The organism is Bacteroidota bacterium (genome assembly GCA_018698135.1).
Lineage (GTDB): Bacteria > Bacteroidota > Bacteroidia > CAILMK01 > JAAYUY01 > JABINZ01.
The window spans coordinates 1-44,051 of sequence record JABINZ010000219.1; the positions used below are offsets into that span (position 1 = coordinate 1).

Consider the following 44,051-nt stretch of genomic DNA (forward strand, 5'->3'; position numbering starts at 1 on the left):
GGGTCAACATGTGCCGGACTGTCACGCAAAAAATGTATGAAAATCCATAAAATTACACCGTGTATTAGGGGGTCAGCTTAGTCCGGAATATCCAACTGGTGACGAACAAAAGATTATTGAATGGATAAATAGAAACCTACTGGTTAATTGGGTTGAATATGATGGGAATTTTAGTTTAATGGAATCACAATTAATATCTAAATACTTACCTCTTTTGAACTTGTCAAAAAATCCTTTTGCTTTGAAGGAAATAGCTGATTTGAGGGCTGAGTGTGTTAGGGTTGCGACAAGTTAATTACTTAAATTATATTCTTTTAAAGTTGTGTGATCTTACTAATAAGATTTTTCTCCACTTCTTCATTTTCCTCAACAAATCCATATAATTCACTCCATGAAATATTTTTTTTAAATATGATTCCTCTTGTTCTACATATAAAATCAAATTCCTGTTGTATATATTGGCTCATTGAGTTGTTCTTTTAAATAATATTTCAAATCAAATTTTGTAAGTCCGTATTTATAAGCAGCTCTTGAGGGATGTCTGGGATGTCCACTTTGAGTCAATGAGCCAATTTTCAACCATTCAATATCTAAATGATTAATTGAATCATTAATGTCCTTGAGGCATTTTGAGAAAAAAGGTCTAATATTAATGGTTTCACCCCATGCAGATAGAATTGAGCATTTCTTATAGTTACTTAATAATTCACCAATCTTTTCAATATTTTCCTGATGCAGTAATTTATTTAATGTTTTATCCACATTTTCTGGAACAGGAGTCCTTTGTGCATAAAGATTAAGCATTACAAAACTATCAAAACCAGCATTTTTAGCAAATGTCATGGTTTTGGATATAGTCATATCTGGCTTATTCTCATCTGCTGTACTAGGATTCAGTCCTAATACAAATAAAGGATTCAGTCCTTTAGTTCCTAATACAAATCTGGCTTTGTTGTCAGGACTGTTATTATATATTTCCACACTGTATTTCATCTTTCACTTGCTGGTAAGGTTGTGGCTCGTATGTTTGATTTCAATTAGTATTAAAAATATAAATTTACATTAAAAAGATTTAACAACAAACCGATATGGGGGTGATTGGGTCACCGTCTGAATTTCCTTGAATTCGTTTTTGTAAAGATCAACTGATACTTAACGAACCGCCCAGCACTAGAGACCTGTATGTAAAACGATGTGAGAGGTGTCCTCCGCTTAACGATGGTGGAGTCATCCAATCGATTGTGCGCTCGTTCTATTAATCAACCTTCCCCACCTTCAGTCATATTTCCAAGAGGGCTGTGTTCGGAAATATAATTCTTTTCAACCTTTTTGCACTCTCTTCGTATTCCTTCAAAAACTATTTTTTGCTTTACTTTCTTATGATACTTTTGAATGAATTTGGATTTGAATAAATGAGCTTCATCACTATAAGCACCTCTAATATGTTGCTCAAATCTTTCTTGAGGGTTTGCAGCAATACCAACATAAAAAACAAATAATTCACACTCTAAAGTATAGACATAGCAGTATTCTTCATCATTAGCACTCTCGCCTTCATCTACTTGTAATATCTCTAATTCCCTTTCATACAATGACATTTCTGTGGCGTTCATCTCGTATTCTTTAGTAATGAAATTATCGAGCCTATCCAATAATTCATTTCCTGGCATTAATAACGACATTATTTTTTGATATAGCTCCTCTGTTTCCTCTGCTTTAATTTTTAATAGATTAGGATGTTCAATATAAAATTTCCAACCCAACCTGTCGTATCCTGAATTTTGAAAAAAATCTTGTTTTGAGTTATAAATTTCATTCCACAAGGAACAAATTTTATGATTCCATATCTGATATTCATTTAAAAAGGTCTTTACAATGTTTTTATCAATGCAATACCTTGCATATGAACGATGTACTTCAGTTCTATCAGGGTGATAAGTCAATTGAGATATTATCTTTTTTGTAAGCTTTTCTTTAAATGAGATACACTTCTTATAAACTTCAATTGCTCTATTTTGTAGGGATGGTGGTGGTGAGTGTTTACAATATTCAACCAATAGTTCATTGGTTTTATAATTTTCCATGATGTCAGAAATTCTTTTAAAATCAGGATACATCTCACGCCATTCGTCAAAGTGTCCAAGTACCTCTTTCCGCTCAGTTTCTAAATCGTCTAATAGTTTTCGTGTATCATCAGTCATTATGCCAATCTATAAATTCATACTTTATTCCTTCCATTCAGTTTCAAGTTTGCACTGTCGCCCATGCATGACCGCTAATGTTTAGGCTCGTATGTTTGATATTATTAATTGCGAGTATAAATTTACATTTAATAGATGAAACAACAAGCCATAGAAGGGATATGGGGGTAGAAGGACTCAACATCAGAATTTCCTGTAATTCATTTTTGTATAAAGAGCAGAATACTGATACCACCTTTCTGAGACCTGTATGTACAGTAGTGGAGTCTATGCTGAAACTCAGGGCAAATTATTTAACGATGGCGAAGCCATGTACTCGATTGTGTGCAGTGTTTTCAGTCCCAATTTTTCAAGTAATTTAATAATTCAGCCATAATATCTTTCCAAATTGTTTGTCTTAATTCCTTTGGCTTTTCTGTCGGATTTATTTCTTTCATTTTAGCATCTACAATTGCTTCTACCGAAGAAGTCCACGAATTCTCAATATCAATTACTTCATTGATTGATAAAAATGCAGCTCTCCTTAAATGATATGTTACATCTGAATGATTTTTATTTTCATTCATAACGTTCTCTAATTGTTCTTTTTGATCATTCCACTCTTTAATCCTAACTTCCTTGCCAGAAAGAGCTTTTTTATGTAAATTAATTATTGGAATTAGATGTTCATCATAATAAGCTACATCATTAATGATTTCGGTCAGCAAGTAAATCTGCCATTTGTATAATAATTTCGAATAATCCGTTCCAACTTTGCAAGACATTAAAAAATTCTTGTAAAAAGCAACTTCAGAATGTTCTTGATTAACACTAGATTCCTTTGAATTATGATGATTTATAGTTCTAATTAAAAATGCTAACCACAAAGGAAGTCCTAATTTTTCAGGATACAACTCAAAATTCTCAATTAAGCAATCAGATTGTTCAAATACTCTTACATTGCTTAAAAGTTTTTCAGCAATTTCAGTAGGACTCTTTGGAATCAGTTTCTTTTCTGTCCATATTTTTAAATTTTTTAAATGAATATCTTTTTGATTTGCATCATTATGAAAAGCTAATAATCTTGATTCCATTTTTGTTTTTTTTACTTTGCACACTATTGACTATCTGCACCAGTGTAGCATATAATTTATGTACCGAAATAGGTCTAGTAGCTGTTTTCAGTATATTAAGCCATTTTTGTAATAAATAGATTTTTTACATAAAGCCATTTCAAATTTACTAATTAATAATTTGATCGCATATTATTGAAAGGACTGTGAGCATGATTATTTTATTCAATCCCTATAATATTCAATCTTATTTAGCAATTTCAGAAATCAAAATTTAAAGCACACCTTATTTTTATAGCGACATTCTTTGGCGTCCATGACGCTTACTTTTGTATTAAATTAAAACAAAGCATGATGTCAACTTATCAAACGGGAAGGTCATATCTTCATACAAAGACACATATTTATAAAAATCGCACTTCAAAAAATAGGTTTAGCGATGTGTTTATTGATACAAATGGTTCCTATTTGAATCCACATAATCTTTTTATGGCATATTTCAACACCATTCCAAATTGTATAACTGAAATTGCTATTGATTGTAAAAAAGCCAGAGTGTGGTTCGAAGATAATTTCTCTGCTGAGATTAAGGAGACTCACTATAATAAAAGATACATAAAAGGTAGTAGACAAGCTGAATTTGACGACATATATCATTTAATTTATGAGGATTTAATAGTTTATTTTGATACAAATCAAGATGATACTTACTTCCTATTTAAGAATACCCAAATCCACAAAGTCAATGAAATTATTTCTGAGATTAAAAAGATAAAGAAAAGGCGAAGAAATAAATATAAACCTGAGATTTCTTTAATGGTAAATGGAAGTAGTGGGATTGATATTAAATCATTTAAAGTAACTCAACCTAAGCTTAGTATAAATGATAATTATAATGATGATTTTATTGATGTGCATAAAACAATTACAAATAGACTTTCAAAGAAAAATGATAAGGGCTTAGTCATTTTGCATGGAAAACCTGGGACAGGAAAAACCTCTTATATTCGTTACCTCATTACAAAAATTAAGAAACATGTAATTTTTTTGCCCCCGAATATGGCTGCTGCTATTTCAAATCCCAACTTGATATCTTTACTTATTGACAATCCAAATTCAATTTTTGTTATAGAAGACGCAGAGAACATTGTTATTGATAGAGAACATAATGGATATTCACCCGTTTCTGCCTTATTGAATATTTCAGATGGTTTACTTTCAGATTGCCTGAACATTCAGATTATTTGCTCATTCAATACTGACATTTCCAAGGTGGACAGTGCATTGATGCGAAAGGGTAGATTAATTGCAAAATACAATTTCAAAGAGCTGGAAATCCAAAAAGCAAATGAACTTTCAAAAAAATTGGGATTTAGTTCCAGTTTCGAATCTCCAATGACTTTGACTGAGATTTACAATCAGACTGAAAGAGATTTTCAACAGGCAAAAAGAAGAAAATCAATTGGTTTTAATGCTTAAATTCGGGATAATAATCAGAATCTTGAAAACAGGAAATTCATGATTTTAGCGATGGAATTAGAAAAAATGAAACATGAGTTTGATATTCCTGAAAAATGGAATGCATTTTTAAAACAAATAGATCAAAAGCAAATACTTGTTAAAGAATGGGTGCTTAAATTTAAAGAGGAAGCCAGTAACTATTTCAAAACAGTAGATACGGTAAAGGATTGGTCATTTAAAGCTTATGAAGATCAGTACCTGCAATGGTTCTTAACCGAACATGGTGAAAAATCACTTAGCCTGGCATTTGGAAAATTTGGAAAAGTCGTGTTCTATTGTGATTCTTATGTTTATGACATAAATAAAATTGCTGAATATTTAAAAACAGAAAAGTTTAAACCTCTAATAAGTAATGGGATTGATCATCTTACAAATTCAATGTCGCAATCTGGAGCAATGGGCATCAAAAACTTTTCATTTAGCAATTCAGCTGATCCAGAATTTGATCCTGATCAGTTTGCCTGGATTGCTGGAAACAGAACAGACATTTTAGTAAAACAAATAGCTGAACAAGTGAATAAATTTCAGAAAGATGGGGAGATGGTGGAATTACTAAATGAATTAATTAAGTTGACAAAATTATGAATTAAGTATTAAATTGTATGGATTACACAGTCTATCCACTTTTACATTGTTAAAGATTTAATATGAAATATTATGGATGAAATAACCAAAATTGAAAACCTCCTGATTCAAATAGGAGCAATTAATAAAAGCTATGAAAAAATAGCCAAACTCACTGGTGAAAATTTTAATATTTTTGAAGTATTGGGATTAACTACCAATGAGGTTAGAACGCATTCAGCTTTCATTGCAGAACTATTAAATCCAAAGGGTTCTCATGATCAAAATGAAGTTTTTTTAAAGCTCTTTTGTGAGCAGTTTAAGATCATTGATTTTGATGTTGAAACTGCATTAGTAGAAATTGAAAAGCATACTGGCTTTATAAATGAAGAATATACTGAAGGTGGAAATATCGATATTATTGCTTCAGATGCTAATAATAATGCAATTATAATTGAGAATAAAATTTATGCCCCCGATCAAAAAAATCAGCTTCTGCGTTACTTTAACTATGGAAAGAAGAACTGTAAATCTTTTAAAATGTTTTATTTGACACTTTTCAATGATGAAACTAATTTGGGGAAAAATGGATTAGAGGAAAATGATTATACAAGCATTTCGTATTCTCATGAGATTTTGACATGGTTAGAGGCTTGTCGAGAGAAATCAACAAACCATCCTATTCTTCGAGAAACAATTACTCAATATATAAATTTAATCAAAATACTAACAAATCAAACAACAAATACAATTATGAAGGAAGAAATTTTAGCCAAAATAAAAAATAATAGTGAATATATTAAAGCTTATTTTGAATTAACTAGGTCAGATATACGGGATGGTGTTAATAATCATTTAGTAGGAGAATTGAAAAAGCAGATGGAGGAATTAGCTGTAGAATTGAAGATTGATTTTGCAGATGATTCTTTACTAAGTAAAAATGGGTTAGGATATTTTACATTTAAAATTAGAAATTCAACAAAAGGGTTTTATTTAGGATTTGGAAGTTGTGCAGCATATCATAATTTCTTTTTTTTGGTAGATTGTAATGATGAATATAGAGAAAATTCAAAAAAAGAAGTATGTGAAAGAATAGGTAATAGAGGAAAGGATTTTGATGAAATTTGGATACAAATGTTTGATAACGATATACGATATTGGCATAACTCTTATAAACCATGGCATATGATTCAAAATGGTGAAATGAAAGATTATGTTAGGACAAAACTTAAGCATATTATTAGTAGTCTAGACGGATTCGATTTATAATAGAACCACTTTAAGTATTACTGACTTTATACCTCTTCTGCAAATAGGATTTCACCATAATTCATAAGAAATATTTTAGCAGCGACATATTGTGTCGCTCTAATTGATTATTTTTGTTCCAAAATATATAAAATCTTTGAGAATACTATCCAGAAATATAGCTTCAAATTAATCCACAATGCGATGGCATATATTGGAAATAACAAGAAATTAAATAGAAAAACATGTTTATAGTAAAAGGGAAGAAAATTGACTTCAAAGAAGAACTAACTCAAGTTCGAAAAGAATTTGAAAAACTTGAAGATGCTGAAAAATATGCTAATGAATATTTGGATGGTTATACGATAACTGATGCAGATACAGGTGAAGGAATTATAGAGCAAGAAGATTCTAACGCAATTACAGAAGCCTCTTTGGATAATATGTATCCAGATAGGCACGATAAAGATTTTGACCAAGACCAAATTTCAGGTGAGGACTTTTTTAAGGATTAGTAATAAATTATGTCAAAACGAGCCTACATATCCCGTTACCTGCTAATTCTTAAAAAGCTGAAGGCAAAGCCATACAGCTCTTATGAAGAATTGCAAAGTTATATCGCAAATCAGGTTGAGTACTTGCAAATGCAGGATGATACTTTGAAAATTGCCTTTTCAAAACGGACATTGCAAAGGGACATTCGGGAAATCAGCAACAATTTTGGAATAGATATCGAATTTTCGAATAAAGAAAAGGGTTATTATATCAGCCAAAGCGAATCAGAAAACATGAATTTCCAGCGAATGATTGAAGCATTTGATATGTTTAACTCCCTAAATCTTGCCCAGGATTTAACTCCATATATATTTCTGGAAAAACGTAAACCCCAGGGAACTGAAAATCTTTATGGTTTGCTACATGCCATAAAAAACAAGTTTCAGATCAAGTTTGAATATCACAAATTTTGGGAAGATATTATAAGTCAAAGAATAACAGAACCATATGCTTTAAAGGAATATAAGAATCGCTGGTACGTTTTAGCAAAAGACTTGAAAGATAACAATGTAAAAAGCTTTGCTCTCGACCGACTCTCTAACCTTGAAATAACAAAGAATACTTTTGAATTCCCCAAAGATTATGATGTTGAAGAAAGTTACCGCCATTGTTTTGGCATTATAAGTCCAGATGAAGGTGATAAACCTGAGGAAATTGTTCTTTCATTTGATCCATTCCAGGGAAAATACATCAAAACATTGCCACTTCATGAAAGCCAAGAAATATTGGTTGATAATGAAAATGAGCTGAAGGTCAGCCTTAAATTATACATTACTCATGATTTTATCATGGAATTACTTTCTTTTGGAGAAAATGTGCTTGTTCTTCAACCTGAGTCTTTAATGAATGAAATTAAAGATGCTCATTTTAATGCATTTAATTTGTATTGAAAGCATACTTAATGCAATGTCATATGAACTATAAAATCACGAATTTTTGCAAAATCGGGGTAGTTATAAACTTATAACCCTCATCTATCAATATCTCAACAATCTGAGCAATATCCCGACATATCTTTGACGCAAAAAAGATGATGGATTGGAAAGAAACCTGGTTGGAATTGCCAAAAAACAACCAAAACTACTACTTCCGAATGATGGATCATCAAAATTATAAGTATGAATAATTTACCAGAAATATCCAATCACCTTTAGCATTGTAAAAAGGGTCATGCACAACGCATTTAAACCAAGCTGATTTAAGAACAAAAATCATTTCCTTTAAATTTTAGCAAATTCTTATTGCCAACCTGACTAACTCAGGAAGCATAACTTTGCTGTAAGATGTGTAATAGCATTTATCATGTATTAAATTCATTATCTGAGTGTTAATTTCAACAGTAATAAAATATTGCACTCAGATTGTGATGATATTGAAAAATAAATCCTAAATTTGAGTAAAGTTCTTATAATAATAATGTGAAATAATGGTCAGGCCCTTTTTAGGCCCCAAAAAGTAGCAAAATTGCGTTTCACTAATGTTTCATCTAAAAATTCACAAAGCTTATAAATCACTGATAATTAAACAATAACAGAATATGGTCAGACTCCCCTCTTGGGCACAATTTAACTTCTAATCCATTCGAAATCAATCGGATGGATTTTTTTATGTCTACTCTTTAGCTTTTCCATTGATACCTATTGTTATTATTAGCTACATCTTACTCCATAATAATTAATTGGTTTATTATAAAAATGATAACTTTATTTCATGAAACTTCTCATGTTATTTTGCAGCAATTTTGCATTTGCTACCAAGAACAAGGGGCTTGATGATGTGGCTGATTTTTTTGAAGAGAAACAGTTTATGGATGCATTGGTTGGATTTATTCATGTGGAGGAAAAAGATCAGGAAAGACCAAAACGAATTGAGGATAATTTGGTGAAAAACCTGAAATGGGGAGCTAGAAAAAACAATACGGATACAGTAATCGTTCATTCTTTTGCTCATTTATCAGACAGCAAAGCTGAGCCTGAATTCACAAAAAACTTACTAGATAAAGTGACCAAGCGAATGCAAAATGCTGGATTTGATGTTACGCAAACACCATGGGGCTATTTCTTGGATCTCAATATACAAGCACCCGGAGAATCGTTGGCACGGGTTTTCAAAAGTTTTTAGTGAGGATTACAATTGCTGACTTCTGCATGAATGGATTTCTCAAATAAATTATGTTGCCAACTTAGCCTTGTTTAACACTTAACAAGTGCAATCTATTTCTCTCCTAAAAGCGAACCAAATCAATCAATTTAGCATGCATTTCCTTGCCCACCATTTTGGATCCATCTTCAACAATGGCATTGGTTATCGCTTTAATATCATCAGTGTGTTGCCAATGTTTTTGCACTATACTATCATCCAAATTAGTAAAAGCATAGTTTAAGACAACAGCTGCCAAAACAATATCATCTGCATAGCCCATCGTTCCTGCAAGTGCTTCGGGAAATAAATCAAATGGCGAAAGAAAATAAGATATGGCAACAGCCAGATTTGCTTTATCTGCAATTTGAACTTCCTTTTCAAGAGACAATTTGCACATGAATTCAAATAACTGTGGTGTCCATTTTAAATGACGTGCAAACTCACTTTCGTGTCCTTTGTTTTCAAGCCAATAATTAATCCTGATTTGCAATCGATCTACAAAATCATTTTCCTGCTCTGCCATATAAATTCCTTTAGTAAAAAATAAACCTATTTTTTATTCGTTAATGCCTTGTAGTACAAGAATCTAAGTTACAACAATTCAATTTATTTCTTATTTTGAAAAATTATTAGGATTATTGTAACAAATGAAAAGGCATTGTCGTCCTAATGTAATCAACACCAATCAAAGCTGAAAGTTGAAAACAATCTTAATATCCATTACTTTTATCCTAATCAGTACAGTCCAATTATTTGCTGGTTATATTAGTGGCCGAATTACTGACACTCAGGGTGCCCCCCTTGCATATGCCAATGTTTATGTAAAAAACACTTCATATGGAGCCAGTTCAAACCTGAAAGGAAATTATTTTCTGGAACTTAAAAAGGGGAGTTATACCATCGTTTATAGTTTTGTTGGTTATGAATCACTTGAAAAAGACATTATAATAAATGAAAAAGAAGCAGTTAAGCTGAACGTTGTTCTCAAAGAAGCTTCGCATGAATTGACTGAATTTGAAGTAGTCGTAAAAAAGGAAGATCGTTCAAAAGAAATCCTTAAAAATGTGAGGGAAAATCGCAAATATTATTTGTCGCAAGTAAACTCCTACTCCTGTAAAAGTTATCAGAAAACATCGCTGGAAAAAGAATTGATAAAAATAAAAGCCAAAGACAGTATTATCAGCAAAAAAGATACTTTAAAGGAAGTTTCGGGTGATATGTTGGCCCATTTGAAGAAACAAAAAATGAATCTGATAGAGTCTGTATCAGAAACCTATTTTAAATCTCCATCCACCTATAAAGAAATTGTTTTAGCTCACCACGATTATATTCAAAAGAAGGTGAATGTCGATCAATCTGCAGAAGTTTCTGTAGGAATTGAATATGGCCAACACGACATTGCACCAACACGTTTTCGAGCTGAAAATCCATATCTTGTTTATACCGATATTGCCAGTTGTGACTTTAATTTTTATAAGAACAACATTGATTATCCTGCCATCAGCAATAAGCCCTTGCTCTCTCCCATTGCAGCGAGCTCTATGCTTAGCTATACGTATAAATTTCTGGAATCGTTTGAAGAAGATGGACATGTTATTTATAAAATACAGGTGAATCCAATCTTCGAATCAGAAGCACTCTTTTCCGGTGTGTTGTATATTGAAGACAGCAGCTGGATGTTAAAATCAGTTGACCTATCCATTAACAGAGCTACCTTATTTTTCTGTAAAGAATTCAGGATTATCCAAAATTATGAGGAAATAACAAAAGATGCTTACTTGCCTGTGCGAAGAGAATTTACCTATACAATAAAAGATGGGCGCTATAATTACCTTGGAAATACCCGAATCAATCATTCCAATTATGAAATTAATCCTGATTTTGAAGCAAAGTTTTTCAATAATGAAATCAAACGATATGAAGTAGATGCATTCGATAAAGACTCTACTTATTGGCAGGAAGAAAGACCATTAACATTACAAATCGAAGAACTGGATTTCATTCGAAAAAGCGATAGTATTCAGGAATATTTTGTCAGTGACGAATACTATCATAAAATCGATTCTGCTTTTAATCGTATTAATTGGTGGTGGTTTTGGCTAACGGGTGTAGGACATCGAAACAGGGCAAAAGGGAACGAATTCTATGTCAGTGGTTTAGTTGAACAAATAAATCCTTTAGGTATTGGAGGCTACCGACACAAACTTCCGGGCTATTATAATAAAGATTTCAAAAATGGGATGAAACTTGAAACCCGTGGATTTATTGATTATGGATTTAATAACAAAGACATTAAAGGTCAGCTTGGAATTGGCTTAACATACCTTCCCCTAAAATTCGTAAGAACATTTATTGATATTGGTGATTTTTACACACAAATCAATGAATTTGCTTCATTCGAACAGATTTTCAGCCGAAGCAATTATGTTCGAAAAAAATCAGTTATTATTACCCAGCGAATGGAAATTGTTAATGGTTTGTTTGGAGAATTAACACTTGACTATTCTGATCAGGACCCTATTAAAGATCTGCAGCTTTCCGAATGGTCTGAAATAATTTTTGGTGAAATAAATAAACCCACCGATTTTGTACGCTACAAAAAAGCGGAGGTAAAACTGGAACTAAAATATAGATTTAAGCAAAAGTATATCCTGAAAAATGGTCGAAAAATAATTATTGGTACTGATTATCCTGAGCTCGACTTCATTTATCGAAAAGGAATACCCAATTTGTTTAATAGTGAAGTCGATTATGATTATATCGAACTGGGTGCACATTACGATATGGATTTAGCTCGTTTGGGTTCATCTCGATGGCGTGTGCTGGCAGGTTCCTTTATAAACAAAAAGAACCTGCGTGTACTGGAGCACAAATACTTCAGAGGTTCCGATTACTTCTTCTTTTCAGATCCTCTGCAATCTTTTCAATTAATGGGTCCGACATTAAGTACAGCTGATGAATATTTCAGAGCAAACTACATTCATCATTTTGAAGGCACAATAATGAACAAGATTCCTCTTATTAATCGATTAAAACTTGGATTATCGGCTGGTGCAGGCACACTTATTATTCCTGATATTAATTTTAGACATTTTGAAGTTTTTGCAGGCATTGAACGCGCTATCCGAATAAAACAGCAATTATTCCGTTTTGGTATTTATGCAGTAACTGCCGATAACTCCTTTGAAGCTGCTGATTTCACTTGGAAATTTGGTATTGATTTCTTCAATAGTTTTACAAATAAGTGGGGGTACTAAATCTAAGTCAAAAATTAACTTATATCCTTTATTATACAACAGACATTTATTGTATTTGTCAATCATTTTGAGGCCACAAGTGCAACAGCGCATATTCAAAAAATACTAACCATTAAGGATTAAAAATCCATAGGATTGGATTATGAATGAAATTCATTTGCAAAAAACCAAAGTCCTATTGAATTGTTTCCTTAAAAATCACCCACAATTAATATATTGGCTTTTCAGCTTGAAGCCATCTATCAGCTAATAATAGCTCCAATGCTCTTTCATATCTTTCCTTTGACAAATCACTATCATTAAAGTACATATTGAAGTATGCATTATTAGGATTATCAATCTCCTGAATTGCATAGTTCAGATTTTCAATAGCCTGACTTTTTTCACCTTCCTTAGAAAGCTTCCATGCATATATATAATAGTTTTCAGGTACATTGAGTTCCGGATACTTTGTATTTATATGTCTGAATCGATGCAACTGACTTTCTTTTGAAACAAACGTAATGACGATTAAAAGCATGACAATAATTGAAACCATGTAACTCAACTTAAGTTCAAATCCTTTTTTGAATAGAAAAAACAAGGACACGATCATAGATATGGCAGCAGGAATGAACAACAGATTTGCTGCTGGCCAATTTGAAATTTTAAAAGTAAAGAAAATGCTACTAATGCCAATTGATAAAAAAAGAGCACCGAGTATTTTTTTATGATTCTTTTTAAATGTATACACAAAAGCCCATATTGAACCCAGGAAAAGCAATGAGCTACCTATAGTTGATAATAAGCCTCCACCAGCCCAATATTGAATTTTAAACAACAATCCCAATAACATGAGGCTGGATAAAGCTAACATTCCCGCTTCAATTCTTTGTTTTTTCCTTGATAATGAAACAATGCCATATAATAAAATACCAACCAATAGCAAGGCAAAACCGATGGCAAGTATTGCATTTGCTCCCATAAAAATAATGATTGATTTTCCAATTATGCCGGCTAAAATCAGGCTAAAGGAGAACAAAAGAATAGTTTTAATGACTTTCATTGTCGAAATATTTTACTGATACCGTTTAATAAACAAAATCAAAGATCACAAAAAACATTTAATTTGAATAGATACTGTGCATTTGAATCATCAATTTGATTCCTAAAATGTTGATATTTATAAGCTAAATCTTCGTTTGCATAGTCGTTTGCATCTTTCTGTCTGTATGTTATTCAAGTTCTGATTTCTGTATTTTAAAATATTTACTACTATGTCTTGCATAGTACTGTTTTTTATATATATCTTTGCATTGGATTTTACTTAGAACCGAATTATGAATATTGAAAATTCAAAAGCACAAATGCGAAAAGGAGTACTCGAATTTTGTACTTTATCCGTGTTAAAAAAGCAAGACTCTTATGCGTCCGACATTATTGGTGAACTCAAAGAAGCAAAACTAATCGTTGTTGAAGGCACCCTATATCCACTACTAACCCGATTAAAAAATACTGGTTTTCTTAGTTATCGCTGGGAAGAATCGACTCAGGGACCACCGCGCAAGTACTACCAACTAACCGAACAAGGCGAAAAATTCCTGGAAGAATTAAAACTTGCTTGGAAAGAATTAAATAAAAGTATTGAATTGATTAATAAGAAGTAAATGAAACGAACATTCACAATTAATTTAAATGGCATTGTATTTCATATTGATGAAGATGCCTATGAAATGATGCAACAGTATTTAGGAAAAATTAGTCATCATTTTAAGAGCACAGATGAAGGAAAGGAGATTTTGGCTGATATAGAATCACGCATTGCTGAGCTATTTCAGAACAGGATTAAAGAGGGAAAAGAAGTTATTACAGATGAAGATGTTAATTGGATGATAGACATTATGGGCAAAGCTGAAGAAGTTATTGGAGCGGATGCTGAAAATGAATCATCACAACAGAAAAACCATCATGGGAAACGCTTTTATCGTGATGCTGATGATAAAATGCTTGGCGGAATTTGCAGTGGGATAGCCAATTATTTCAATATCGACCCGGTCATTCTCAGGATAATCCTTGTCGTTTTGTTTTTTGTGTCAGCAGGCACGGTTCTGATTGCCTATTTCATTCTTTGGTTTATTTTACCTGAAGCAAAAACAACTGCTCAAAAGTTGGAAATGAAAGGTGTAAAGGTTAATATCGAGAATATCGAAAAAACCATTAAAAATGAATTTGAATCTGTTAAAAGCAATTTTAAAAATATAAAAAACTCTCAGGCAGGAAATAATTTTCGAGAAGGCATCGAAAGTATTTTTCACGCATTAGGAAAAGTATTTGTTGTATTTGGCAAATCAATTGGAATAATTATTGGCTTTGCCCTTTTAATTACTGGTTTGGTTTTATTGCTTGGTCTATCCACTTCCTTTTTTGGTAAAGATTGGTTTTTAGGCCTTTCTCAATGGGGAATAACAAATATTTCATTTGCCGGTTTGCTTTCCTTTTTAGCCAATCCATCAGTATCCATGCTGGCTTTTCTGGGCATCTGTCTGGTGATACTCATTCCAACCATTGGACTTATTTATGGCGGAATAAAATTACTATTTGGAATCCGAATAAAGGATCGTGTATTTGGTGGAGCAATGGCATCTCTATGGGTAATTGGCTTTGTATTTCTGATTATTGCAGGAACAAGTATTGCGCATAATTTTCAGGAATCGACCACATTAAGTTCAAGCTATAAACTGGATAAAATAGATTCGGATACACTGATTATTAAATTGAACGATAACAGTATGGATGGTGAATTCTACTTCCTTCAAACAGATGAAGTAAAAATTGGCCAATTCGGCAACGAGAAGAATATTTATTTGCAAACCAATTTTAGCATTGAAAAAAGTGACTTGGATGTGGCTGAATTAACTATTGAAATTGAATCTGACGGAAAATCGAAAGCACAGGCAAGGAAAAATGCTCAAAACACAGTCCTGCGATGGGAACAACATCCTAAAGGAGTTCTTCTGCCAAAATACTTCAAATTAGTAGCAGGTGAAAAATGGAGAAATCAGGAAATTGACATCATACTGAATATTCCGATTAGCCAGATAATTTATATAGATGAAAGCTTTGAAGACAGCTATATCCGTACTTATGGAAATGTATTTGAAAGAGAATATGATAATTCAGGAAATCACTACATCATGACCGAATCAGGATTGAAAAAATTATAATCTCATCTTTTTTTCAACCATTATATCAAAAATCAAAATTTGACGTTTATCATAAATCAAACTTAAATTGCTTGCATGGAAAATGAAAAGGGAATTATCTCTTAACTTTGCAACACAAGAATGATTATGAGAAAATTCATCCTGATTTTTATCTTTACTGCCTTCGTACAATTAGTTGTTGGTCAGAATATTCGAATAGGTAATTGGCGTGCTCACCACAACTACACCGAAGGAATAATTAGTGTAGAAGTAAAAAATCGTATTTATACAGCCACTGAAAATGGATTATTTTATGTAGACAAAACTGATAATTCCATTACAACCTGGTCGAAAGTAAATGGCTTTAGCGATGTAGACATTAGCACCATTGCCTATGATGAAAAGTCTGACCTCTTATTAATAGCCTATAACAATACTTTAATAGATGCCGTTCAAGCCAATCGGATTTTTAGTATTCCTGATATTTTACGCAAATCAATTCCGGGAAAAAAAGCAATAAACAGTATTTACTTTTATGGCAACTATGCCTATTTCTCCTGCAGTTTTGGGATAGTGGTTTATGACATTGAAAAAGAAGAAGTAAAGGAGTCATATACCGAAATTGATCCGAACGGTACCATTGAAATTTTAGAAACTGCCATTTTTAATGATTCTATTTTTGCAGCAACAGAAAATGGTATAATAGCAGCCTCCCTTAACAGCCTTAACTTATTGGATAATAAATACTGGAATTACATAAATGTTCAATCCTGTAAAAAAATAATTCCTTTTAACAACATGCTATATGCTGAGCTTGATGGCTATATATATCGCTATCAAAACGGCCAATGGAATATGTATATTGATAGCCTTCAAAATACCTGTAGCGATATTAATGTATGTTATGAAAATTTGGTTATTAGCTTTAAAAGCAAAGTTTTTGAGATCGATAAATCCGGACAAATTACGATTCATCAGGAAGGTGGAGCTCGATCAGCACTTTTGGATGAAGAGGGTAATTTATGGCTTAGCATGCCCATTTTTGCATTAATAAAAAAAACAGGCAGCAATTATGGATTTTATACACCAAACGGACCTTCTTCTAAAAAAACCTGGAATATAGAAGTGATTGATGATGTAGCTTATGTGGCAACAGGTGGTTTAACCTTCACCGGTTCTCCAGCTTATAATTATGGAGGAATTTATCTGTTTCAAAATGAAAGTTGGCAAAATAAGAATTATATGAATAATGCCACTTTCGTAGATTTTAAGGATATGTTGAATATAGCTGCTGATCCAATTAGCGATAAAGTTTATTTTGGATCTTATGGAGATGGACTGGCCATATATGAAAACGGCAATTTCATCAATCGTTTCGATCAGAATAATTCTTCTTTACAAGTAACGATTTCCGATACCAACCGAATCAATATCAGGGGTTTGTGTTTCGATTCTGACAACAACTTATGGGTCAGCAATTTTGGAGCAGATGAGCCTTTGTCGGTACGATATGCTGATAAAAGCTGGGCCTCATTTAGTTTGGGATCTGAAGCAAACAGGGGTATTGGCGAATTGATTGTTGATGATTCAAAACAAAAATGGATTCTGCTTCCATTAGAGGGTGGAATTATTGTCTTTGATGAAAATCAGCAAGGAGGCAGCACTTATAAAAAACTTTCTACAAACCAAGGCAATGGAGGCCTTCCTACAGAACGAATTCATAGTATTGCCAAAGATTTAAAAGGGCGCATCTGGTTAGGATCTGAAGAAGGTGTTGCAATCATCTACAATCCTGAAGATGTTTTTTCAGGCAATAATTTTGATGCACAACAAATTTGGATCAACGATGGAGAAGAATCCGGCTATTTATTAGCCTCTGAAATTATCAGTGTCATCACTGTAGATGGAGCAAATAATAAATGGATTGGCAGTAAAAATGGTGCCTGGTATGTTTCGGATGATGGCACTGAAATTATCCATCATTTTAATAAAGATAACAGCCCCTTACCTACAAGCGATATTAGAGATATTGCAGTAAACGAAAAAACAGGTGAAGTGTTTTTTGCCACTGATTTAGGGATAGTCTCTTACCGAAACGAAGCCACCAAGGGGGAAGATCAGTTTGGGAACGTATATGCTTTCCCAAACCCTGTGCGACCCGGCTATGAAGGCCCAATTGCCATCAAGGGATTGGTTACGAATGCCAATGTAAAAATTACAGATATTGCTGGCAATGTAGTAACCGAAATGACTGCCCAGGGAGGGCAAGCTGTGTGGGATGGAAAAGACATTTCAGGAAACGCAGTTATGTCGGGAGTTTATTTGGTATTAAGCAGCAATGACGATGGTTCAGAAACGAATATCACAAAAATTCTTATTGTGCGCTAAATGCTTGTCAAATCACAAGGAATTGTCATAAAAAGTACACGCTATTCCGAAAGCAGTGCAATTGTTAAAATATACACACAAGGCTATGGAATGACTGCATTCCTAATTCAGGGTATGTACAGCAAAAAATCGGGACTTAAGCCAGCCCTGTTTCAACCACTCCAGGTTTTGGAGCTGGATTTCTATTTTAAAGAAAACAAAAACCTGCTGAAAGTAAAAGAAGCGCGATCGGCTTTTGTGCTTAATCATTTACATTTCGAAATGAAACGCAGTACAATTGCGATGGTTATTTCTGAGCTCATTTATAAATGCATACAGGAAGAAGAAGAAAACAAGGAGATGTATGATTTCCTAGTTTCCAGCATTCATATTCTGGACAATCCAAGCAAGGATAGCAATCATTTTTTATTATTTTTCATGCTTCATTTCAGTCGGTATTTAGGTTTCTTCCCTGCTAATTCTTTTTCTGATGATTTACCCAACTTTGATTTATATGAAGGTCGCTTTAAATCCGACATGGGAATAAATACCTTTTTATTAGATACGCAGTCGAGCTTTTTATTGAACCAGATAATCAACACAAATATTGGGGAATATGATAGCATACAAATCCCTCAAATAGAGCGATTAAAACTCATTGAATATTTAATTGATTACTATAAAATCCACATTTCAGGATTTCATAAGTTGAGCTCGTTCGAGGTTATCAAGGGATTGTTTTTGAAATAAGTTAAAAGTGACTTGAGTGACTAAAGTGTAAAGTTAATCCCCTCCACCTAAAAGCACAGTAGGTTTTCAAAACTTCTGAGTTCTCAAATGAGTGGCTAAGATGAGAGATAATTAAACTTTAGGCACTCCATTACTTCAAACTCTAGGCACTTACTTATAAGATACAAAGCACCTGGGTCCTCAAATGAGTGACTCAGATGGGAGGCAAATAAGTTTAAAGTGCCTAGAGTGTCTAAAGTATAAAGTTAATCCCTTCCTCTTGAGAGTATAGGCTTCTTCTGAAATATCTCGATCCTCCAATGAATGACTCAGTTAAGAGATAATTAAACTTTAGGCACTCCATTAAATCCAACTTTAGGCACTCTAGGCACTTCTACCTCCAGACACTTACCTATCCCTCAAAACCTGCTTTTTAATATGCTGAATATGACCCCTGCCTAAAGCTTTCACTTCACAACCTAACTCAAAATATTTTCGGATATCTTCATCATTTAGTATACCAAAACAGTCAATTACAGCCATTGGTCCACCTGCCCATTTTACAATATCCTCCGGATTCAGGTTCTTATACTCCGTATGTGGGACCGCTAATATCAACGCCTCCATTCCTTTCAAAGCTGAGGGCAAATCATTCTGGACTTTTATATTTTCTAAGCCATCCTGATTCCTAAAAAATTGTTTCCAGCTATGAGCCTCTTCCATGGGATCGTTTTGCACTTCAAACTCCCACCATTTGTCAACATACGAATCATGTACATGAACCCATGCGCCCATTTCAGTCAACCTTCTAACCACAAGCTCACTACCACTATAACGTGTATCACCAACATCTTCACGATAACTTGCACCGCAAATCAAAACATTGGTTCCTGCAATGTATCTATCCAAATTACGCAATGCATCTCGTGTTAATTCAGCCACATGCAAGGATCTTGTGTCATTGGTATCTATGGCTAAAGGAGTCATTTTAAATACATCATCGCCATCATCAAAAGCAAGTATATGTTTGTAAGCCCAGTATCCTAAGCCACCATCTTTTGGTAAGCAATAACCTCCAATCCCGGGTCCGGGGAACATAATATTACTGTGGGTTGGACGCATTTTAATGGCTTTATAAACTTTGATCAGGTCTACACCATTTCTTTCAGCGAATAAACTCCACTCATTCATAAAAGCCAAAATTGATGCACGATAGGAATTCTCAACAATTTTTGTCGTTTCCGACTCAATGGGTCTGTCCATTACAGTCAATTCAAATTCCTCTGTATTCAATACTTCTCTCAAGAATTTCTCTACTCTTCCTCGAGCTTCTGCATCACAACCTGAGCACACACGCCAGAAATCACGAATGCTGGATACATATTCTTTCCCAGGCATAACACGTTCAAAACTATGTGACAATAGGGGTATTTCGGCAATTCCCCTATTCTGATATTCCTTTTTCAAAATAGGCCAGGCTATATATTCGGTTGTACCTGGAGCAACAGTTGTTTCAATGAGTGTTAGGCATTTTGGTGGAACTTTCTGTCCAATAGTACGAATGGTTGCTTCCAATGCGGCCATATCGGTTTCCCCGCTTTTCATATTGCCCAGTTCTTTCTTCTTGAAATCACATTGCACATCTACGACAACGCAATCGGCTAATTTCAGACAATCGCTGTCGTAAGTTGCTACAAACGATTTTTTCTTAATGACTGTTCTATCAATAATCTCTGCAACTTCAGGATCCTCAGCAGTTACAGGCGATACACCTCGATTAATAACAGGTATCTTCCAATAGCTTCGCACGCTGGGGCGCTGACAACCTATTACAAACTTAGTTGGATTACCACTTTCATCTACAGTGTCGGCTACTATAGCTGCCATGACAACACCAACAAAACCCAAACCCATTACTACGACAATTTCTTTCCCTTCAGCTCTGGCTTTATCGGCTAATGTTTTTATACGCTTAAATTCATCAGCATAAGCTTCCTTTGCTGGAATTGCAAATTTTTCCCCTGATGGGGTAATTGAGTAATTCATATAATAATCATTTAAGGAGTGAATATTTTTCAGTATTATTAAAACACAATTTAAGGAATATTTTATAAAAATCACAAAGCAGTCACTTTCCCGATTTTGGACAAATGGTTCATATAAAGACAATGCTGTTTAATTCTTTTCCAATCATAAGAAGCCTTGAAATATTGCTAAGCGAAAACACACATGCGAAAAAATTCATTAATGATAAGCCACTATTATTGTATTACTTAAGATGTATTATTTTCAGCCTACTTAATAGAAACTGAAGGTTTGTAGTGCATTAATTATCAATAAGATTGAGTACATTTGTATACATAATAGGTCCGGAACAATACATTGTATGGTTTTTGAACATTCAGTATCAAACTTAACGTTTTTCCATACTGCTACAAAATTATGATCAATCGACTTTATATATCGAGCCTAACATTTCTACTGAGTATTGTCTTGTATCTTACATGCAATGCACAAACATCACATGTAAGTTTTAACAAAGACATTAATACAACTGTACTCGAGATCAGTGATCTTAATGCACAAAGCAAAACGCTTACGTTCGAAATTCCTCAGATTGAAATCATCGACATTAAGAAGAACAAACAGCTCTATCATGAAATAAACATAGCCGGCTCAGGACTTACTACTTTACAAGGATATCCCCAATTACCTCGTTTTACCAGATTTATTGAAGTACCTGCGGGAAAAGAATTGGCAGTAGACATCATTTCGATCGAAACTGAAAGAATCGAAAACATCAGACCTGTTCCTTATCAAAAGCCACAAAACAGAAATGATTATTTAGCATCTATTCCAACAGAATTTCAAATAGACAATACATATTACACAGGTAACTCTATTTATCCAACAAATTATGTTTCCTTGGGAGAAGCAAAATACTTTGCCTCAAACCGAATTGTTGATCTACAGATAAATGCTGTTCGATACTTTCCTGAATCGCATAGTATTGAAGTTGTAACAAAACTAGAATTAAAATTAACTTTTAATAGAGTTAAGCTTACTGAAGAAGAAAAAAGCATTTCTTCTTCAAATGCGATGAATCGTATAAGCAACAGTTTGGTTGAAAAATATGATTCTAAAAGCAGAAATGCATCGGATGGAATACCTCCTCAAATGCTCATCATTACGCATGACGATTTTGCACAAAGCATTAAACCATTAGCCGAATGGAAAAACAGACAGGGGATTAAAACAAGAGTTATTAAACTTTCTGATTTATCCAATAAAAGAGAACCTCAGGATATTAAAAACCTGATAACTTCCTTTTTACAGGATAGTGCAAACATGGAAGGTTTGGAATATGTTTTATTTATTGGTGATGTCGATTTCATTCCAGCTTTCAATGGAGTATACAATGCTTTAAACGACCATTCTTATGCAACCATTAATGATGATGATTATCTTCCGGATCTAATTGTTGGGCGATTTTCTGTCAACACGGTTGAGGAATGTGATATTTATGTTGAAAAAACCATTAACTACGAACGCTATGTTGTTGTTAATGACAGCACCAATTGGTTCAATAAAGCCGTTAGTGCGGCAAGCAATTCTCATTTAGACGATTTGCATGGCCAGCATGTGACAGCTGAATTTAAAAGCAATGGCTTTGATCAGGTAAATAACCTGAGAGCTACTCAGCAGAACTTTACAAACCACCATATATTAAATGCATTAAATGCTGGCAGAAGCTGGATGTTTTATATTGGCCACGGAGATGAAACTGCCTGGTTAACCACGGGAACATTCAGTCGCAACACAATTAGTACAGGTTTACAAAATACAAATGCACTACCAGCCATTATAAGCGTTGCCTGTTCAAACTCAGATCTTGACTTTGCTTACGGTGATTGTTTTGCAGAAAGATTCATGAATGTAGGCGTTGATAAAGGTGCTGCCATATTTTTGGGCGCAACAGAGCTAACACCATTTTTCCTATCAGACACTTTGGGCAAATATGCTTTGTTCAGTTATTTGAAAGGAGAAACAGAAACATTTGGTGAAGCCATGATTTATGGTAAAATGAAAATGTATGAAGCATTTACCGATAATTCGGCAAATTCTGAAACCAAGGAAACCATGCAACATTTCCTAATCCTTGGAGATCCAAGCATGATGCCTTATACACAAAAACCCAAGAACATAAGTAGCAATCGATTAACTCAAATTAAACCGGGTTTTGCTGATTTTACATTTCAGGTAAAAGCAGAAGGAAAAGTAGTCAAAAATGCTTTAGTATCTATATCAAGTGAAGATTATAGTATTCATGAAGTGGCCTATACCGACCAACATGGTTATGTCAGTTTCTCATTTTATGCAGCAGATACAGGCCAATTACACATTGTAATATCCGGAAGAAACTTAATTGCTTATGAAGGTGTAATTAAAGTAACAAATTTCCTTGGAGTTGATGATGATCAAACAGACAAAATGCAAGTTTGGCCAAATCCTTTCACTAATCGAATCAATATCATTGCTGGAAATGGATCTACTTTACTTCAAAAAGTTGAATTGTTTGATATATCCGGAAAACTGGTATTTTCACAAAACAATATCAATTCCAGCAAATTCAGTTTAACACCTCCTGTTATGGAGCCTGGTTTTTATCTCTTAAAAACCACCAATATTGATGGCGAAATTTCCATAACAAAATTGAGTCACTAGACATTTTTCAGCGCTCACTATCTCTTCCGATTCAAATAAATCCATTTATTTCTTATTTTACTATTAGCCAACAGGCTTTTTAAATGCAATTATTGAAAGACTTTATTTAATCTCATACCCTTATTCTACTAAACAATAATCCGTAACTTTACCCTTTTGAAGTCTTTAACATTAACCATGGGAAGAGATAAAAAACAAACTCCAAAGAAAAAAGTCCAACAGCCAATTAAGAAAAATAACTCACCCATTTTTTGGATAATTGGCATTTTAACAGCCACGATAATTGCTTATTTACCTGCATTCAAGAATGGACTTTTGAATTTCGATGATATTGCCTATGTAAGCGAAAATCCATATATCCAGCAGTTTAATTGGAATAATATTGTTACGCTATTCTCAGAATTCTATTATGGTGGATATTACCCCCTAACATTGTTGTCTTTTATGATAGACATTCAATTAGGTGGGTTGGATCCAGCTATTTTTCATTTTACCAACATCCTATTGCATTTGGCAACTACGCTATTAATTTTTGTTTTTATCCGACAGTTATTTGATCGAATTGAAATTGCCATTATTGCTTCACTACTTTTTGGATTACACAGCTTACATGTCGAATCAGTTGCATGGGTTACTGAACGTAAGGATGTACTTTATGCCTTCTTTTTCTTTGCTTCCTTGATATCATACAATCTTTATTTATCTAAGAAGAAACAGAAATACTTTGTTTGGGCGCTCTACCTTTTTCTGATGTCGGTTTTGTCAAAAACGATGGCAGTTGCACTTGCACCAACATTGATTTTATTAGATTGGTATCAAGGTCGAAAGCTCCTCGATAAAAAAGTTATATTAGAGAAAATACCATTTTTTGCCATTGGAATTTTGTTTGGGATTTTAGCCATTTTATCACAAAGTTCAATTGGAGCTATTGCGGAAGAAAACACCCTTCCCATAGTCCATCGATTTGTTTTTGCCTGCTATGGTTTTAGCATGTATATATTAAAAACAATTATTCCTTTTGGATTGTCGGCTTTTTACCCTTATCCGGTTGCAATTGGTGAATCAATTCCAGCCGTTTATTGGCTTTCGACACTACCACTTATTGCCAGTGTTTTCCTGCTTATTTATCTGTTTAAAAAGAAATTAAATGACTACGCATTTGCATTTCTGTTTTTCGTCTTGAATATCATTTTGGTCCTTCAAATTCTGCAAATAAATGATTTTGTAATGGCCGATCGATTTATGTATGTCGCTTCACTTGGTTTGTTCCTTATTCTAGGATTTCTTTATCGGGATGCCCTGCAAAAAAACAAAAGTCGATTAAACCTTTTACGTGGAGCTGTGCTTGTTTATGCAATTTTTCTGTTATTTCAAACTAACAAGCGCTGTGAAGTATGGAAAGACAGTGTAAGTGTTTGGAATGATGTTATTGACAAGTATCCAGAAGTATACAAAGCATGGAATCAGCGAGGCATGGCTAAGGCTGATGAGCTGGGAGACTATACAGCCGCTTTAAAGGATTACAATCAAGCGATTAAACTAAACCCCAACTTTGCAACAACCTATTTAAACAGAGGATTTGTGCGCATGCAACAAGGCGATACAAGAGGTGCAATTGAAGATTATGATAAAGCCATTGAATTGCTTCCTGATTATGCCATGGCCTTTAATAACAGGGGGATTACCAAAGCCAATAGTGGGGATATTGATGGAGCTATTCAGGATTTTGGAAAAGCCATTGAAATTGATAATAGATATGTAAGTGCTATTACAAACAGAGGATTGGCTCTGGCCAGCAAACAAGACTGGGAGGCATCTATGGCCGACTATAACAAGGCTATTGAAATTGAGCCCTCTTATTATGCTGTCTATAATTACAGGGGACTATCCTATACCAGAGAGCGAAAAATCAATGAAGCGCTGGCTGATTTCAATACCTGTTTGGAACTCATGCCCGATCATGCTGAGGCACTTTATAACAGAGGTGTCATTCGTTTACAAATGAATCAGAAAAAATCAGCTTGTGAAGATTTAAGAAAATCTGCTAATTTAGGTTTTGAAAGAGCATATGGTATGCTTGAGCAGTATTGTAATTGACAGCAAATCGGGGATTTGAGATTGCAGGTTGAATTAGAAATCCGAATTTTATGTATCCATTTCCAGAATATCATCTGCAATTTCATCCATCTGGGTATACCAGGAAATTCCAAATCGTCTAATCAAAGCATCTTTCAAAAACACATAAAGGGGAACTCCCTCTTGTTTACCTAATACTCTTGCCGGACTACAAATATGCCACTCGTTATAACTAACCGAAACCATCTCTTTAACCTTGCCCAAACGAACAGGATATAAATGACACGAAATTGGTTTTCGAAAGTCTATTTCATTATTTAAAAATGCTTTTTCAATGGCACAACTGTAAATGCTTTTTTCATGATAGACAAAAACACAATCGCGACCATTTACACAGGTAGTAACCAAATCTCCATCGGGATCAGTTTCGTGGAAACCATCTTTTTTAAGAAGTTCCAGACCAGCAGCAGTCATGTAAGGTTTAATCTTTTCCAGATTATCCGCTACAACTTTAACTTCTTCCTGCTCTAATGGAGCACCAAAATCTCCTTCCACACAGCATGCACCTAAGCAATTGGGTAAATCACAAATAAATTGTTCTTTAAATAAATCGAAGGAAACAAGCGTGTTATCAATATGTACCATAGCAAAATTATTAAAGCAAATATCGATAATTTCACTTAGCGAATGACATAGTTAAGTCGTAACATGCCCCAAAACTCTTCATAAAACTGAGAACCAATACCCGACATTTCAAATGAACCATAACCCAGTTGAGCAGTAAGATCCATGTTTTTTATAATTCGATAGGTTAGCTCAAATTTGTGCACCTGACGAAAAGATTGTGAACTGAATAAGGCAGGTTCAACACTAACGGTATTGGATGAAATTGCAGCTCTGATTCTATTATTATTGGTTTTCCAGCTAAGTCTGAAACCAAGGGTGTATTGTAAACTCAAATCAGTCGTGTCAACACTTTGAACAAAGCTCTGATAGAAAGCACTGAAACCAATATTATAAGGAAGCTGCTCCATGATGTTCACATTAATAGAACTACTGGTTTGATCTGATATATTTACTATGCTATGCTGATTTAAATAATGATTATAGGAAACACCTAAATTATGTTTTACTGCACCCGTTTTAAAATGATAATTAGCCCCTGCGGTTGCATGTTGAATAGCCGAACTTTGATATGCATTACCCGTCTTGGTCATCCATTCATTGCGCAAATACTGACGCATGGAGAATGAAAAAACAGGCCATTTTTTCGAATAATTGAAGTTCAGCTTCGCTCCTGCAATTTGGGTGTTTTTTGTAACGGATTGTATTTCTGAAAGATTATTCACATAATTTGTATACGATAATACAACATGAACTCTTTTCTTCCAAAATGAAAACCGATCGTCAATACTATACTTTAATCGGTCATTTAGTAAATATGGATTCCCGAAAGAAAAATAAGTGCTACCAATGCGATCAAATTTGAAATAGAAATGCTGTTTCAGGATATTCAATTTTGCTTTTGCATAAAGAGCCAAAGGAGGTCGATTATTCCAATTAAGTGGCTTGGTTGTACTATTTAGGGTAATTAACCATTTGAAGTTCTCAGGAAAAAAGGGGAGATCTGATCCAAACAATTCATCAATTTGGTATTTGGTAAAAACACCTTTGCGTATATCATCGGTTGTAACACTCAAGGCAACACCAAAATCTGCTTCAAAAATATTATTCCTTGATTTCACCTGATTGCTGGCACCAAACACAAAATTCTGACTCGCATAACCACCATATGTAATTGAATTAGTGTCGTCAGTTGCTTGTAAGAAAATGATGTTAAACGTTGTATTGTCGATGGCATTGAATTTCAGGTTTAACACCGAAATATCTCTTTGGTAATTCCCTTCCAATAAGTAAGATGAATCGGGCTGTAAATTTGATGGAGGAAATCCTTGTCCATCCATATATATATGCGTGGATCCCTCAACGCTTCGTGCTACTTCTCCTTTGGCATAAGAGATTTCCATTCCTCTATGCAGGAAAGAAACATTAACGCCCCTTATTGGCTGACCATATAGAACCTGCTTATGAAAATAAGGATTGAAATCACCAATATGCAATTTAAACTTCTTTGTTTCCAAACCAGTCATAAAGCGATTTCGATAGGGAAGAAAAGTATTTTCCTGATTACTCAAACTAATCCGTACTGGAATATCGAGCTTTTTATAACTGATTTTACCATTAAAACGTAAACTATTGTACTGATTGGGTTCTTGCCTTAAATAGGAATCGGGTCCACTTAATTTATTATACCTGGCAGAAGTACTTAAGTATCCTTTAAAGCCCAGTTTATTAGTCGTTTTTTCAAATGATGAGTTGCTGTATTTTTCTTTTTTCATTTTTCTATTAGCAATGAAAAATGACCAGTTTTTAAAATAGATTTGCTTGTTTACATCCCTGAATCGGAGCTCAATGTCATAGATATCTGGTCGGACTTTGGTTGTGAATAGAGCCGAAATTGTACGTCCGATAACCCTTACTTGTGAACTAACTTCTGCTGAAGCTATGAAAATTTGAACGCTACTCGGATCAATTTTTATACGAGGATTCACTTCACAAACAATGAGAATTTCGCCATTGATAACCGTATCTCCTTTATGTGGACATAGAATATTGATCTTATCTAATTCACGGAATTCCGACACAACAAACTGAATATCTTCCTCATCTTCAAAATTCCTTTCTTTTTTTGCAGGCGCATTAATCACTCTTTCCCACTGAAGCTGTTTTCCAAGCTCATTAAATTTGTTGATACTAATTATTACAGTATCCTGATAAAACACTTGATCAATTTGATAACTGAGAACAATTCTTCTTTTAAAAAGTGAATCAACCTGATTGAAGTATACCTCTTCTCCAGATTTATACTCCCCATCAAAAAACCACTGAATTTGTCCACCTTTGGGATAAACATTCGACTGACAAACTATACGATTATTCTCTAATTCGATAGATACGATTTCAGCCAAAAGGCTATGCACATGAACATCCCTGCTTATTCTGCCTATTTTGTGATGCACATATAATGATTCAATGCTATCGGCATTCCCACATCCAAAACAAGCGAAACTATCTAAAATAGAAATGGAGTTTGATTTCGTTGGCAAAGCATAAGTAATGTCATAATCAACATTTAGTTTGGCATTATAGCTCTTTCCTGATTCATTAATAAGTTCTAAATCGGGGGAAATAAATCCATAGGTTGCCAGTCCACTTACAGGATTTAATAAGATGTTATCCGATAAAACATCCCATAAAATAGGACCTTCAGCTGAAAAATCCAACTCCATTGATTCAAATAAATCGGTTTTGTACTGAAATTTTCTTTCCACCTCGGTATACTCTCTGCTTTGTAGGCTGACGTATAAATCATTTTTGACATGAAGGCCAAACAAATCATCAACAATTTCTGATACATTTATTTCGGTTCCCGGTGTTTGGTTTGAAATTACAACATTTGCCTCAGCAATAAGATTTTTATAACTGGCCTTGACTTGAACGGGAGTCATGTATTTATCAGACCTAAATACCCCTTTTGAATTTATTTGAGCATATTTGTTGGGCAGAACTTCCCACACAGCATCTAATTTAACCTCTTCATTGTCCTTAGTAATTCCAACTAACTGAAACTGAAAACTTCTATTTGGCTCAATGATGAGTTTTTCTGGCACAATTTTCAATTTTTCAAATTGCTTAAAACCATCATTGGTTTCTGAAATACTAAACCAAAAAACATCACTATACACTTTTTGATCACCTTTTGAAGCCAAATAATGGCTGCTGATTTGCCATGCATAGGTTTTTCCTTCTTCCAATAGTTCCGCAAAAGAAGTGTAGTTCAAATAGTTATCTGTTAAAGCTTCTGCGATAAAAACAGGATAATTTGTCATTATTTCTTCGGCAGACTCCTGTCCGTGCATCACTTCCACCAGTTTAAAGTCAAAAGAGAAACCCGAAGAAAACCACTGAAAAAACTGAATTCCCGGATCTAAAATTTCCGGATTTTCGAAAACTGAGTTTCCAGGTCCAATCAAATCGATATCAGGAAAGTTATTATCCAGATAAATACTGTGTTCATCAGTTAATAAAATATTTTCCTGATCATCTAAAACAGCAATAATTAATTCATATTCACCTGAAGGAAGAAAGGATGTTTCAGCTGATTTCTTCAGGAATAAATCGGCTTGTCCATTTATTAAATAATCATCAAAATCACGATTCGTAATAGAAAGAAGATCACCGGGCAGCAATGTTTGCAGGTTTTTTTCTGCTAAAAGCAATTCCCCATAATCAATACTATTTAATAAGAATCGAATTTTGACTGTTCTGCTACTTTGATCGTTTGAAAAAATAATATTAAAAATCAATGGATTTTCCATTGCCTTTATCGGATCAAAATCAGATATTCGGAGAAATTCATAAGGCATCAAATGCAGGTTCAACGACATGCTTGATGCACCATCAATAATCTGAATAGCATCATCAAAAATAAATTGTTGGTTCAAATAATTCAATTGTAAATCTCGATAACCATCTGATAGAAAGCTTGGAACATCTAACTCAATACTCAATAAAGTGGGTGTAATTACCTGAGTGGAGAGAATATTAATATCAGCACCAAAACTAACTGATGGAGCATATAAATCAAAACGAGTATCTTGTGTTTTAACTAAAAGTAAAGATGCTTGACCTTTCGAAAGCACCGATGGTGATAGGGAAAGCAAATCGACTTGTGAAAAAGTCAATAAAGGGAAAAATGCTATTAAAACCAGAAAGATTCTTTTCATACTCAAATGCTAAAAAATTGCATTAATTAGAACGAATTTAATTTATCTGGCAGGCATTTCCAAATTTATTGCTAAACCGTTATTCTCCCCTCTGAAATAGTAAACAGTTGTATGTTTTTGTTGAGATTATAGAATACTTCGCTCACTCTTCAGCATTAGTATCTTAATAAAAATCTCACCAAAACCATTGGATGTTGAAAAATTCACAAACACATTTCCCAAAAATATAGATTACATTTTCAGGAATCTTTTCAAAGAGATTTTATTTTCCCCAACAATTCGAATTAGGTAAAATCCAGAAGGGTACTCTGAAATGTTTACAGCCTTATTTTGAATTGGCATTTCAAGTATCATTTTCTGAGAAACTTTTCCAGTTTGGTCAATTATGCTGATACTAAAACTACCTTTTTCAGGACAACTCAAAAGCAATTCATTTTCAGCTGGATTTGGAAATATTTCAAATTCAAAATTTCCAAAAAGTTCAATCTGCTGGAATTTAATAACCGTTATTTCGATGCTATCTGTATATGTACAATTATTTGAATCAGTAATGGTCACATAGTAGATATGTTTACCAAGCCCAGCTAAAGCTCCATTCACTGTATAAATTGAATCTACGGAGTTATCCTGCCATTTATATGCTTTAAATCCTGTTCCTGCACTTAATAAGAGATACTGATTATCATATATCACTGTGTCATTTCCAAGAAAAGTGAATGGTAAAGGATTATAATTAATATGAATCATATTTGATGTATCTGAACATCCGTTTTGGTCAGTGACAAGCACAAAATAAGTACCCTGTTGAGTAACTTCAAAGTTATGATTAGTATCCACCCCATTATTCCAATCATAATATTTGAAATGCATTCCTGCTTCTAAAACTAGAATATCATTATTACAAAGTGATGTATCATTACCCAGATTAACTATTGGAAGCGGATAAATAGTGATAGAGACAGTATCTGAATAGGTTTGACAATTATACTGATCTGTCACAAGAACAAAATAATCTCCAGATTTTGAAACATTAATCGTTTGTGTGGAATCTGTTCCATGATTCCAGATATACCTATCAAAGTTTTTCCCTGCATCCAAAATAATATTAGTATCTGCGCAAATAGAACTGTCATTGCCTAATTCAACTTTGATATTGCAATTTTTTACAGTAATCTTGATACTATCTATTCCAGCACAGTTCATTGAATCTCTCAGAGTAACATAATAGTAATAATCTCCAGCGTTCAATTTACTTCCATCCACTTCAATACTTTGGTTTTTTGAATTGTCATTCCAAGTATATTCCAAATATCCTGAATCAGCAAATAATGTCATTTTCTGAGATGTAAATAAAAATGTATCGTTTCCTAAACCAAAGTATGGGAAAGTACACCCAGATACAGTGAGGTTCAATGTATCTCCACCCATACATCCATTTGAATCGATAGCCCTTACAAAGATTTGATGTGTTCCTGTTCCTAGTAATGCACCTGATAAGTTGATTGTTTGTGAAGTTGAATTATCAAACCACTTAAATGCTGAGTAGCCTGATCCTGCAGAAAATCCAATACTTTGATAATTATTAATACTTGTATCGTTGCCAATGTTCATTGATTTAGTACAACCCTGCACTGTAAGTTTTAATGTATCAGTTGCTACACAACCACCCTGCGTAGAAACCTTAACAGCTATATTATGGGTTCCTAGTCCAATAGCAAAAGCATCCACTAATTTTGTGGAGGAAAATGTCTGGTCATTCCATAAGTATTCACGATGCCCTTTGCCTGGATTAAGAATAATAGTATCATAGATGAAAATTGAAGTATCATTACCAAGATCAACACTGAAATTGCACGGGAGACCATAATTATTAATTCTGTAAAGAGCGGATAATCCAAAACACCAAGTAAACCCTTGTTCATTAAACTGAATGTGATCGGGACCTCTAAACCAATCTTCAAAAACTTTTGTCCAATTTTTACAGCCATCAATTGTAGAAAGGATACTATCTCGGCTTGCAATCAATCCCGTATCTTTATTGTACATCCTAATTGAACTGATGTCTCTGGATATCCCTGAATTAAGTTTTTTCCAAGACTTACAACTATCTTCAGTCATAATAAGAAATCCATTAGTTCCTACTGCCCAACCAATTTTATTACTGATAAACTAAATTTCGCTTATTTCTTCATTTGAATTTGTGTAAACTTTTGTCCAACTTATCCCACCATCTGTCGTTTTATAAATATTATGTTCATTTGAAAGAAATCCATTGTTTCTGTCAATAAATTGAAAATCTGTATAACAACAACCAAATGAAAATGAATTTGACCAAGTTTTACCTCCATCTAAAGTTCTAAAAAATTCATAACTTTTTATCCCAAATCCAACAATGCTATCGATGAAAAATAATTTTTTATAATAATTATTTGAAATTTTAGCCCAATTTGATCCATAATCATCTGAATAAAGCAAAAAATGACTACCACTTGCCCATACATGATTCTTATGAGCATAAATGCATTCAATAGATGTATTCGTATCAAACTGGTTTTCCCACGAGGCTCCACCATCATTTGTAAAAAATATTCCTGAAGTAAACATACCACTTGCCCAAGCTACATTAGAGTCACTTAAACAAGCTGAATTTATAAAAACGATTTCTGGATAAAGAGTTTTCCAGTTTTGTCCAAAATCTGAAGAAAACCCAATAAATGAGCTGCCAACACTATTGAAGTTACCAGGCCTATATAAATAACAATGCAAGGAGTCGATTAATTCCACCTTATATCCCTGCCCTATTTGTTTACTTTGCCATGTAGTTCCGCCATCTTTTGTAATAAGTATTTCATTTTTGCATATTACCATTCCATAATTGGCATTAATAAATTCTATATATTCAATATTATGAATACTTATAGTATCCGAAGCCCAGGTATTTCCTCCATCAACTGTTTTAAATAATCTCCCACGAATACCTGCTACCCAACCCGTATCTCTGTTTAAAAAATAGATACACTTTAAGGTATCCAATGTATTCAAATTTTGAGCAGTCCATGATAAGCCACTATCGATGGTTGAGTATATTGTTCCACTATCACCAGACAACCATCCATATGCCTGATCAACGAAAAAGAGATCATAATTTTGTTTCCCTAAATATTGAGAAGACCATGATTTGCCTCCATCTCTTGATACTTTACACTTGCCATAATACACATTATAGCAAAAAATACTTTGTTCATTTAAAGCAAATATCTTCGTTCCCCATTGAGGATAAAGAGGAGAAATAGAGCTCCAGGTTTTTCCTGCATTTGAAGTTTTACAGAAATAAGAACCATTGAATCCAAAACCAATATTCTCATTAAGAAAATAAACAGGAGAGATATTCCACTCATTCACCGGAATCCAATGCTTTCCTCCATCCGTAGTTTTTGCATTTCCCTTATTAGAATATACAATACCGTTTAAGGTGTCAAAAAAATGAATCCTATTTTCATAAGAATTGGCAGGAAGTAATGGATATAGTCTTTGAAAAGCAGGTTGAGCATTGCTGTTCAAGCAAAGCAAAATTACAAAAAAGGTGAATAAGAGTTTTTTCATCAGTTCAAGAGTTAGTTAATTGTAATTATCCTCCAAATTCAATTGTGAAATACTCTAAATCAAATGATTCTGGTATTTGAAATCTAGATAAAGATAATATATCTTATCGTAATTAACAATTATTCAGAATAAAGGGATAACAAATGTTTTAATCCGAATTGCATTTATACTAATGCTAATTCACTTTCCCATCTTCCACCAAAAATATCTGTATCTCTTTCCCTAACTTTCCAAATACTTCTTTCACCCGATCTGCATTGGTATCAGTTATAAAAATCTGACCAAAACCATTGGTTGTAATAATATCCATCAGGCGTGTTGTCCTGTCACGATCGAGCCTATCGAAGATATCATCCAATAAAAATAGAGGTTCGATGGAAGTTGACGATTTAATAATACTAAACTGCGCCAGCTTCATGGAAAGAAGAAAGGATTTCTGTTGTCCTTGCGAAGCAAAGCGCTTGGCTGGGTAACCATGAATCTCCAATTCTAAATCATCTTTATGAACTCCAACATTTGTTCGTTGTGTAAAATAATCTTTTTGAAAACTTTCCTTCCATAAGTCATGAAGGGAAGCATCAATCAATTGGCTTTTATATTTCAAACTTATTTGCTCACTTTGATTGCTTATTTGTGCATAATATTTCAGTGTTAATTCACAGAATTCATCAATAAATTTTTGCCTTTTTGTAAAAATTAATTGAACTGGTTTCAACAATTGTGCATTATACACATCCAAAAGTGCAGCATTTCGATTCTCATGCTCAAACATATGCTTGAGCTGTGCATTTCGCTGTAGCAGTAATCTATTGTAGGATATCAATGCATTCAAATATTCCGAATCGAATTGAGAAATAATCATGTCCAGAAAACGTCTTCTTTCTTCGCTTCCACCAGTAATGAGGCTGTTGTCGTAAGGCGTTACCATCACAACAGGAAATTGCCCGATGTGGTCAGATAGCTTCTCATAGTCGACACCGTCCTTCTTTATCTTCTTCTTCATTCCCTTAACAAAGGCACAGAAAAGAGCATGAGCCTCCCCATGCTTTTCAATGGAACAGCTAATATTAAAAAAATCCTTTTCGTAATTAATGTTTTGCTGATCGATTGAATTGAAATAACTCTTACCCATAGCCAGATAATGAATGGCATCCAGTAAATTGGTTTTACCTGCTCCATTATTTCCCGCAAAACAGACGTATTTTGAATCAAATTTGATATCAAATGACTGCAGGTTTTTAAAATTTTCGCTATGTAATTCCTTAAGAAAAAGCATACTGACTTATGACACAAAGATATTGAATGAAACGGATATGAAAAGGAGGATTCAGAACTACTTCTGCTCAGTATTCTTTAGTTTGTTTTTATCGGCCTGCTCTAATTTAAACATGCTGATTGGAGAAGCTGCATCTATCCTTTGACCATCAACAAGCAATTGACATAAAATGGTGTAGGTAGAGCCAGTATAAATAGTAAAAGGCTTAAATACCAAATTGAAATTTACTTTCCTTCCTGGAGGAATAGAAATCTCGTCCAGTTTCCTCATTTTATTTCGATAGTACATACTCATTTTGGGTTTAGCTAAAGGATCATAGTGCTTTCCTCTAACTAAAAAAGCTCCTTGTAATTCTACTGTAATCGATTTTCCAGTATTATTTTTTATACTGAAAGGAGCTTCTGAAACTTGTCGGTTTACTGTATACTTCAAGCGAACCACTGAACCCTTAAAATCAATTTTTGATGTATCAGCCTGAAATGCATTTGCTTGTGAAAACATATGCAAAACAAGAACAAACAAAAAATACTTTGTTACTATCTTCATTCGTTTTCCTTGACGGGTAATAAAAAGCGAACAGGCATATTAATTAGAACCCGAACATATTCTTCATTTTTAATCCCTGGTTTCCACAAAGGCATTGTTTTTACAGCATTTATCACCGCTTCATCAGCTTTTTGACAAAGTGGTCGAATAATTTTGACATTGGAAACATTTCCATCAATTTCAACAATAAATGAAACCATTAACATGCCTGTACAACCTCTTGAATCTACATCTATTATAGCCTGATGAATGTGTTGCATCATAGCTACTTTGCCACCAATATATTCAGGAACAGAATCAACTTCTGAATCCTGATAAACAATTTCCTCGCTTATGATTTGTGCCTGAACTGAAATAACTGAACTTCCTATTAGGAAAAGCAGTACACTTATTTGGATTATCGTTTTCATTCTCTAATACCCATATTTTTCTTTCCAAAGAGCTTTCATCTTTTTCCTGATTTCCTCTTCACGACTGTTATTTCCCGGATCGTATAATTTTGTTCCTTTCACTTTATCTGGAAGAAATTCAAGATCAACAAAATTTCCTTCATGACTATGTGCATATTTATAATCATTCCCATAACCAATGCTTTTCATTAGTTTGGTAGGTGCATTTCTTAAATGCAAAGGTATTGCCAGATCTCCAGTTTTTTGAACTAAACTGTATGCTTCATTAATGGCCATATAAGAGGCGTTGCTTTTTGGAGAGGTGGCTAAATAAATTGCTGTTTGGGACAAGATTATTCGGCCTTCAGGCATGCCAATTACGGTAATAGATTGAAAACAGGAATTCGCCAATAACAATGCGTTCGGATTGGCATTGCCAATATCTTCAGAAGCAAGAATTAACATTCGTCTGGCAATAAATTTAGGATCTTCACCTCCTGCCAACATCCGGGCTAAATAATATACTGCAGCATTTGGATCACTTCCTCGCAATGATTTGATAAAGGCCGAAATGATATCGTAATGTTGTTCTCCTGCTTTATCATAAGATGCCAAATTGGTTTGAATGACTTTGGTTACATTATCGTTCGTTAAAACAACTTTGTCTTTGCCAGATTGAGTCACAACAAGTTCTAACAAATTCAGCAACTTACGTGCATCCCCTCCTGATATGCGAAGCATAGCTTCCCACTCTTTTATTTCTATTTTCTTTTCTTTTAATATTTCGTCTTTTTCAATTGCATTTGCAACAAGATTTTTCAAACCTTCTTCTTCCAAGTCCTTTAAAATATAGACCTGACATCTGGAAAGCAGTGCCGAATTAACTTCAAATGATGGATTTTCAGTTGTTGCTCCAATAAATAATATCAGGCCTTTTTCAATGGCTCCTAATAATGCATCTTGCTGGCTTTTATTAAAACGATGAATTTCATCCAGAAAAAGAATTACCTGCCCCCCTTTTTTGGCAATTTCAATAACATGCCTTACTTCTTTTACACCAACTGATATGGCGCTTAAAGCAAAAAACTGCTTATCTAACTGATTGGAAATAATCGATGCTAAAGTAGTTTTCCCAACGCCAGGAGGCCCCCAGAATATCATCGATGGAATTGTTTTGCCTTCTATAGCCTTACGTAAAATAGCATCTTTTCCCACTAAATGCTCTTGTCCGATAAAATCATCGAGATTTTGAGGACGCATACGTTCTGCTAAAGGCTTATCAGTCATAAAACAATTGATTTTATATACAATTGTACAAATTTCGTTGAATGACTTTTAAAACAGAAATAATAATACAAAAAGAGTTAATGGATTTCAAGCAAGAAACCTAAGGCAGCATAATAATTATTGCTCAATATAAATATACTAACCCGTTTAGCAGTTGATAAAGAAATGTAGAAACACTTGTTAGATGAATAAAACTCAATTAGGATATTAATGGTTTTTATGAAACTTCAAGAATCTTCGTGTAATAACTTCTGTCACGAAGATGCACAAAGGATACACAAAGACACACGAAGAAGAATCATTAAGAAACATACATAAAACACCAATCAGATTTGACTTATTAAATCTTAACTGTTAAACGGGTTATACTATTGAATTGCTTGGTAAAAACCAGTGTTCTTGATAAACTTTATCACTTCATTCTTGTCTCCATTATGTTCAAACAAATACATGGGAGAAGCAGGAATATATACACCTTCGAACAATACATAATAACGATAGCTTGTGTGATGATCATCTCCTAAATTCTCTTGAATGATATTTTCAATGGCGGTGTCTAATAAAGCTTTGTATTGACCAATACCGTACTTAGTAAGCAGTAATTTTTTCGTTCTTTCAATAATATTATTGTACTGCATATTTGGAAATGCTGCTGGTTCAAATACATAAGGGAGTACAATTGTAAGAGCTGAATCGTTTTGATTAATGGCTTCATAATAACGTGAATAGTATTGAGATAATCGCATATCCTCTTCATAATCACCTGTGCCACATCCAAACCAATAACGATATTTTTTATCAGCTTTGCGAATATATTGATAAGCACTTTGAACGTCACCTTTATCAAAAGCGATAGAAGCAAGGTTAAGACAGGATTCATGTTGCAATGATGGAAGAAAATCAGGAATTAATATATTCCGACAGGCAGCCTGCATATAATTGCAATCGAACAATTCATAGCCAAACGAGTCTACTGCTTGTGTATTATCAAGTTCTAGCAATTTTAAATAACCTGCTTCTGCTTGGTCGTTTTTGCCCCGTTTTTGAAAGGAGCTTGCAATGGCAAAATTTGCTTCATCAATCAATGTGTGTTCCGGATAATTTTTTACCAATTTCTTTAAATACTTGGTTGACTTTTTGAAATTTTCTTCACAATAGCTTTCTGAAGCACTTTTCAAATATTTACAAGCACTGCTTTTTTGTTGTCCGAACACCGATAGTGTGGCAATAATGGCAATAAAGCTTAATATTAATCGATATTTATTCATGAATACTTTTTCATTAGTTAAGCATAGGTTGCAATAGTAACCAATTAATTTCAATCTTCCAATGGAATATTCTGGTATACAGCCAAAAACTCACTGACTATCATGGCTGTTGCACCCCATACAATATGCCCATATAGGTCATAATAAGGAGTTTTATATAACTCTCCATTAGCCATTTTTAATTCAGTTTCCTTAATTATTTCTGGATTTTGAAGCAAACTTAATGGAACTTCAAAAAAACTTTTCACCTCACTCTGCTGAGGAATAAAATCAGGTCTTTTTTCCGAATAACCAATAAATGGGTGAATCAGAAAGCGACTTGGAGGAACCAGTAAATCGCTTAGTTGACCTAAAATATTTACATCCTTGGGCACAATGGCCATTTCCTCAAATGCCTCTCTTAAGGCTGTCGATTCAAAATCAATATCCTCCTCATCCTTTTTACCACCAGGGAAACTAATTTGGCCAGAATGAACTCCTTCATAAGCATGACGTTCGGTAAAAACTGTTTGTAATTCATTATCCTTGGGGTATAATAAAATCAGAATACTACTATCTCGTGCCGGACCTTTTTTCAGCATTTGCTCAGCAAACTCTTTCCTGATTTTTGGAGCCATCTTATATTGAGCATCTTCTCCGGGAAGTTCTTTGGAAAGCATGATCTTTAGCTTATTAAGGTTAATTATCTCAATCATTTTAAAAAGAATAATTTAATCCATTGCTGATGGAATAAATGATATTAGGTACCGTTTTCGGTGGATTAGTATCATACAAAAACTCAAAGATCAGTTTAAAAGCAAATTTCTTGCTCAAAGAAAAATTAAGACTGGTTTCTGATGAAATCCTATAATCAGAAAAATTAGTCAATAGCGGTTGATAATAGGTTGTATGTTTCAGACTTATTGCTTTAGGGAACTTGTAAAAAAATGCCACATACGAACTGATCCTAACAGCATCTGTTGCTAATGTTTCATTTGACAATTTCTCATATTCATACATAAACAAAGGTCCCATGTAAATGCTGCAATTCGTACTATCAAAAAGTTTAAAGCGAGGACCACCACCAAAAAGGAATCGATGTTCTAATTTGTTAATTGTATTAAACTGGTATTGCGTTAACAATTCTCCTTCGAGAAAACTTGTATTAAAGTCATATTTATAACGTATATGCTGAAAGCCTTCATTCAGAAAGGGCTTACCTCCTGCCCTTACATATTTTAAATGATTTAAAAACAAATAGGTTGATTTCTTATGCTGATACTGCAATTGAATATCATTCTTCAGCTCAAAAAGTTCAGAAGCATTTTTATCAAAGTCAATGGCTAAAAAAACCTCTCCCTGAAACTTTATTGAATCAGAGCCACGTTTTTTTTCAATGTTTACCACTTGCGCATAAGTGAAATATCCTGTAAAAACTAAATAGATGAAAAAAACCAATTTTTTCATGTCCCTTTATTACAAATTTCTAATAATACAAATGTGTCATTCAATAAAGCAAGTATGTTTCTATTTATACATTTCTTCTTTCAAAAGGCTAAGGCTATTAATTATTTTAATTGATTCCAGCATCAATTCCACATCTTGAAAAAGCCTGTTCTTGAGTGAATATGGATTATCTGGATTATCGTACATATCATAATCCATAAATTTTGATATTTTTTCTTTCGTAAATACCAATAAATGCTTTTCAAGCAACTCTTGAGCCTCTATGCTTCCATTTAAAACACACCAATATAATGGCAAAATATTAAATATCAGTTGAGTATGCGTTTCTCCTGTTGGATTAGTATTAAATAATGCTAGTCGTTCTTTATACTTTTTAATAGCACTAATTATTTCATTTTCGTTAAATTTAGGAAATTCATAACTAATTTTTTCTGATACTATTAATTTGCCATTTTCAATCTTAAGTATAAAATCTAATAATGGTTTAGCTCCAAATGCATTCCTTGGTTCAGTATTATCAGGCAAGTTATGTAATAATGAAATTATCCAGTTTCCATACTCAGCACGTATTTGATATTCATATTCATTTATTGATTCAAAAACCTTTTTGTTATGAACACAATCAAGAACATAAAATTTTCCAGCAGGCATAATATTTATTCCTTCAAGATATAATCTATTTTTAGAGCAAACCTTAAAATTTCTATTAATCTTAAAATCTGGTAATTGTTTTAATTGAGCAAACATTTCATCTTCAAACAAACAATTACAATCTAATTCAGGATTAACTTCATTAACAGTTGAAGATTTTCCATTCGAACATTGATTAAAGAATACACCACTCAAAAGAATTAGAAAAAGCAATAATAGATTATTCATGATTTTTATTTTACTCAAAAATCTTTTTCAATTTCTTTCTGGCTTCTTCTTCCAATTGTTTCTTCTTCTTTTCAGCTTCTAGTCTGGCTTTTTCTTCCAGCTCCTTTCTCTTTTTTTCAGCTTCTTGCTTCAATCGTTCCGTTTCTTGTCTGGCTTTTTCCTCCAACATTTTTTGCTGCTTCTCTTTTTCTTCTAAAAGTCGTTTTTCCAAAGCTTCTTTTTGCTGATCAACAACCTCGGTAACCTTCTTCTTCACAGCATCTTTAACCGTGTTCTTTGCATCCACCGTTGTAATTTTAACCTTTGGCTTGTCAATTGAACCTGTAATATTTGCACCTACCTTTATTGTTTCGCCTATTGGAAGATTCACATTAGACAATCCATATTGTGCCAAAATACTTGTTGATTTTGATTTGAATTCTTCCGCAGGAATATCTATTTTCAAGACATAATCCATTTTTTTATCCAAGGAATTCCACCCCTTGACATTGAATTTAGTTTTGTCAACTTTAAAATCAGTTGAATCTAAATAAAACTTTCCGTTCTGAATTTTATAAGATGGGCGGACGTTTTTAATTTCCAGATTCTTGTATTTTTCCATTTGGAGTGTATTGGCCAACATATTAACAGGTGCAAACTCCTGCACTTTCATTTGATTGATAACCAACTTGCCTTTACTAAAAAGACTTTCCCAAAGTGGTTTCAAATCTTCTCCTAATTCAGATTCGATATCCAACTCGCCTCCTAATCCTCCTTCAATGAATTTAGCAATGGGGGCAAATTTCTGAACAACTGCAAAAGCCTGATGTGTTTGCTTCACATTTAATTCATCAATTTTGAGCTTGAATTTCATTTTTGGTTTATCAGGGTTTATGGTTTCATAAAAACCATTTGCAATAATTTCTCCACCCAAAATTCCTGCTCTGAGATTAATTATTTCAAGTTTACTTTCTTTCAAAATCAACTTGCATAACACATTATCTAAATCAATGTTATCATAAATCAATGTCCCAAAACTGGCATTCATAACAAATTCAATATTATCGGGCAATATTACTGCTGTCATTCCATTGCTGCTGTCACTGACTTCTCCTTCATCGCTTCCTTCACCCTTTGTCTCTTTTTCATCGCTTTTTAACAGGGTATTTAAATTCAGATAGTTAGAATTTATCATAAGATTTCCTGCTAAAACACCATCACTGAATAGATAAGGGATAAAATTGGTTAGTTTTCCTTTGGCTTCAATGTCGCTATTATCAACCAGTAGATATAATTCTTTTAAATCCACAAACTCAGGAGAGAACTCCAAATGCAATTGAGGAACTTCCAGCATTTTATTAAAGTCCTCGCTAAAATATTTTAGTGCCACAAAAATCACATTTCCAGAAGCATAAAAATTTTCATATCGCTCATTTTCAATATCAGACATATGCCCCTTCAATTTTAAATCTGAATGTACAATTCCTTGCAGTTGTGTTTGCTCATCAAGATTTACAATATTTTTGATCTGGCTTAAATCTATTTTGCCATTTATAGATGCAGATATGTATGGATCCGATTCAGGCGTTTTTAATAAAACAGATGCATCAAAGGGCTCCTTATCAAGCTCCACATGCATTTTTTTAAGGTTCACCACCGTATGATCAATTATGCCATCTGGATTATCAATTTGCAAATCAATAAATACATTATTAATAGCAGCTGGTAAATCGGGATATTTAAACATGCCTTTATTAATTCCTAAATTAATGTTAAAAGCCGGTATGGACTCACCACCATAAACTCCTTTGAGTTTGCCATTGAAATTAACATCTCCAGAAGCTGATAATCCTTCAAAATCTTTTGCATAAACAACAGGAATTAATGATATCAAATTCTTGAATTCAGTGGAAGGAGCTTCAAAAGTTATATCCAAATCAATATCCGATTCGGGCATAATCATAAAACCATCAAAATTGAGTTCGAAATCATTCAGCTTAAGTGAATTTTCTTTGAATGTATAGGTATATGTATTCAGGTCTAATCCAAAAATAGCATCCAAAGTTGTATTCACTTTTGACAGGTATTTTATCCCTCCATAGGCAAAATCGGTTTGCTTAACACTTGCTATAGTAGTTAAATCAAATACTTCCTGACTAAAATCTCCTTTTCCTTCCAGATTTAAATCTTTCAAATCGATTAGCATATCATACAAATCATCCTGATACACAAAATAGCTATTCGTAATTTTTAAGTCTTTGACAGGCAAACTTACTGCTGCTTCATCTGTTTCTTCTTCAGCTTCATCCTCATCAGTTTCCTCAGAAGGAATCATGATATCCCAATTTCCGGTATATTTTACTGTATCATTAAGTACGTGCAGATAAATTCGTGCTTCATCCAAGTATAAGGCTTTAACTTCCAATTTCCCTTTAATGGCTTCCATCAAGTTAAGCTTAACGGCTAAACTTCCAATATTGGCAATGGTATCACCTTCAAATGGTACTTTGTTGGCAACCGTTAAATCTCTGATTTCAAGATAAAACTTTGGGAAACTTTTAATCAGATTTAGCTTAATATCCTCATCAAAATCAACAACCGCATGTAGGTTTGCATTTGCCTGCTCTTTTGCAATTTGAATTATTTTTCCCTTGAAAACAAAAGGTAAAACAATTATGGCAGCTATTAATAAAAGGATAACAATCCCAGAAATTTTTAGTATTCTCTTCATATTGAACAAATGTGTGTAACTGTAAGAAAGAATAATCAAATTAAGACCGTTGCATGGTAAATGTGGATAAACACGAGCAAAAAACGAATCCAAGAACCTGTTAATCAGCGCGATAGATTGTATATTTGTAGTATGAAATTACAAAAAGCCCTATCATTGGCAGACAGTATTTGCGATTTAC

Annotated in this window: 32 protein-coding genes; 13 read left to right on the forward strand and 19 right to left on the reverse strand. The window is 33.6% G+C overall.

The annotated features are described in order from the left end of the window. Nucleotides 1-438 precede the first annotated feature (438 nt). The 3 genes from HOG71_13880 to HOG71_13890 form a co-directional block, all read right to left on the reverse strand. On the reverse strand, nucleotides 439-993 hold the full coding sequence (locus tag HOG71_13880; protein ID MBT5991935.1) for a DUF1643 domain-containing protein: 555 nt from the start codon (nucleotides 991-993) through the stop codon (nucleotides 439-441). Between the two features lie 266 nt (nucleotides 994-1,259). Then, entirely contained in the window at nucleotides 1,260-2,084 is an 825-nt protein-coding gene (locus tag HOG71_13885; protein ID MBT5991936.1) for a GIY-YIG nuclease family protein, read from the reverse strand. Nucleotides 2,085-2,536: 452 nt separating this feature from the next. After that, nucleotides 2,537-3,274, reverse strand: coding sequence for a hypothetical protein (locus tag HOG71_13890; GenBank protein ID MBT5991937.1), 738 nt, complete (start codon nucleotides 3,272-3,274; stop codon nucleotides 2,537-2,539). 333 nt (nucleotides 3,275-3,607) lie between these two features. Here HOG71_13890 and HOG71_13895 point away from each other — a divergent pair, with 333 nt between their 5' ends. From HOG71_13895 to HOG71_13920, 6 genes are all read left to right on the forward strand, one after another. Further along, nucleotides 3,608-4,732 carry an AAA family ATPase gene (locus tag HOG71_13895; protein ID MBT5991938.1) on the forward strand — a complete coding sequence of 375 codons (1,125 nt, stop codon included), beginning with the start codon at nucleotides 3,608-3,610 and terminating at the stop codon, nucleotides 4,730-4,732. A 39-nt stretch (nucleotides 4,733-4,771) separates the two neighbouring features. Then, nucleotides 4,772-5,359, forward strand: coding sequence for a hypothetical protein (locus HOG71_13900; GenBank protein MBT5991939.1), 588 nt, complete (start codon nucleotides 4,772-4,774; stop codon nucleotides 5,357-5,359). 183 nt (nucleotides 5,360-5,542) lie between these two features. After that, nucleotides 5,543-6,607 (forward strand): PD-(D/E)XK nuclease family protein, encoded by a 1,065-nt coding sequence (locus HOG71_13905; protein MBT5991940.1) that lies wholly within the window; start codon nucleotides 5,543-5,545, stop codon nucleotides 6,605-6,607. Nucleotides 6,608-6,831: 224 nt separating this feature from the next. Next, a complete protein-coding gene (locus tag HOG71_13910; GenBank protein ID MBT5991941.1) occupies nucleotides 6,832-7,101 on the forward strand; it encodes a hypothetical protein in 270 nt (89 codons plus the stop codon). A 9-nt stretch (nucleotides 7,102-7,110) separates the two neighbouring features. Beyond that, nucleotides 7,111-8,031 carry a WYL domain-containing protein gene (locus HOG71_13915; GenBank protein MBT5991942.1) on the forward strand — a complete coding sequence of 307 codons (921 nt, stop codon included), beginning with the start codon at nucleotides 7,111-7,113 and terminating at the stop codon, nucleotides 8,029-8,031. Nucleotides 8,032-8,851: 820 nt separating this feature from the next. Next, nucleotides 8,852-9,262, forward strand: a complete 411-nt coding sequence (locus tag HOG71_13920; GenBank protein MBT5991943.1) for a hypothetical protein — start codon at nucleotides 8,852-8,854, stop codon at nucleotides 9,260-9,262. 103 nt (nucleotides 9,263-9,365) lie between these two features. On the opposite strand, the gene HOG71_13925 is transcribed toward HOG71_13920, so the two are convergent. Continuing rightward, entirely contained in the window at nucleotides 9,366-9,806 is a 441-nt protein-coding gene (locus HOG71_13925) for a DUF1232 domain-containing protein (protein ID MBT5991944.1), read from the reverse strand. Nucleotides 9,807-9,981: 175 nt separating this feature from the next. On the opposite strand from HOG71_13925, the gene HOG71_13930 reads away from it, so the two are divergent. Then, nucleotides 9,982-12,540, forward strand: coding sequence for a carboxypeptidase-like regulatory domain-containing protein (locus HOG71_13930; protein MBT5991945.1), 2,559 nt, complete (start codon nucleotides 9,982-9,984; stop codon nucleotides 12,538-12,540). Between the two features lie 208 nt (nucleotides 12,541-12,748). Here the strand turns inward: HOG71_13930 and HOG71_13935 are convergent, their stop codons facing one another. Beyond that, nucleotides 12,749-13,585 (reverse strand): hypothetical protein, encoded by an 837-nt coding sequence (locus tag HOG71_13935; GenBank protein MBT5991946.1) that lies wholly within the window; start codon nucleotides 13,583-13,585, stop codon nucleotides 12,749-12,751. Between the two features lie 274 nt (nucleotides 13,586-13,859). Here HOG71_13935 and HOG71_13940 point away from each other — a divergent pair, with 274 nt between their 5' ends. From HOG71_13940 to recO, 4 genes are all read left to right on the forward strand, one after another. Continuing rightward, entirely contained in the window at nucleotides 13,860-14,186 is a 327-nt protein-coding gene (locus tag HOG71_13940; protein MBT5991947.1) for a PadR family transcriptional regulator, read from the forward strand. Next, nucleotides 14,187-15,743: a PspC domain-containing protein gene (locus HOG71_13945; protein ID MBT5991948.1), complete on the forward strand. Its 1,557-nt coding sequence runs from the start codon at nucleotides 14,187-14,189 to the stop codon at nucleotides 15,741-15,743. Between the two features lie 126 nt (nucleotides 15,744-15,869). Next, nucleotides 15,870-18,110, forward strand: a complete 2,241-nt coding sequence (locus HOG71_13950; GenBank protein ID MBT5991949.1) for a hypothetical protein — start codon at nucleotides 15,870-15,872, stop codon at nucleotides 18,108-18,110. After that, nucleotides 18,111-18,839 (forward strand): DNA repair protein RecO, encoded by a 729-nt coding sequence (gene recO / locus HOG71_13955; GenBank protein MBT5991950.1) that lies wholly within the window; start codon nucleotides 18,111-18,113, stop codon nucleotides 18,837-18,839. Between the two features lie 387 nt (nucleotides 18,840-19,226). On the opposite strand, the gene HOG71_13960 is transcribed toward recO, so the two are convergent. Next, nucleotides 19,227-20,864 carry a GDP-mannose dehydrogenase gene (locus tag HOG71_13960; GenBank protein MBT5991951.1) on the reverse strand — a complete coding sequence of 546 codons (1,638 nt, stop codon included), beginning with the start codon at nucleotides 20,862-20,864 and terminating at the stop codon, nucleotides 19,227-19,229. A 396-nt stretch (nucleotides 20,865-21,260) separates the two neighbouring features. Between HOG71_13960 and HOG71_13965 the strand changes: the two genes are divergently transcribed. Both HOG71_13965 and HOG71_13970 read left to right on the forward strand, forming a co-directional pair. Then, nucleotides 21,261-23,543 (forward strand): T9SS type A sorting domain-containing protein, encoded by a 2,283-nt coding sequence (locus HOG71_13965; GenBank protein MBT5991952.1) that lies wholly within the window; start codon nucleotides 21,261-21,263, stop codon nucleotides 23,541-23,543. A 177-nt stretch (nucleotides 23,544-23,720) separates the two neighbouring features. Next, entirely contained in the window at nucleotides 23,721-25,640 is a 1,920-nt protein-coding gene (locus HOG71_13970) for a tetratricopeptide repeat protein (protein MBT5991953.1), read from the forward strand. A 48-nt stretch (nucleotides 25,641-25,688) separates the two neighbouring features. Here HOG71_13970 and HOG71_13975 read toward each other — a convergent pair whose 3' ends face one another. The 13 genes from HOG71_13975 to HOG71_14035 form a co-directional block, all read right to left on the reverse strand. Continuing rightward, nucleotides 25,689-26,264 carry a DUF3109 family protein gene (locus tag HOG71_13975; protein MBT5991954.1) on the reverse strand — a complete coding sequence of 192 codons (576 nt, stop codon included), beginning with the start codon at nucleotides 26,262-26,264 and terminating at the stop codon, nucleotides 25,689-25,691. A gap of 35 nt (nucleotides 26,265-26,299) precedes the next feature. Beyond that, nucleotides 26,300-30,466 carry a hypothetical protein gene (locus HOG71_13980; protein ID MBT5991955.1) on the reverse strand — a complete coding sequence of 1,389 codons (4,167 nt, stop codon included), beginning with the start codon at nucleotides 30,464-30,466 and terminating at the stop codon, nucleotides 26,300-26,302. A gap of 231 nt (nucleotides 30,467-30,697) precedes the next feature. Beyond that, nucleotides 30,698-32,584, reverse strand: coding sequence for a T9SS type A sorting domain-containing protein (locus HOG71_13985; protein MBT5991956.1), 1,887 nt, complete (start codon nucleotides 32,582-32,584; stop codon nucleotides 30,698-30,700). A gap of 51 nt (nucleotides 32,585-32,635) precedes the next feature. Next, nucleotides 32,636-34,069 carry a hypothetical protein gene (locus HOG71_13990; GenBank protein ID MBT5991957.1) on the reverse strand — a complete coding sequence of 478 codons (1,434 nt, stop codon included), beginning with the start codon at nucleotides 34,067-34,069 and terminating at the stop codon, nucleotides 32,636-32,638. A 175-nt stretch (nucleotides 34,070-34,244) separates the two neighbouring features. Beyond that, entirely contained in the window at nucleotides 34,245-35,345 is a 1,101-nt protein-coding gene (locus HOG71_13995; protein ID MBT5991958.1) for a DNA replication/repair protein RecF, read from the reverse strand. 57 nt (nucleotides 35,346-35,402) lie between these two features. Next, nucleotides 35,403-35,891 (reverse strand): hypothetical protein, encoded by a 489-nt coding sequence (locus HOG71_14000; protein ID MBT5991959.1) that lies wholly within the window; start codon nucleotides 35,889-35,891, stop codon nucleotides 35,403-35,405. Beyond that, the gene (locus tag HOG71_14005) at nucleotides 35,888-36,301 is read right to left on the reverse strand and encodes a hypothetical protein (protein MBT5991960.1); all 414 of its coding nucleotides are present in this window, start codon (nucleotides 36,299-36,301) and stop codon (nucleotides 35,888-35,890) included. Before HOG71_14005 ends, HOG71_14000 begins: the two co-directional genes overlap by 4 nt. Before the next feature lie 3 nt (nucleotides 36,302-36,304). Further along, entirely contained in the window at nucleotides 36,305-37,567 is a 1,263-nt protein-coding gene (locus HOG71_14010; GenBank protein MBT5991961.1) for a replication-associated recombination protein A, read from the reverse strand. 368 nt (nucleotides 37,568-37,935) lie between these two features. Further along, nucleotides 37,936-38,835, reverse strand: coding sequence for a hypothetical protein (locus HOG71_14015; GenBank protein ID MBT5991962.1), 900 nt, complete (start codon nucleotides 38,833-38,835; stop codon nucleotides 37,936-37,938). Between the two features lie 50 nt (nucleotides 38,836-38,885). Further along, nucleotides 38,886-39,530: a CoA pyrophosphatase gene (locus HOG71_14020; protein ID MBT5991963.1), complete on the reverse strand. Its 645-nt coding sequence runs from the start codon at nucleotides 39,528-39,530 to the stop codon at nucleotides 38,886-38,888. Nucleotide 39,531: 1 nt separating this feature from the next. Continuing rightward, complete coding sequence (locus HOG71_14025) at nucleotides 39,532-40,281, reverse strand: DUF481 domain-containing protein (GenBank protein MBT5991964.1); 750 nt, start codon at nucleotides 40,279-40,281, stop codon at nucleotides 39,532-39,534. Nucleotides 40,282-40,341: 60 nt separating this feature from the next. Then, complete coding sequence (locus tag HOG71_14030) at nucleotides 40,342-41,043, reverse strand: hypothetical protein (GenBank protein MBT5991965.1); 702 nt, start codon at nucleotides 41,041-41,043, stop codon at nucleotides 40,342-40,344. A gap of 127 nt (nucleotides 41,044-41,170) precedes the next feature. Further along, entirely contained in the window at nucleotides 41,171-43,870 is a 2,700-nt protein-coding gene (locus tag HOG71_14035) for an AsmA family protein (protein ID MBT5991966.1), read from the reverse strand. Between the last annotated feature and the right edge of the window lie 181 nt (nucleotides 43,871-44,051).

What these genes read in the sequence shown, in the direction of transcription:
- HOG71_13965 (MBT5991952.1), top strand. Translation starts at nt 21,261, where the DNA reads ATGATCAATCGACTTTATATATCGAGCCTAACATTTCTACTGAGTATT.
- HOG71_13915 (MBT5991942.1), top strand. Translation starts at nt 7,111, where the DNA reads ATGTCAAAACGAGCCTACATATCCCGTTACCTGCTAATTCTTAAAAAG.
- HOG71_13980 (MBT5991955.1), bottom strand. Translation starts at nt 30,466, where the DNA reads ATGAAAAGAATCTTTCTGGTTTTAATAGCATTTTTCCCTTTATTGACT.
- HOG71_13920 (MBT5991943.1), top strand. Translation starts at nt 8,852, where the DNA reads ATGAAACTTCTCATGTTATTTTGCAGCAATTTTGCATTTGCTACCAAG.
- HOG71_13960 (MBT5991951.1), bottom strand. Translation starts at nt 20,864, where the DNA reads ATGAATTACTCAATTACCCCATCAGGGGAAAAATTTGCAATTCCAGCA.
- HOG71_14010 (MBT5991961.1), bottom strand. Translation starts at nt 37,567, where the DNA reads ATGACTGATAAGCCTTTAGCAGAACGTATGCGTCCTCAAAATCTCGAT.
- HOG71_13885 (MBT5991936.1), bottom strand. Translation starts at nt 2,084, where the DNA reads ATGGAAAATTATAAAACCAATGAACTATTGGTTGAATATTGTAAACAC.
- HOG71_13900 (MBT5991939.1), top strand. Translation starts at nt 4,772, where the DNA reads ATGATTTTAGCGATGGAATTAGAAAAAATGAAACATGAGTTTGATATT.
- HOG71_13995 (MBT5991958.1), bottom strand. Translation starts at nt 35,345, where the DNA reads ATGCTTTTTCTTAAGGAATTACATAGCGAAAATTTTAAAAACCTGCAG.
- HOG71_13935 (MBT5991946.1), bottom strand. Translation starts at nt 13,585, where the DNA reads ATGAAAGTCATTAAAACTATTCTTTTGTTCTCCTTTAGCCTGATTTTA.
- recO (MBT5991950.1), top strand. Translation starts at nt 18,111, where the DNA reads ATGCTTGTCAAATCACAAGGAATTGTCATAAAAAGTACACGCTATTCC.
- HOG71_13975 (MBT5991954.1), bottom strand. Translation starts at nt 26,264, where the DNA reads ATGGTACATATTGATAACACGCTTGTTTCCTTCGATTTATTTAAAGAA.
- HOG71_14005 (MBT5991960.1), bottom strand. Translation starts at nt 36,301, where the DNA reads ATGAAAACGATAATCCAAATAAGTGTACTGCTTTTCCTAATAGGAAGT.
- HOG71_13895 (MBT5991938.1), top strand. Translation starts at nt 3,608, where the DNA reads ATGTCAACTTATCAAACGGGAAGGTCATATCTTCATACAAAGACACAT.
- HOG71_14020 (MBT5991963.1), bottom strand. Translation starts at nt 39,530, where the DNA reads ATGATTGAGATAATTAACCTTAATAAGCTAAAGATCATGCTTTCCAAA.
- HOG71_14025 (MBT5991964.1), bottom strand. Translation starts at nt 40,281, where the DNA reads ATGAAAAAATTGGTTTTTTTCATCTATTTAGTTTTTACAGGATATTTC.
- HOG71_13890 (MBT5991937.1), bottom strand. Translation starts at nt 3,274, where the DNA reads ATGGAATCAAGATTATTAGCTTTTCATAATGATGCAAATCAAAAAGAT.
- HOG71_13910 (MBT5991941.1), top strand. Translation starts at nt 6,832, where the DNA reads ATGTTTATAGTAAAAGGGAAGAAAATTGACTTCAAAGAAGAACTAACT.
- HOG71_13950 (MBT5991949.1), top strand. Translation starts at nt 15,870, where the DNA reads ATGAGAAAATTCATCCTGATTTTTATCTTTACTGCCTTCGTACAATTA.
- HOG71_13925 (MBT5991944.1), bottom strand. Translation starts at nt 9,806, where the DNA reads ATGGCAGAGCAGGAAAATGATTTTGTAGATCGATTGCAAATCAGGATT.
- HOG71_13985 (MBT5991956.1), bottom strand. Translation starts at nt 32,584, where the DNA reads ATGACTGAAGATAGTTGTAAGTCTTGGAAAAAACTTAATTCAGGGATA.
- HOG71_13970 (MBT5991953.1), top strand. Translation starts at nt 23,721, where the DNA reads ATGGGAAGAGATAAAAAACAAACTCCAAAGAAAAAAGTCCAACAGCCA.
- HOG71_14035 (MBT5991966.1), bottom strand. Translation starts at nt 43,870, where the DNA reads ATGAAGAGAATACTAAAAATTTCTGGGATTGTTATCCTTTTATTAATA.
- HOG71_13990 (MBT5991957.1), bottom strand. Translation starts at nt 34,069, where the DNA reads ATGAAAAAACTCTTATTCACCTTTTTTGTAATTTTGCTTTGCTTGAAC.
- HOG71_13880 (MBT5991935.1), bottom strand. Translation starts at nt 993, where the DNA reads ATGAAATACAGTGTGGAAATATATAATAACAGTCCTGACAACAAAGCC.
- HOG71_13940 (MBT5991947.1), top strand. Translation starts at nt 13,860, where the DNA reads ATGAATATTGAAAATTCAAAAGCACAAATGCGAAAAGGAGTACTCGAA.
- HOG71_14000 (MBT5991959.1), bottom strand. Translation starts at nt 35,891, where the DNA reads ATGAAGATAGTAACAAAGTATTTTTTGTTTGTTCTTGTTTTGCATATG.
- HOG71_13945 (MBT5991948.1), top strand. Translation starts at nt 14,187, where the DNA reads ATGAAACGAACATTCACAATTAATTTAAATGGCATTGTATTTCATATT.
- HOG71_14015 (MBT5991962.1), bottom strand. Translation starts at nt 38,835, where the DNA reads ATGAATAAATATCGATTAATATTAAGCTTTATTGCCATTATTGCCACA.